Origin of the sequence: Vreelandella sp. 21, assembly GCF_050995515.1 — a bacterium.
Taxonomy (GTDB): Bacteria; Pseudomonadota; Gammaproteobacteria; order Pseudomonadales; family Halomonadaceae; genus Vreelandella; species Vreelandella alkaliphila.
The window spans coordinates 1-57671 of the sequence record NZ_CP194673.1 but is presented as its reverse complement, the minus strand read 5'-3'; the positions used below and the strand labels follow the sequence as shown (position 1 = coordinate 57671).

The 57671-nt window shown below is 51.8% G+C and carries 48 protein-coding genes, 3 rRNA genes and 1 other RNA gene (1 of these 52 running past the window's edge); 23 read left to right on the top strand and 29 right to left on the bottom strand.

Annotated features, from left to right (window positions below):
* The 5 genes from ACN06F_RS00260 to ACN06F_RS00240 all read left to right on the top strand — a co-directional run.
* Positions 1 to 488 carry the 3' portion of an LrgB family protein gene (locus ACN06F_RS00260; protein WP_038480059.1) on the top strand. It extends 232 nt beyond the left edge of the window, so only the last 488 of its 720 coding nucleotides appear in the window; its start codon lies beyond the left edge, outside the window; it ends in the stop codon at positions 486 to 488.
* A gap of 60 nt (positions 489 to 548) precedes the next feature.
* A complete protein-coding gene (locus ACN06F_RS00255) occupies positions 549 to 1592 on the top strand; it encodes a type I glyceraldehyde-3-phosphate dehydrogenase (RefSeq protein ID WP_433924484.1) in 1044 nt (347 codons plus the stop codon).
* 47 nt (positions 1593 to 1639) lie between these two features.
* Positions 1640 to 2809, top strand: coding sequence for a phosphoglycerate kinase (locus tag ACN06F_RS00250; RefSeq protein ID WP_433924483.1), 1170 nt, complete (start codon positions 1640 to 1642; stop codon positions 2807 to 2809).
* A 64-nt stretch (positions 2810 to 2873) separates the two neighbouring features.
* Positions 2874 to 3938, top strand: coding sequence for a class II fructose-bisphosphate aldolase (fba, locus tag ACN06F_RS00245; protein ID WP_038480053.1), 1065 nt, complete (start codon positions 2874 to 2876; stop codon positions 3936 to 3938).
* Between the two features lie 122 nt (positions 3939 to 4060).
* Positions 4061 to 4402 (top strand): hypothetical protein, encoded by a 342-nt coding sequence (locus tag ACN06F_RS00240; RefSeq protein WP_253486364.1) that lies wholly within the window; start codon positions 4061 to 4063, stop codon positions 4400 to 4402.
* A gap of 5 nt (positions 4403 to 4407) precedes the next feature.
* On the opposite strand, the gene ACN06F_RS00235 is transcribed toward ACN06F_RS00240, so the two are convergent.
* A complete protein-coding gene (locus ACN06F_RS00235; RefSeq protein WP_433924482.1) occupies positions 4408 to 4731 on the bottom strand; it encodes a hypothetical protein in 324 nt (107 codons plus the stop codon).
* A gap of 249 nt (positions 4732 to 4980) precedes the next feature.
* Between ACN06F_RS00235 and ACN06F_RS00230 the strand changes: the two genes are divergently transcribed.
* Genes ACN06F_RS00230 through ACN06F_RS00220 form a run of 3 tightly spaced genes read left to right on the top strand, consistent with a single transcriptional unit; the run spans position 4981 to position 7023 of the window.
* Positions 4981 to 5679, top strand: a complete 699-nt coding sequence (locus ACN06F_RS00230) for an HAD family hydrolase (RefSeq protein WP_038480045.1) — start codon at positions 4981 to 4983, stop codon at positions 5677 to 5679.
* Positions 5680 to 5681: 2 nt separating this feature from the next.
* Positions 5682 to 6056 carry a translation initiation factor Sui1 gene (locus tag ACN06F_RS00225; RefSeq protein WP_253486362.1) on the top strand — a complete coding sequence of 125 codons (375 nt, stop codon included), beginning with the start codon at positions 5682 to 5684 and terminating at the stop codon, positions 6054 to 6056.
* Positions 6057 to 6114: 58 nt separating this feature from the next.
* A complete protein-coding gene (locus ACN06F_RS00220; protein WP_433924481.1) occupies positions 6115 to 7023 on the top strand; it encodes a nuclease-related domain-containing protein in 909 nt (302 codons plus the stop codon).
* A 4-nt stretch (positions 7024 to 7027) separates the two neighbouring features.
* Here the strand turns inward: ACN06F_RS00220 and ACN06F_RS00215 are convergent, their stop codons facing one another.
* The 5 genes from ACN06F_RS00215 to ACN06F_RS00195 all read right to left on the bottom strand — a co-directional run bounded on the left by ACN06F_RS00215 (position 7028) and on the right by ACN06F_RS00195 (position 15696).
* Positions 7028 to 8371: a deoxyguanosinetriphosphate triphosphohydrolase gene (locus tag ACN06F_RS00215; protein ID WP_038480037.1), complete on the bottom strand. Its 1344-nt coding sequence runs from the start codon at positions 8369 to 8371 to the stop codon at positions 7028 to 7030.
* A gap of 128 nt (positions 8372 to 8499) precedes the next feature.
* Positions 8500 to 10035 carry a class I SAM-dependent methyltransferase gene (locus ACN06F_RS00210; RefSeq protein WP_038480034.1) on the bottom strand — a complete coding sequence of 512 codons (1536 nt, stop codon included), beginning with the start codon at positions 10033 to 10035 and terminating at the stop codon, positions 8500 to 8502.
* Between the two features lie 669 nt (positions 10036 to 10704).
* Positions 10705 to 10820 (bottom strand): 5S ribosomal RNA (gene rrf, locus ACN06F_RS00205).
* Between the two features lie 128 nt (positions 10821 to 10948).
* Positions 10949 to 13842: ribosomal RNA gene (locus tag ACN06F_RS00200) — 23S ribosomal RNA — on the bottom strand.
* Between the two features lie 319 nt (positions 13843 to 14161).
* Positions 14162 to 15696, bottom strand: a 16S ribosomal RNA gene (locus ACN06F_RS00195).
* Together the 16S, 23S and 5S rRNA genes form the textbook arrangement of a ribosomal RNA operon.
* Positions 15697 to 16381: 685 nt before the next feature.
* Between ACN06F_RS00195 and pyrB the strand changes: the two genes are divergently transcribed.
* Positions 16382 to 17407: an aspartate carbamoyltransferase gene (gene pyrB, locus ACN06F_RS00190; protein WP_038480031.1), complete on the top strand. Its 1026-nt coding sequence runs from the start codon at positions 16382 to 16384 to the stop codon at positions 17405 to 17407.
* A gap of 28 nt (positions 17408 to 17435) precedes the next feature.
* Here the strand turns inward: pyrB and ruvX are convergent, their stop codons facing one another.
* The 7 genes from ruvX to ACN06F_RS00155 all read right to left on the bottom strand — a co-directional run bounded on the left by ruvX (position 17436) and on the right by ACN06F_RS00155 (position 22302).
* Entirely contained in the window at positions 17436 to 17891 is a 456-nt protein-coding gene (ruvX, locus tag ACN06F_RS00185) for a Holliday junction resolvase RuvX (RefSeq protein WP_433924480.1), read from the bottom strand.
* Between the two features lie 12 nt (positions 17892 to 17903).
* Entirely contained in the window at positions 17904 to 18461 is a 558-nt protein-coding gene (locus ACN06F_RS00180; RefSeq protein WP_038480025.1) for a YqgE/AlgH family protein, read from the bottom strand.
* Positions 18462 to 18534: 73 nt separating this feature from the next.
* Positions 18535 to 19491: a glutathione synthase gene (gene gshB / locus ACN06F_RS00175; protein ID WP_095603320.1), complete on the bottom strand. Its 957-nt coding sequence runs from the start codon at positions 19489 to 19491 to the stop codon at positions 18535 to 18537.
* Positions 19492 to 19567: 76 nt separating this feature from the next.
* Positions 19568 to 20272, bottom strand: coding sequence for a CvfB family protein (locus ACN06F_RS00170; protein ID WP_038480019.1), 705 nt, complete (start codon positions 20270 to 20272; stop codon positions 19568 to 19570).
* A gap of 269 nt (positions 20273 to 20541) precedes the next feature.
* The gene (locus ACN06F_RS00165) at positions 20542 to 21297 is read right to left on the bottom strand and encodes a 16S rRNA (uracil(1498)-N(3))-methyltransferase (RefSeq protein WP_198348710.1); all 756 of its coding nucleotides are present in this window, start codon (positions 21295 to 21297) and stop codon (positions 20542 to 20544) included.
* Between the two features lie 2 nt (positions 21298 to 21299).
* The gene (secB, locus tag ACN06F_RS00160) at positions 21300 to 21809 is read right to left on the bottom strand and encodes a protein-export chaperone SecB (RefSeq protein WP_083000211.1); all 510 of its coding nucleotides are present in this window, start codon (positions 21807 to 21809) and stop codon (positions 21300 to 21302) included.
* A 70-nt stretch (positions 21810 to 21879) separates the two neighbouring features.
* Positions 21880 to 22302 carry a rhodanese-like domain-containing protein gene (locus ACN06F_RS00155; RefSeq protein WP_089040097.1) on the bottom strand — a complete coding sequence of 141 codons (423 nt, stop codon included), beginning with the start codon at positions 22300 to 22302 and terminating at the stop codon, positions 21880 to 21882.
* Between the two features lie 251 nt (positions 22303 to 22553).
* Between ACN06F_RS00155 and gpmI the strand changes: the two genes are divergently transcribed.
* The 3 genes from gpmI (at position 22554) to ACN06F_RS00140 (ending at position 26647) form a co-directional block, all read left to right on the top strand.
* Positions 22554 to 24116 (top strand): 2,3-bisphosphoglycerate-independent phosphoglycerate mutase, encoded by a 1563-nt coding sequence (gene gpmI, locus ACN06F_RS00150; RefSeq protein WP_198348711.1) that lies wholly within the window; start codon positions 22554 to 22556, stop codon positions 24114 to 24116.
* A gap of 5 nt (positions 24117 to 24121) precedes the next feature.
* Positions 24122 to 25258, top strand: coding sequence for a murein hydrolase activator EnvC family protein (locus tag ACN06F_RS00145; protein WP_198348712.1), 1137 nt, complete (start codon positions 24122 to 24124; stop codon positions 25256 to 25258).
* Positions 25259 to 25345: 87 nt separating this feature from the next.
* Complete coding sequence (locus ACN06F_RS00140) at positions 25346 to 26647, top strand: S41 family peptidase (RefSeq protein WP_120385981.1); 1302 nt, start codon at positions 25346 to 25348, stop codon at positions 26645 to 26647.
* On the opposite strand, the gene ACN06F_RS00135 is transcribed toward ACN06F_RS00140, so the two are convergent.
* The 4 genes from ACN06F_RS00135 to ACN06F_RS00120 all read right to left on the bottom strand — a co-directional run bounded on the left by ACN06F_RS00135 (position 26644) and on the right by ACN06F_RS00120 (position 31184).
* Positions 26644 to 27900 carry a UbiH/UbiF/VisC/COQ6 family ubiquinone biosynthesis hydroxylase gene (locus tag ACN06F_RS00135; protein WP_433924479.1) on the bottom strand — a complete coding sequence of 419 codons (1257 nt, stop codon included), beginning with the start codon at positions 27898 to 27900 and terminating at the stop codon, positions 26644 to 26646. The two genes, ACN06F_RS00140 and ACN06F_RS00135, sit on opposite strands and share 4 nt — an antisense overlap.
* 25 nt (positions 27901 to 27925) lie before the next feature.
* Positions 27926 to 29164: a 2-octaprenyl-6-methoxyphenyl hydroxylase gene (gene ubiH / locus ACN06F_RS00130; RefSeq protein WP_433924478.1), complete on the bottom strand. Its 1239-nt coding sequence runs from the start codon at positions 29162 to 29164 to the stop codon at positions 27926 to 27928.
* An 86-nt stretch (positions 29165 to 29250) separates the two neighbouring features.
* A complete protein-coding gene (gene pepP / locus ACN06F_RS00125) occupies positions 29251 to 30591 on the bottom strand; it encodes a Xaa-Pro aminopeptidase (RefSeq protein ID WP_253486360.1) in 1341 nt (446 codons plus the stop codon).
* Between the two features lie 14 nt (positions 30592 to 30605).
* Positions 30606 to 31184: a UPF0149 family protein gene (locus ACN06F_RS00120; protein WP_038479993.1), complete on the bottom strand. Its 579-nt coding sequence runs from the start codon at positions 31182 to 31184 to the stop codon at positions 30606 to 30608.
* A 208-nt stretch (positions 31185 to 31392) separates the two neighbouring features.
* On the opposite strand from ACN06F_RS00120, the gene ACN06F_RS00115 reads away from it, so the two are divergent.
* The 3 genes from ACN06F_RS00115 to ACN06F_RS00105 all read left to right on the top strand — a co-directional run bounded on the left by ACN06F_RS00115 (position 31393) and on the right by ACN06F_RS00105 (position 32605).
* The gene (locus ACN06F_RS00115) at positions 31393 to 31701 is read left to right on the top strand and encodes a cell division protein ZapA (protein ID WP_009723371.1); all 309 of its coding nucleotides are present in this window, start codon (positions 31393 to 31395) and stop codon (positions 31699 to 31701) included.
* A 51-nt stretch (positions 31702 to 31752) separates the two neighbouring features.
* Positions 31753 to 31935, top strand: a non-coding RNA gene (gene ssrS / locus ACN06F_RS00110) — 6S RNA.
* Between the two features lie 34 nt (positions 31936 to 31969).
* The gene (locus tag ACN06F_RS00105; RefSeq protein ID WP_433924477.1) at positions 31970 to 32605 is read left to right on the top strand and encodes a 5-formyltetrahydrofolate cyclo-ligase; all 636 of its coding nucleotides are present in this window, start codon (positions 31970 to 31972) and stop codon (positions 32603 to 32605) included.
* Positions 32606 to 33017: 412 nt separating this feature from the next.
* Here ACN06F_RS00105 and ilvA read toward each other — a convergent pair whose 3' ends face one another.
* Positions 33018 to 34532: a threonine ammonia-lyase, biosynthetic gene (gene ilvA, locus ACN06F_RS00100; protein ID WP_038479987.1), complete on the bottom strand. Its 1515-nt coding sequence runs from the start codon at positions 34530 to 34532 to the stop codon at positions 33018 to 33020.
* 160 nt (positions 34533 to 34692) lie between these two features.
* Between ilvA and rpiA the strand changes: the two genes are divergently transcribed.
* Complete coding sequence (gene rpiA / locus ACN06F_RS00095; protein WP_038479984.1) at positions 34693 to 35367, top strand: ribose-5-phosphate isomerase RpiA; 675 nt, start codon at positions 34693 to 34695, stop codon at positions 35365 to 35367.
* Here the strand turns inward: rpiA and waaA are convergent.
* Genes waaA through ACN06F_RS00080 form a run of 3 tightly spaced genes read right to left on the bottom strand, consistent with a single transcriptional unit; the run spans position 35359 to position 39165 of the window.
* Positions 35359 to 36648 carry a lipid IV(A) 3-deoxy-D-manno-octulosonic acid transferase gene (waaA, locus tag ACN06F_RS00090; RefSeq protein WP_253486357.1) on the bottom strand — a complete coding sequence of 430 codons (1290 nt, stop codon included), beginning with the start codon at positions 36646 to 36648 and terminating at the stop codon, positions 35359 to 35361. The genes rpiA and waaA overlap by 9 nt on opposite strands.
* The gene (hldE, locus tag ACN06F_RS00085) at positions 36648 to 38078 is read right to left on the bottom strand and encodes a bifunctional D-glycero-beta-D-manno-heptose-7-phosphate kinase/D-glycero-beta-D-manno-heptose 1-phosphate adenylyltransferase HldE (RefSeq protein ID WP_038479978.1); all 1431 of its coding nucleotides are present in this window, start codon (positions 38076 to 38078) and stop codon (positions 36648 to 36650) included. Before hldE ends, waaA begins: the two co-directional genes overlap by 1 nt.
* Positions 38068 to 39165: a glycosyltransferase family 9 protein gene (locus ACN06F_RS00080; RefSeq protein ID WP_253486356.1), complete on the bottom strand. Its 1098-nt coding sequence runs from the start codon at positions 39163 to 39165 to the stop codon at positions 38068 to 38070. The genes hldE and ACN06F_RS00080 overlap by 11 nt, the downstream gene beginning before the upstream one ends.
* Here ACN06F_RS00080 and ACN06F_RS00075 point away from each other — a divergent pair.
* Entirely contained in the window at positions 39164 to 39907 is a 744-nt protein-coding gene (locus ACN06F_RS00075) for a 3-deoxy-D-manno-octulosonic acid kinase (RefSeq protein WP_120385987.1), read from the top strand. The genes ACN06F_RS00080 and ACN06F_RS00075 overlap by 2 nt on opposite strands.
* Positions 39908 to 39910: 3 nt before the next feature.
* Here ACN06F_RS00075 and ACN06F_RS00070 read toward each other — a convergent pair whose 3' ends face one another.
* Positions 39911 to 40825, bottom strand: coding sequence for a glycosyltransferase family 9 protein (locus ACN06F_RS00070; protein ID WP_120385988.1), 915 nt, complete (start codon positions 40823 to 40825; stop codon positions 39911 to 39913).
* Positions 40822 to 41853 carry a glycosyltransferase family 4 protein gene (locus ACN06F_RS00065; protein WP_120385989.1) on the bottom strand — a complete coding sequence of 344 codons (1032 nt, stop codon included), beginning with the start codon at positions 41851 to 41853 and terminating at the stop codon, positions 40822 to 40824. The genes ACN06F_RS00070 and ACN06F_RS00065 overlap by 4 nt, the downstream gene beginning before the upstream one ends.
* A gap of 77 nt (positions 41854 to 41930) precedes the next feature.
* On the opposite strand from ACN06F_RS00065, the gene ACN06F_RS00060 reads away from it, so the two are divergent.
* Together ACN06F_RS00060 and ACN06F_RS00055 are read left to right on the top strand one after the other, a co-directional pair.
* Positions 41931 to 42683, top strand: coding sequence for a glycosyltransferase family 2 protein (locus tag ACN06F_RS00060; protein WP_038479964.1), 753 nt, complete (start codon positions 41931 to 41933; stop codon positions 42681 to 42683).
* 135 nt (positions 42684 to 42818) lie between these two features.
* Complete coding sequence (locus ACN06F_RS00055) at positions 42819 to 44471, top strand: sulfatase-like hydrolase/transferase (RefSeq protein WP_038479963.1); 1653 nt, start codon at positions 42819 to 42821, stop codon at positions 44469 to 44471.
* Here ACN06F_RS00055 and waaF read toward each other — a convergent pair.
* Together waaF and rfaD are read right to left on the bottom strand one after the other, a co-directional pair.
* On the bottom strand, positions 44461 to 45507 hold the full coding sequence (gene waaF / locus ACN06F_RS00050) for a lipopolysaccharide heptosyltransferase II (protein WP_120385991.1): 1047 nt from the start codon (positions 45505 to 45507) through the stop codon (positions 44461 to 44463). The genes ACN06F_RS00055 and waaF overlap by 11 nt on opposite strands.
* Positions 45500 to 46456 carry an ADP-glyceromanno-heptose 6-epimerase gene (gene rfaD, locus ACN06F_RS00045; protein WP_433924476.1) on the bottom strand — a complete coding sequence of 319 codons (957 nt, stop codon included), beginning with the start codon at positions 46454 to 46456 and terminating at the stop codon, positions 45500 to 45502. Before rfaD ends, waaF begins: the two co-directional genes overlap by 8 nt.
* A 110-nt stretch (positions 46457 to 46566) precedes the next feature.
* On the opposite strand from rfaD, the gene glyQ reads away from it, so the two are divergent.
* From glyQ to gmhB, 4 genes are all read left to right on the top strand, one after another.
* Positions 46567 to 47526: a glycine--tRNA ligase subunit alpha gene (gene glyQ / locus ACN06F_RS00040; protein ID WP_231657701.1), complete on the top strand. Its 960-nt coding sequence runs from the start codon at positions 46567 to 46569 to the stop codon at positions 47524 to 47526.
* Complete coding sequence (glyS, locus tag ACN06F_RS00035) at positions 47526 to 49592, top strand: glycine--tRNA ligase subunit beta (protein WP_433924475.1); 2067 nt, start codon at positions 47526 to 47528, stop codon at positions 49590 to 49592. Before glyQ ends, glyS begins: the two co-directional genes overlap by 1 nt.
* A gap of 241 nt (positions 49593 to 49833) precedes the next feature.
* Positions 49834 to 50631, top strand: coding sequence for a hypothetical protein (locus ACN06F_RS00030; protein ID WP_433924474.1), 798 nt, complete (start codon positions 49834 to 49836; stop codon positions 50629 to 50631).
* Positions 50632 to 50640: 9 nt separating this feature from the next.
* Positions 50641 to 51213: a D-glycero-beta-D-manno-heptose 1,7-bisphosphate 7-phosphatase gene (gmhB, locus tag ACN06F_RS00025; protein WP_433924473.1), complete on the top strand. Its 573-nt coding sequence runs from the start codon at positions 50641 to 50643 to the stop codon at positions 51211 to 51213.
* A gap of 163 nt (positions 51214 to 51376) precedes the next feature.
* Here the strand turns inward: gmhB and gyrB are convergent, their stop codons facing one another.
* The 4 genes from gyrB to dnaA form a co-directional block, all read right to left on the bottom strand.
* Entirely contained in the window at positions 51377 to 53797 is a 2421-nt protein-coding gene (gyrB, locus tag ACN06F_RS00020) for a DNA topoisomerase (ATP-hydrolyzing) subunit B (protein WP_038479945.1), read from the bottom strand.
* 39 nt (positions 53798 to 53836) lie between these two features.
* Positions 53837 to 54940: a DNA replication/repair protein RecF gene (gene recF, locus ACN06F_RS00015; RefSeq protein ID WP_433924472.1), complete on the bottom strand. Its 1104-nt coding sequence runs from the start codon at positions 54938 to 54940 to the stop codon at positions 53837 to 53839.
* Between the two features lie 105 nt (positions 54941 to 55045).
* Positions 55046 to 56149, bottom strand: a complete 1104-nt coding sequence (dnaN, locus tag ACN06F_RS00010; protein WP_009723350.1) for a DNA polymerase III subunit beta — start codon at positions 56147 to 56149, stop codon at positions 55046 to 55048.
* Positions 56150 to 56204: 55 nt separating this feature from the next.
* Entirely contained in the window at positions 56205 to 57671 is a 1467-nt protein-coding gene (dnaA, locus tag ACN06F_RS00005; RefSeq protein WP_038479938.1) for a chromosomal replication initiator protein DnaA, read from the bottom strand.

Below are 57671 nucleotides of genomic sequence, written 5' to 3'. Positions count from 1 at the left end.
CGACCGTTGCCTTAGGCATGCCACTCTATCAACAGCTGCCGCGCATTCGTGAACTTTGGCAACCGCTGACACTTTGTTTACCGATCGCCGCCGCACTAGCGGCCTGCTACGCAATCGGCATTGCTTGGCTAATGGGGGCTAGCCCCACTATTTTGGCGTCACTCGCCGCCAAATCAGTCACCGCGCCAATCGCCATCGGTATTACTGAACAGCTCGGCGGCAACGTAGCGTTACTAATGGGGGCGCTGCTAGTGACAGGAGTAGTTACTATTCCCTTCGTGAGTGTCGTTGCCCGGCTGCTAAAAATTAACGATGAACGCATTATTGGTTTCGCACTGGGTCTCAATGGCCATGCCATTGGCACTGTGCGAGCATTTGAACTGAGTCCAACGGCTGGCGCGTTTGCCTCGTTAGGCATGAGTTTAACCGGTATTTTTACCGCCCTGTTGCTGCCACTCGCTTGGCGGCTGATCGGCACGGTCAGCTGAAAACAAACTCAGTTGAAATACGCTATCATTGAGCAATTTTTTTGAGAGCCGCTTCGCGACATGGCTAATGCAAACTCGACATATCGAATTGCCATTAATGGTTACGGACGCATTGGCCAATGCGTGTTAAGAGCGTTGGTTGAGCGCAACCACCCAGAAATTGAAGTGGTTGCCATCAATGAGCTATCTGATCTTGCGACGATTACCTACCTTACTCGCTATGATACGACCCATGGTCGTTTCCCTGGCGAAGTAGACAATGACGGTGAATGCCTGCTTATCAATGGCCAGCGCATACACGTTCTTTGCGAGCGTGATCCGCAGGCTCTGCCCTGGGCAGCACTAGACATTGATTTAGTGCTGGAATGCTCTGGTAGTTTCAAGGATCGTGCGACAGCGGAGCAGCATTTAGCCGCTGGCGCCAAGAGACTGCTGTTTTCTCAACCCGCCGAAAGCGATGTGGATACGACGATTGTGTGGGGCATTAACGAACATGAACTCACACTCTCCCACCGCGTTCTCTCAGCAGCCTCATGCACCACAAACTGCCTTGTCCCGTTACTCACCGTACTGGACGAAGCACTAGGGCTTGAACACGGCGTTACCACCACCATCCACTCGGCCATGAACGACCAGCCCGTCATTGATGCTTATCATCAAACGGATCTGCGCCTGACACGCTCGGCTATGCAGTCAATTGTCCCCGTGGACACTGGGTTAGCCGTCGGGATCAGCCGCTTGATGCCAAGTCTGTCCGGTCGTTTTGAATGCCTGCACGTACGCGTACCAACCATTAATGTCTCTGCCATGGATGCCGCATTGACTGTGCGTCGTAATACGAGCGCCGAACACGTTAACGACTTACTACGATCCGCCAGTCAGCAGCGCTTAGCTGGCGTATTAGGCTATACCGAAGCCCCCATGGCATCGATAGATTTTAATCATGATCCACGCTCTGGCATCCTAGACGCCACTCAAACACGGGTCGCAGGGACACGCTTAATTAAGCTGCTGTGTTGGTTTGATAATGAATGGGGCTTTGCCAATCGTATGCTGGATATCACCCAACGGCTGGCATCGCTTTCCAAAAGCAACGCTCGCTAGGCTGCATCATGTCTTTTCATCTGCTTGAACACGAGGAAACCGCTCACATGAACGTGCAAAAAATGACCGATCTGCCCCTGGAAGGGCAGCGCGTGCTGATTCGTGAAGACCTTAACGTACCGATCAAACATGGCCGTGTTTCCAGTGACGCTCGTCTTCGCGCAGCGCTGCCGACTATTCAGGCAGCAGTTCAAGCAGGTGCGAAAGTGATGCTAATGAGTCACTTAGGCCGCCCAACTGAAGGAGAGCCTGCTGAAGAATTTTCACTGGCTCCCGTCGCAGAGCGCTTAGGCGAGTTGCTTAGCCGCCCCGTAACGCTAATCAGCGATTATCTCGAGACAGCGCCAACATTGGCTAACGGCGATGTTGTGCTGCTAGAAAACGTGCGCTTTAACAACGGTGAGAAAAAAGACGACGAACAGCTTTCCAAACAATACGCAGCGTTATGCGACGTTTTTGTAATGGATGCCTTCGGTACGGCTCATCGTGCACAGGCCTCTACTCACGGCGTGGCGCGCTTTGCCCCACAGGCGTGCGCAGGACCGCTGCTTGCCCAAGAGCTTGATGCGCTTGAAAAAGCGTTGGCAAACCCGGCGCGCCCCATGACAGCCATTGTAGGCGGCTCTAAAGTATCCACCAAGTTAGACGTGCTAACCGCCCTTTCAGACAAGTGCGACCAACTGATTGTTGGCGGTGGTATCGCCAACACGTTTATCGCTGCAGCAGGCTATAATGTTGGCAAATCGCTCTTTGAGGCAGATTTAATTGGCCAAGCAAAAGCACTCATGGAGAAAGTAGCCATACCATTACCGACGGATGTCGTTGTTGCCACTGAGTTTTCTGATTCCGCAGAAGCTGTCGTCAAGCCAGTTGATCAGGTCGCTGATAACGAAATGATTCTGGATATCGGTCCTGACACCGCTAGCCACTTAGCCAGCTTACTGAAAAATGCAGGCACTATTTTGTGGAATGGCCCTGTCGGTGTATTTGAAATTGATCAGTTTGGTAAAGGAACCGAAGTGCTTTCTCAGGCGATTGCCGACAGCAGTGCTTTCTCAATTGCTGGGGGCGGTGATACGTTAGCAGCGATTGATAAATATGCCATTGCTGACCGCGTTTCCTATATCTCTACTGGCGGTGGCGCATTTCTTGAGTACGTTGAAGGCAAGCAGTTGCCTGCCGTCGCCGCACTCGAGGCTGCCGCTCAGCGCGGTTAAATCTTTAAACAAATGGCACGCTCACTGCCTTTGTACATACATACAACCCAACTAAGGTGATCCCATGGCTTTGATCAGCATGCGCCAAATGCTCGACCACGCAGCCGAATATGGCTACGGCATTCCAGCATTCAACGTTAATAACCTTGAGCAGATGCGCGCCATCATGGAAGCTGCTGACGCCACTGACTCTCCGGTTATCGTGCAAGCTTCTGCTGGCGCGCGGAAATATGCCGGTGCCCCCTTCCTGCGCCACCTGATCTTGGCAGCAGTTGAAGAATTCCCGCACATTCCAGTCGTGATGCATCAGGACCACGGTACTAGCCCTGCTGTTTGCCAGCGTTCTATTCAACTCGGCTTCTCCTCGGTAATGATGGACGGCTCTTTAGGTGAAGACGGCAAAACACCGATGGACTATGACTACAACGTCGATGTCACTCGTCGTGCAGTAGAAATGGCGCATGCTTGCGGTGTCTCCGTTGAAGGCGAGCTAGGCTGCCTAGGCAGCTTAGAGACGGGTATGGCTGGCGAGGAAGACGGCATTGGTGCCGAGGGCAAGCTGGACATGGAACAGATGCTCACCGACCCTGAAGAAGCCGCTGAGTTTGTCAAAGCAACCCACGTAGATGCGCTGGCTATCGCCATTGGTACCAGCCACGGGGCTTATAAATTTACCAAGCCACCCACTGGCGACACCCTGTCGATCCAACGCATTAAAGAGATCCATGCGCGCATTCCCGACACGCATTTGGTAATGCATGGCTCATCATCCGTGCCACAAGAGTGGCTGGAAGTGATTAACCAGTATGGCGGTCAAATTCCGGAAACGTATGGTGTACCGGTCGAAGAGATCATCGAAGGCATTAAACACGGTGTTCGTAAAGTAAACATCGACACCGATTTACGTCTTGCCTCTACGGGTGCAGTCCGCCGCTTTATGGCCCAGAATCCTTCCGAGTTCGACCCGCGTAAATTCCTTAAAGAAACCGTGACCGCCATGCGCGACCTGTGTATTGCACGCTATGAAGCTTTCGGCACTGCTGGTAATGCGAGCAAAATTAAACCCGTCAACTTAGAAGTAATGTTCCAGCGCTACGAGCGCGGCGAGCTAGCTCCTAAAGTGAAGTAACGTTCTCTTCACATGCTCCCTTAAGGCGGCCGATTGGTCGCCTTATTTTATTGCAATGCAGCATATATAGGCTAATACTAGAGGAGTCGTAACTAATTATCCTCTCAGCAGGTAGCTCCCCTATGAAGCACTCTTCTACAACATCGACGACGCCGTTGGCCATGTTTGATATGTGGAAAGCGGGGTTTATGGCGTTTGAACTGTGGAGCTCATCACTGTCCACCATCGCTATGCGTCAACAGATGTGGCAAACACAGCCATTTTTCAGTCCTTCCATGATGCGCGAAAACCAGCGTATGGTGACCGAAAAGATGGAGGCCAGCATTGAGGCTGGCCTTGTTATACAAAAAACGTTATTGAGCGCTATGAACGGTCACTACGCTCCTTGGTGGGTCACCAGCCAAAAGACCATGAAACCCTACCATCGCCGTAGTAGCGCTAATTCGCGACGCCTAACACGCTAAAAGCACTACTCATTATCGTTGTTGCTCTGTTCACCCTCACCGCTTTCGATTGCATCCTCGGCACTACCAGTACCTCCCGTGCCTCCCTCTGTATCTTCTTCACTATCAGCATGATTACTTTCATCGCCGCTGGTTTCCTCAGCGTCGTTGGAAGTAGACTCATCTCGCTGAAGTGCTCCTGCCTTGATACCATATTTCTCCTCTAATGCCGCATCGTCTAATGTGTCATGCTGCGTATTATCTGAATCTGACGTTTCGGCTTGCGCTTGCTCTGCCATCAGTAGGGATGTACAGAAAACAATTGAAAACACCCAAGGTGTAAATCGCATCGAAGCTCTCCTTTTTTGTGGTTATCAAAGCTTAGTCTAAACATGGCCACGCATCAGTGCTGTTGCTCTAAAAGGCCCTTCCTGCCCCCAGCAATGAGGCTATCACTTAGTCTTTTCCTTGGGCAGCTTGATATAAAACTATAAAAAATTATCAAACAGTGTTCACAAAGAGCTAAAAATCTCGTTCAATAGCAGCATGGTCGGCTTAAACTAATACGGGCAGCGCAAAAGACGCTGCAAGGAATGACAATGCCGCTTCCACTTTTGCTGTTTGACTGTGATGGCACCCTCGTCGATAGCGAGCCACTTCTGGCTGAAGAAATGGCTATCGGTCTAAATTCGGTAGGCTTACCCTTTAAATCCACCGATTATCTCGGCGAGTTTCGAGGTGCCCGTTTTCGACGAATTGTGGCAGAGTTACAGCAGCGTTACGGGAATGTCGATGAAGATCAATTAGCTAGCATGGAGCACACCATGCGAACCAGCTTAGCTAATCGTTTAACAAGCGAGCTAAAGGCAATTCCTGGCGTCCATGAATCCCTTGAGGTACTGAATAATTACCCGAGTGCGGTTGTATCTAATGGCCCAGAAAGCAAAATTCATACTGCTTTACAAGCAACCGGCCTAGCCACCTACTTTGGTAAGCGTTTGTTCAGCGGTTATACCGCTAACTGTTGGAAACCAGAGCCCTGTCTTCACCTTCATGCAGCTAGTATCATGGGTTTTTCAGCAAGTGATTGTATCGCCATCGATGATGCACTCGTTGGCATAAGGGCAGCTCTACAAGCTGGCATGACCGTCATCCACTTGAATCGTTACCCGGACGCTGAAACTACGCCTGAAGGCGCTATTATGATCAGCAACATGTATCAGCTACCTGCAGTCGTTGAGCGCCTTACTCATGAAAAGTGGCAGATGCCAATGCCTCAACATTCAATAGAGAAATAAGTATGGTTTCATTACGTGATCAGCTTGGTGGCCTTGTGTATTCAACAGAGCAAGGCAAAACTTGCCCAAGCTGCCGCGAGCCTATCGACCACTGCCGCTGCGCAGATACCAGCGAGCAAGCGCGCATTGCTGATTTAGACGGAATTGTGCGAATCCGACGCGAAACCAGTGGTCGCAAGGGAAAAGGGGTCACCACCATTAGCGGTATACCGCTTTCCAATGCGGAGTTGAAAACGCTTGCTAAGACATTGAAGAAACGCTGTGGCACCGGTGGTGCTGTAAAGGATGGCATTATCGAAATTCAAGGCGATCATCGGGAAACGCTACAGCAAGCATTAACATCATTAGGCTACCAAGTTAAATTAGCAGGTGGCTGACACACCTCTGTGATAGCGCTCTGTCTTGAGGCAAAGCACTAAAGGGCAAGGCACTGCAATGAATTGGTTAGAATACCTGCTACCACTCATTTTCCTGTTTCCCATGGCGGCCATGGGCGGCATTGTCTTGGCGCTGCGTAGCCTTCACGATGCACGCGTTCAGTCTCCCTTTAATGCTCCCTTGCGTGAACCCGGTCAAGCTCTGCGGCATCGCCTTGACCAAGCTTTTTCTAGCTTGTTTTTAAACGGTGCGCTCGGTCCCATTATTAGTCTTGCCCCGCTTGTGTATGGCATGGGCCGTATGCTGTTTGTGGAAAAGCAAGACTGGGTGGAGTGGGCATTATATGGCTTACTTAGCACCCTGTTAGTGCTGGCTTTTTCACTGTTACTTGTTCGCGATTATCAGCGTATTCACCGTCTTAAACTCGGTTTAGCTTGCGAATTAGCCGTAGGCCAAGAGCTGGAACGCATGGTGAGGCCAGAAGCCCACCCCTATTATGTGTTTCACGACGTACCCACCGATAGCTTTACTATTGACCATGTCGTTGTCACACCACATGGCGTCTTCGTGGTAGAAACACGTGCACGAGCATTAGCGATTGGTAGCGATGGTAAAGAGCTTAATAGCGTAGCTGTTGAGCGTGAGCGGCTACGTTTTCCTCACTGGCAAGAACGCCGCCCTCTGCATAAAACACGTCAGGGCGTTAGTTGGCTGGCTCAATGGCTTGAGCGTCGTTGTGGTGTTCCTGTGCCGGTACAAGGTGTATTGGTTTTGCCGGGTTGGGACGTTGATACTAGCGAAGCTGCCCCCGATATATTAGTCGTTAGCGGTGAGCAGCTATCACGTCAACTAACCGAGCTCACCCCCGGCCAGATGAGCGATGCCATTCACGATAAAGTGATTCATATACTCATTGAGCGTGCACGCCTTATGGAGCTCAAACACCTGCGTCAACCCTCCGTATAGAAGGTTAATTACCTCGCAAGCGCCCTCCCATTTCTTGCGCAAGATCGACAGCATAGTGATCGGTCATTCCACCAATAAAATCCAGCATGCGCCGATAGCTATCGTAGAGCGTCCAGGACGGCAATGGCGTATTTTCACCAATCAACGCCAGCACCCGCTGGTGCTTGAATGAGCTATGCCCAGTGTGATGTAGTTCATTAGCAGCACCAATAAATGCTTCTAATAAAATCCCCAGCGTTGTATAGGCACCAATTTCAAGTTTGGCTTTGCGCTCATTTTGAAAAATACGCTCACGAGCTAACTGCTTTGCCGCTTGAACGCCCCACCCCAGATCAGGATGACACAGCTCTAATAAATCCTGGCCTAACGTTCCGCTGAGCAACGCTTGCTCATGCTGCACAAAAACCGCCCCCACATCATTCACCGCGCGTTCCATAGCGGCACCGCGCAGTAAGGCAATTCGACGCCGCTGAGATACTTTCCGCCTCTCCATCTCAGCGTATTCTGGAGGGAATTCACCCGCGATCTGGCGCAGTATCTCGACTACTTCCTCATAGCGAAGAATCCCCATCTCTAAACCATCTTCTAAATCAAGCAGGGCATAGCAGATATCATCAGCCGCTTCGACAAGCCAGGCAAGCGGATGACGACACCAACGCTGATCTCCTTTGGGAAGAAGACCGACAGCATCAGCCACTTCTTTTAACAGCGCCTGTTCAGACTGGTAACAACCGAATTTACCAGCACGCCCGCTGTAGCGTACCGTCCAGGGGTATTTAAGCAGAGTACCTAACGTAGCGGCAGATAACCGCATACCACCATTAAACTGGTTGTACTCAATTTGGGTAATAACACGGAAGCCCTGGGCGTTGCCTTCGTAGGTCAGTAAGTCATCACGCTCTGCATCAGACAAGCCATCTAGCAAGCCACTATCTTGAGCACGCCGAAACCAATCACGAATTGCATATTCACCGGCATGACCAAAAGGGGGGTTGCCAATATCATGCCCTAAGCACGCTGTCTGGACGATCACCCCTAAGTCAGCGGGTGTGATCCAACTAGGCAGGCGATCTTTTAGTAACTCGCCCACAATCATACCTAGCGAGCGACCAACGCAGCCGACTTCCAGTGAATGGGTCAAGCGTGTATGGATATGATCATTTTCAGTCAGTGGATGAACCTGCGTTTTCCGACCCAAACGCCGGAAGGAGCCCGAGAAAACGATACGATCATGATCTTTATGAAAAGGACTTCGCCCGATTTCATGGGTTGCTTCACGCACACCACCAGGGCGTTTATCGTGAAGGCGTTGAGGGGATAATAACTGGTCCCATTGCATCTGTGTCATAGCGTTCCTCCGTGAGAGCAACATTTTGACATAAATCCAAGCAAGATAACCGCCTTCAACCTCAAGACATGCGTGCAGCAGCAACCGTCGCTACACACATGTTATATGGCAGTGACACGCCCCACTGATCAGATAATTTTTAACGCTCGGTAGAGGGGCAACCGCTCGTCTAGAAAATCACCAGCCTGACGCTCAAGCTCAGCCAAATTCTCATTCTCATCCGAAATTGGCTTGCCCTCTTTAAGCAGGCATTTGTTTTGAGACGCCAAAATACGCCATGCAAAAGTAGCTAACGTTTTAGCGTCATCACCGCCCTCTAACGTGGCAAGCAGGAAAAACTGATGGAAGAGCGAGACGGCAAAGCCACCACCTGTCACCGGGCTTGCGAGATAACTCAACTCAGTCGTGCTTCTTGACTGGCTCATTAAAAAACGATTTAGTCGACCAGTCTTGGGCGCTACTTTAGAAATATCATCGTCGGACTGGGCAGGCAAAATAATACCCTTTGATGCCAGTATGGCAATTGCACTGTTCAATGCAGGACGCCCCACTCCATGCTCTTTTGCAACCTGCCAAAGTTCGGATACAAATACCGGTTGATAGGATGAAAGCGCATCTAGCAGCGGCGTATAAATATTGCTAGGCAAGTCAAAGCTACCCAGTCGCCCTGCGATTTTTAGCTGCACATCTTTACGTGGCACTCCCATAATCACGCGAAGACCATCTAGCATTTCATCTTTATCAAGCCCACTTAAACGACGCGCCCCTTTTACCCAGTAATCGGTACGAAACTGACGGTTCTCACAAAAATCACGCACCGACTGGCGAAATAGCGGGTTAGGAATGTTATTAATTAATGCCTGTTGCTCATTGGTTAACTGAATACTTTCAATGGCATCTGCATATCGCGCACTGCAAGCCCAATCCATCTTTGCAGGCTCTAGCCAGCGTGCCATTTTAGCAAATGCCATCGGCTCCCAATCGCGGTTAAAGTATTCATGAGCTACGTAATTTTTATTATCTTGTTTAATTTTCGCTAAGCGATTCTTAATCTGGGGGTTAGCATTACAGTATTCTGGATTCACAGCCACCAGCTTCTCAGCAAACGCAATGGCATCATCGATACGTGAAATGGTGCCTGCTCCTTGCGCGCTCATGGTATCAGCATACTCTGCTAGCAAGTCACGCATTGGTACCATCGCTGCCCAACCAGGCTGAGTGTTATAGCTGATATATAACACACCTCCCACTTTCAATTTTCTCCGGATAAAATCAACGATCACTGCGCGGTTTTCATCCGAAATCCAACTCCATATGCCGTGAAGGCCGATATAGTCGAACTCAGGCAAGTCGTCACGCTGGCAAAATTCATCAAACGCATCGTCATATAGCTTTGCGTTAGCACCACTTATAGATGATAACTCCTGAGCGAATGCCGCTTGATGGGGGTTAAAATCAGTTCCGTACCAATTTATTTGTGAGGCAGCCGCATGAATGTTAGTGCTAATGCCCTGGCCAAATCCCAGTTCACAGGCATTGGTAACGTTTGGCGGCCGAATACCGGCGTTGATAAATCCTAGCGCAATTCGCAAAGGATTGAGTTCAGCGTAATATCCATAAGTATAACTAATATCCGCTACGTATCCAGACGTCCAATCCGACATAACACCTGCTCCTAAGCGATGGCATATTATTCAGTTTTTAAGCGAAGTCACCTACCACCAGAGCTTGAGTAACAGATAAAAAATACGAATATCGCTCTTCTACCCCTAACCTATACTCTGGAGACAAACGCTGTTGTTAGAGTCTTGATAGTGAAGTATTTGCTCCATTGGGTCTACTGAAGAGGTAGCGGGAAGTTTGAAGGATTGTTACGCAATCACTAGCTATATAATTGAATAAGTTCGCAAACGTTTTTTTGCTGCCTGCTAAGTAGCTTTCTTTCACACACACAAAATCCAGCCAATGGGCTGGATTCTTTGTTTAATAAGTACCTGACGATGACGCCACTCAGCCCTCCGCACCGCCTCGTCATTCCCGCAAGCCCTTGGCGGGAATCCATGTTGGCTGAAGTTTAGGGCCGCTGCAGTCCAAGGTGGATTCCCGATAACCCCACTCGGGAATGACGTGCGGTGCACGCTTCGGGAGGTAGCCGCTTTGTGATAGGGGGCCAGGGAGTGCTTTTCTTGCGCGCAAACAAAAAACCCAGCCGGTTGGCTGGGTTCTTTGTTAAATAAGTACCTGACGATGATCCGGGCGGCGTTCCGCTACTCTCCAGGGGAGACCCCTAAAAAGCAAAACCCCGACCAAATGGCCGGGGTTTCTCAATAAGTGCCTGACGATGACCTACTCTCGCATGGGGAGACCCCACACTACCATCGGCGCTAAGCGGTTTCACTTCTGAGTTCGGCATGGGATCAGGTGGTTCACGCGTGCTATGGTCGTCAGGCGTAACTGGTCATGTATATCATGCTGAACGTGTCATCGATGTTTTGTGGCGTCTCTCATCTCCTGTCACTGACAGGAAGCGCGTATCCGGTTTTCATTATCACTGCGACCAGACCCCTTGGGTGTTATAGGGTCAAGCCTCACGGGCCATTAGTACACGTTAGCTCAACGCCTTGCAGCGCTTCCACACCGTGCCTATCAACCAGCTGGTCTCGCTGGGCCCTTCAGGAGGCTCTAGGCCTCAGGGATGTCTCATCTTGAAGGGGGCTTCCCGCTTAGATGCTTTCAGCGGTTATCCCGTCCGCACATAGCTACCCGGCAATGCCACTGGCGTGACAACCGGAACACCAGAGGTGCGTCCACTCCGGTCCTCTCGTACTAGGAGCAGCCCTTCTCAAACATCCAACGCCCACGGCAGATAGGGACCGAACTGTCTCACGACGTTCTAAACCCAGCTCGCGTACCACTTTAAATGGCGAACAGCCATACCCTTGGGACCGACTTCAGCCCCAGGATGTGATGAGCCGACATCGAGGTGCCAAACACCGCCGTCGATGTGAACTCTTGGGCGGTATCAGCCTGTTATCCCCGGAGTACCTTTTATCCGTTGAGCGATGGCCCTTCCATACAGAACCACCGGATCACTAGAACCTGCTTTCGCACCTGCTCGACGTGTCTGTCTCGCAGTCAAGCACCCTTATGCTCTTGCACTCACTGCACGATGTCCGACCGTGCTGAGGGTACCTTCGTGCTCCTCCGTTACTCTTTGGGAGGAGACCGCCCCAGTCAAACTACCCACCACACACTGTCCTCGATCCGGATAACGGACCTGAGTGAGAACGCCAATGATGCCAGGCTGGTATTTCAAGGTTGGCTCCCCTCGAACTGGCGTCCGAGATTCAAAGCCTCCCAGCTATCCTACACAGGCAACATCAGCGTCCAGTGTGAAGCTATAGTAAAGGTTCACGGGGTCTTTCCGTCTAGCCGCGGGTACACCGCATCTTCACGGCGATTTCAATTTCACTGAGTCTCGGGTGGAGACAGCGTGGCCATCATTACGCCATTCGTGCAGGTCGGAACTTACCCGACAAGGAATTTCGCTACCTTAGGACCGTTATAGTTACGGCCGCCGTTTACCGGGGCTTCAATCAAGAGCTTCGGACGAATCCTAACACCATCATTTAACCTTCCGGCACCGGGCAGGCGTCACACCCTATACGTCCGCTTGCGCGTTAGCAGAGTGCTGTGTTTTTACTAAACAGTTGCAGCCACCTGGTATCTTCGACCGGTTCGGGCTTAGAGAGCAAGTCTCGTCACCCTACGCCGGCGTGCCTTCTCCCGAAGTTACGGCACCATTTTGCCTAGTTCCTTCACCCGAGTTCTCTCAAGCGCCTTGGGATTCTCACCCTGACCACCTGTGTCGGTTTGGGGTACGGTCGCACATGATCTGAAGCTTAGAGGCTTTTCCTGGAAGCGTGGCATCAATGACTTCCTGACCGTAGTCAGTTCGTTTCGTGTCTCGGCCTTAAGGCATCCCGGATTTACCTAAGATACCAGCCTACTCACTTTCACCAGGACAACCAACGCCTGGCTCACCTAGCCTTCTCCGTCCCCCCATCGCAATCATGTCCGGTACAGGAATATTGACCTGTTTCCCATCGACTACGCCTTTCGGCCTCGCCTTAGGGGCCGACTCACTCTGCTCCGATTAGCGTCGAACAGAAACCCTTGGTCTTCCGGCGAGGGAGTTTTTCACTCCCTTTATCGTTACTCATGTCAGCATTCGCACTCGTGATACCTCCAGCGAACTTCTCAATTCACCTTCATCGGCTTACACGACGCTCCTCTACCGCTCATCCTAAAGGATGAACCCGTAGCTTCGGTACCTGGTTTAGCCCCGTTACATCTTCCGCGCAGGCCGACTCGACTAGTGAGCTATTACGCTTTCTTTAAAGGATGGCTGCTTCTAAGCCAACCTCCTAGCTGTCTGAGCCTTCCCACATCGTTTCCCACTTAACCAGGATTTCGGGACCTTAGCTGACGGTCTGGGTTGTTTCCCTTTTCACGACGGACGTTAGCACCCGCCGTGTGTCTCCCACGCTTGCACTCACCGGTATTCGGAGTTTGCCTCGGGTTGGTAAGTCGGGATGACCCCCTAGCCGAAACAGTGCTCTACCCCCGGCGGTGATACGTGAGGCGCTACCTAAATAGCTTTCGAGGAGAACCAGCTATCTCCGAGCTTGATTAGCCTTTCACTCCGATCCACAAGTCATCCAAATCTTTTTCAACAGATCCTGGTTCGGGCCTCCAGTTGATGTTACTCAACCTTCACCCTGCTCATGGATAGATCGCTCGGTTTCGGGTCTATATCCAGCGACTGTGTCGCCCAGTTAAGACTCGGTTTCCCTACGGCTCCCCTAAACGGTTAACCTCGCCACTGAATATAAGTCGCTGACCCATTATACAAAAGGTACGCAGTCACAGAACAAGTCTGCTCCTACTGCTTGTACGCACACGGTTTCAGGATCTATTTCACTCCCCTCTCCGGGGTTCTTTTCGCCTTTCCCTCACGGTACTGGTTCACTATCGGTCAGCCAGGAGTATTTAGCCTTGGAGGATGGTCCCCCCGTCTTCAGTCAAGGTTTCTCGTGCCCCGACCTACTCGATTTCACATGATCAGATTTTCGACTACGGGGCTATCACCCACTATGGCCGCGCTTCCCAGCGCATTCGCCTAATCAGTCACATGCTTAAGGGCTGGTCCCCGTTCGCTCGCCGCTACTAGGGGAATCTCGGTTGATTTCTTTTCCTCAGGGTACTTAGATGTTTCAGTTCCCCTGGTTCGCCTCTTACGCCTATATATTCAGCGCAAGATACTCATCTTATGATGAGTGGGTTTCCCCATTCAGAGATGCCCGGGTCACAGGTTGTTTGCCACCTCGCCGAGCCTTATCGCAGGCTTCCACGTCTTTCATCGCCTCTGGCTGCCTAGGCATCCACCGTGTGCGCTTCATTGCTTGACCCTATAACCCGAAGGAGTCTGGTGTCTCGCAATGATAACGATTGCCGGATACGCTTGAGACGTATCACAAAACAATTACGTATAAACGTTTTAAAAACGTTTATGTCAGCATGATATACATTGTTAAAGAGCGACTGCTATGCGCAGTGATAAGCGAGTGCTTTTTTCACGTTAAAAGAAAAAGAAAGGTCTTTAAAGAAGAGCTTAAAAAAGCTCTTTTCTCTTCTTTCAATATGAAGAAAACGCTTATCACTGCGTATCAACAGCATTCTGATCAGGTAATTCATTGTGAGCGCTTACCGCGAGGATGATGCATCGTTTAAGGAGGTGATCCAGCCGCAGGTTCCCCTACGGCTACCTTGTTACGACTTCACCCCAGTCATGAACCACACCGTGGTGATCGCTTTCCCGAAGGTTAAGCTAACCACTTCTGGTGCAGTCCACTCCCATGGTGTGACGGGCGGTGTGTACAAGGCCCGGGAACGTATTCACCGTGACATTCTGATTCACGATTACTAGCGATTCCGACTTCACGGAGTCGAGTTGCAGACTCCGATCCGGACTGAGACCGGCTTTTCGGGATTAGCTGACTCTCGCGAGCTCGCAACCCTTTGTACCGGCCATTGTAGCACGTGTGTAGCCCTACTCGTAAGGGCCATGATGACTTGACGTCGTCCCCACCTTCCTCCGGTTTGTCACCGGCAGTCTCCTTAGAGTTCCCGGCATTACCCGCTGGCAAATAAGGACAAGGGTTGCGCTCGTTACGGGACTTAACCCAACATTTCACAACACGAGCTGACGACAGCCATGCAGCACCTGTCTCTGCGTTCCCGAAGGCACCAAGTGATCTCTCACAAGTTCGCAGGATGTCAAGAGTAGGTAAGGTTCTTCGCGTTGCATCGAATTAAACCACATGCTCCACCGCTTGTGCGGGCCCCCGTCAATTCATTTGAGTTTTAACCTTGCGGCCGTACTCCCCAGGCGGTCGACTTATCGCGTTAACTTCGCCACAAAGTGCGCTAGGCACCCAACGGCTGGTCGACATCGTTTACGGCGTGGACTACCAGGGTATCTAATCCTGTTTGCTACCCACGCTTTCGCACCTCAGTGTCAGTGTCAGTCCAGAAGGCCGCCTTCGCCACTGGTATTCCTCCCGATCTCTACGCATTTCACCGCTACACCGGGAATTCTACCTTCCTCTCCTGCACTCTAGCTTGACAGTTCCGGATGCCGTTCCCAGGTTGAGCCCGGGGCTTTCACAACCGGCTTATCAAGCCACCTACGCGCGCTTTACGCCCAGTAATTCCGATTAACGCTTGCACCCTCCGTATTACCGCGGCTGCTGGCACGGAGTTAGCCGGTGCTTCTTCTGCGAGTGATGTCTTTCCTAATGGGTATTAACCACTAGGCGTTCTTCCTCGCTGAAAGTGCTTTACAACCCGAAGGCCTTCTTCACACACGCGGCATGGCTGGATCAGGCTTTCGCCCATTGTCCAATATTCCCCACTGCTGCCTCCCGTAGGAGTTCGGGCCGTGTCTCAGTCCCGATGTGGCTGATCATCCTCTCAGACCAGCTACGGATCGTTGCCTTGGTGAGCCATTACCTCACCAACTAGCTAATCCGACATAGGCTCATCCAATAGCGGGAGCCGGAGCCCCCTTTCTCCCGTAGGACGTATGCGGTATTAGCCTGGGTTTCCCCAGGTTATCCCCCACTATCGGGCAGATTCCTATGCATTACTCACCCGTCCGCCGCTCGTCAGCGGGTAGCAAGCTACCCCTGTTACCGCTCGACTTGCATGTGTTAGGCCTGCCGCCAGCGTTCAATCTGAGCCATGATCAAACTCTTCAGTTTAAAATCATTGTGATGCTTACTCGTCACTCGAAAACGTAATGTTTACGAACAACAAAAGCGCATCAAACTTGGCTCAAGGTTCAAACGAATTCATTCCAACTATTGTTTAAAAACTTACGTTTAAAAACTATCGTTCTCATGACCGCTTGCCTTGATATTTGGTGATTTATCACCCTCATCGGCAAGCGCCCACATGAATTACCTGATCAAATTGTTAAAGAGCTGTTTTCGCTGCTGAACTTCCTAAGAAGTAACTGACTAACCGATGAACTGGCTTGCCTCAGCGAGGAAGGCGTATTCTACGCATTTCCTGGTGTTTGTCAATCACTGTTTTGAGTGAGTGAAGCGAGTGAGCGAAGAAAGCGAAATAACGATGCTTTCTGGCGTGGCTCGTTTCAAAAAGCGTTGGAAGACATCGCAGTATATTGCTGCTGAGTTCTTCTAACTCTCTGACAAACCGAAGGTTTTCACCTTCATTCACCGCTGGTAACGCTGTGCGTCCCCGGCAGCGGATGCGTACTTTACGGATTCGCTGCCGTCTTGGCAAGGGCTATTTATAGATAAATGCAAAAAAGTTTTAAGGCAAACCGTTTTGTGTTTGAAAGCGCTTCGACGGCACTCCATTGACGGTTACACTTACTCAAGCTTTATAGCAACCAACGCCCATTTCATTTTGAGGTCCGTGATGAGCCAGCACCTATTAACTGTCGATTCATTACAGCGCGAAAGCGTTGACCACCTGCTACGCGTTGCGGCGCGTATGGAACCCATCGCCAGTCGCCGCCAAGTTACTCGGGTGCTGGAAGGTGCTGTGCTTGGTAATTTGTTCTTTGAAGCGAGTACACGCACACGCGTGAGCTTTAATGCTGCGTTTTGCCGTCTGGGGGGAAGTGTGTGTGACACCACCGGCTTTACTTTCTCTTCTATGGCCAAGGGTGAATCGCTTTACGATACTAGTCGAGTGATGAGTGGCTATTGCGATGCGATTGTTATGCGCCATCCAGATCAAGGATCGGTAGCAGAGTTCGCCGCTGCCACCAATGTGCCGGTAATTAACGGTGGGGATGGCCCTGGTGAACACCCAAGCCAAGCACTGCTTGATCTTTATACGATTGATAAAGAGTTTCAGCGATTAGGTAAATCACTCAGCGGCGCACATATTCTGCTGACCGGTGATTTGAAATATGGCCGCACCGTGCATTCGCTGATCAAGCTACTGTCTCTCTATGATCCGCTACGCATTACCTTGGTATCTCCACCGGGCCTGGAAATGCCGACCGCGCTGATTGACCTTGTGACGTCTCGCGGGCACCGCGTCGAGCAACGTGACTCACTGGCCAGCGACTTCTCAGATCTGGACGTGGTTTACACCACACGCATACAGAAAGAGCGTTTTACCGATGAAATGAACGAGAGCTTTCAGGGGCTTTCCGACGACTTTATGGTTAATCGCGACTTTCTGGATCAGCGCTGCAGCCAAAGTACGATTGTCATGCACCCACTACCCCGAGATAGCCGCCCTGGCGCCAATGACCTAAACGTAAACCTTAACGGTGATCCGCGTTTGGCGATTTTCCGCCAAACTGACAACGGGATACCCATGCGGATGGCCATTTTTGCCACGCTATTAAAGGTAGATGAGCTGATTGAGAAAGACCTGAGACCCGTGCGCTGGTTTGTGCCATCTCAAACCGGCACTCTAGACCGTTAAGTCAGACCGTTAAGTCATTACATCAGGTTTAATGAGCGATCCGCCCACCAGGAAGTCCTTCTTGGTGGGCAAACCAACCTTCTAGAATAAGCACAGCAGCGATGCCATCGACACTTTCTTCTCGATAGTTACCACGATGACCTGCCGCATGAGCGATCTGCTTCGCTTCGCGAGTAGAGCCACGCTCGTCAACCATTTCACAGGGCTTGCCATAGCGCCCGTGCAGGCGATTACCGAACTTGCGTGACCGTGCGCTCATCGCAGACTCAGTACCATCCATATTCAGCGGCAGGCCAACTACAAACAAGTCAGGCTGCCACTCCTCTACTAACCGTGTAACAACGTTCCAGTCAGGAATGCCGTCTCGGGCGATTAGCGGCGTTAGCTCGCGTGCGCTATTAAGCAACTCATTGCCTACCGCGACGCCAATACGCCGAGTACCAAAATCAAATGCGAGTATTAGCCGTTGCCCACGATCAGCCATAAAACTTAACCATCATGCATGGCCCGCGTCGCGGGTCATCAGGTTTAGATCAACGCCCAGTATGCCAGCGGCAGCGGTTAGACGCTCGGCGGGAGGGGTGTTAAACAGTACGCTGCCTTGGCCTTCGACCGTCAGCCACGCATTCTCTTTTAGCTCGTCTTCTAATTGCCCAACGTCCCAACCAGCGCAGCCTAGGCACACCAGAAAATCTTCGGGGCCGGTATCGTCGGCAAGCGCCTGAAGAATATCCATCGAGGTGGTAAGCGCGATACCGTCTTCTACCTGAACACTGGAGTCCCACTCTTGGCTATCACCGATATGCAGAATAAAGCCACGATCCTTATGCATAGGGCCGCCATAATAGACCGGTGCATTACGGTGCGGGCTATCATCGCCTCCCAGCGACAGCTGCTCAAAGAGGGCATCGAGGGTAATTTCAAGTGGACGATTGGCGATGACCCCCATGCAACCATTGTGATCATGGTCGCAAAGGTAGATCAGGCTACCGGCAAAATTAGGGTCATCCAAGTGAGGCATAGCCATCAAAAAATGATGCTTAAAGCTTTGCATGCGTCTCCTACGGCTCGCTGAATACTCAACGAGCCTCGCGTTATTAGGCGAATAGAACGTTCAACGGCATCGGTTAGTTAAGGCGACGTTCAATAGCATCCAGCAGCATTCCGGCAATGTCCGTGCCGCGCTGATCATCAATTTCACGTACACAGGTAGGACTGGTGACGTTAATTTCAGTGATGTAGTCACCAATCACATCTAAACCAACAAACATCAGCCCTTTTTCACGAATCATGGGTTGCACCTGCTGAATCAACCAGTGGTCACGCTCAGTCAATTCACGGCTGACACCGCGCCCGCCAGCGGCGAGGTTACCCCGAGTTTCACCCGCCGAGGGAATACGCGCCAGCCCGTAGGGCACGGGTTCACCGTCAACCAATAAGATACGCGTGTCGCCATCTTTGATTTCGGCTAGGTAGCGTTGCGCCATAATTTGCCGCTGGCCGTGCAGGGTTAATTGCTCAATGACCGCACCAATGTTGCGGCCATCAGGGCCAATATGAAAAATCCCAGTACCGCCCATGCCATCAAGGGGTTTGAAAATCACATCACCATGTTCCGCGTGGAAAGCACGCAGGACGTCATCACGACTGGCGACAATAGTGGGCGCACAGCACTGGGGAAACTGCTGGGCAAATAATTTTTCATTACACTGCAACAATGCAGCGGTTGGATTAACTACCAGAACGCCTTCCCGCTCGGCAAACCCCAGCAGATGGACCGCATTGGTAAAGTCGGCATCGACAGGCGGGTCTTTGCGCATTAGCACAATATCCAACTCCACCAGTGGGCGCTGAGCCGCTTCACCGAGGTCGTACCAATGGTTAGGATCGCGATGCACCGTTAATGGGCGCATACGTGCATAAGCCTGTCCTGCGTTCAAGAAAAGATCTTCTTGCTCCATATAATGCAGTGTGTAGCCGCGCTCTTGCGCCGCCCACAGCATGGCCATGGTGGTATCTTTCTTGTAAGCGATGTCGCTGATGGGATCCATCACCACACCGAGATGCAACGTTGATTGGCTCATCGGGGTAACATCCATACATGAACAAAAGGTAAGCAGTATGCCGCACTGCCTGCACAGCTCCAACCGTCGCTAGGGACTACTCGTCTTGCCCGTCCGTTAACGCGCCCGGTACAAGCCGGATAGCACCAGGCTCTAGGGTAATTAACTGCTGCTTATAAAGTCGCCCGATGGCCTGCTTATAAGCACTCTTGCTAACACCTAATCGCGTCTTAATATCATGCGCGGAGCTTTTATCACCCAACGCTAGATAACCACCACTTTCACGTAGCGCCTGCAATACTTTATCACCCACTACATCTAAGCGAGCCACACCCGGGGGGAGCAGGCAAATGTCGACACGACCATCTTCGCGGCGCTGCTTTACATAGCCTTTCAGCGACTGCCCGCGGCGCAGCGGCTGGGTAATATCATCTTGATAGATCAACCCCCAATAGCGGTGATTAACCACTACCTTCATTCCAAGGTCGGTGCGATCGGCCACTACCACAGCCACTTCATCACCTTTTTCCAGCGCCCAAGCATCGTCTGTCAAAAAACGATCCAGGCGCATGGTAGCCACAGGTCGCCCTTGGTCATCGCTATACAGCATTACCAGTACCCGCTTACCGGGATCGGGACGAAAGCGCTGCTCGCTATAAGGCAGCAGTACATCTTTGGGCTGCCCCCATTGCAGAAACGCCCCTGTGCTATTGACCGCCGTCACGGTCAAATAGGCTACGTCACCCAGCTGAGCAGCGGCGTCGCTTGCGGAACGGGGAGAAGAGTGAGACTCACGGACCATGGGTACCGTCCTTACAGAAAGTAGACCTTCATTATGGTGCCTTGCGCACGCAAGGCAAAGTGCAGCCGGTATACGTAAATTCGACAGCGCATAAGCAGCGACTGACACCACTCAACAGGGCATCAGCCCAGCTAGTAAGCACTTACTTACGCGCACCGTTAAAAAATAAGCCCCTAAAATATTCCTTAAGAATAGGCTCTTAAGAATAAATATTTAAAAATGAGCTCTTACAAGTGGGTACAGAGAAGTGAGCACTAAAAAGTGAGTACTTACACATCACCGAAGTGGTGCTGTAGCAACGTTAACGCAACAACAGGTGCCGTTTCAGTACGCAATACTCTTGGGCCGAGCGTCAGCGGTGTAAAACCACCGACAGTGGCCGCATTAATATCCGCAGCACTTAAGCCACCCTCTGGGCCGATTAAGAGCGCTACTGAAGCGGGGCATGGCTGTTGCGAAAATACATTGCCCGTCGCTAGGTGAAGCATCAAGCGTAACGGCTCTTGCCGCTCGGCCAGCCAATCATCCAGCGCTTTTGGTGGATAGACGGGGGGGACAACCGCTCGCCCACTCTGTTCACAAGCGCTAGCCGCAACCGCCTGCCAGTGAGCCAGTTTTTTCTCTTCACGATCGCCCTTGAGACGCACATCACCCCGCTCTGTGTAGAGCGGGGTAATCGCTGCAACGCCCAGCTCAACGGCTTTTTGAATGGCATAATCCATCCGGTCGCCTTTCGAGATCGCTTGGCCAAGGTGCACCGCTAACGGCGATTCGCCACTACCCGGCCAGACAGCCTCGATGATCACTGTCGTTTGCTTGCGACCAACATCGGCTAAGCGCACGCCAGCCTCTTGGCCGTTGCCATCAAACAGCATCAGCGGTGCACTTTCGCCCAACCGTAGCACCCGCGTCACATGCCGCGCTGGGCCGTCAGGCAGAGTGATGGTTGCGCCCACTGCAAACTCAGCGGGCACATAAAGGCGGGGCATTTTGCCGTGTAAGGCAACCCAGTCAGCAGCATGCATACTTAGTGAGTATTCTCGGCTGCTTGCTGAGCCTGCTGCGCTTCACGCTGCTTGCGCTGAGCATACATGGCTTCAAAATTCACCGGCGCCAGCATTAGCGGCGGGAAACCACCACGGTTGACTAGGTTGTCAACGCACTCACGGGCATAAGGGAACAGCAAGTTGGGGCAGAACGCACCCAGAGTTTGTTCCAGCTGAGCCCCTTCAATTCCAGCAATACGGAACAGGCCGGCTTGCTCTACTTCTGCAAGGAACGACGTAGTGCCGGTTTCGCTATCGTTAACCTGGGCAGTCACCTTTACAACCACTTCGTACTGGTCGTCGGCTATTTTCTGGCTAGTGGTGTTCAGATCCAGATTCACCTTAGGCTTAAATGCCTGCTTGAATACTGAAGGTGAGTTCGGCGCTTCAAAGGAAATATCTTTCACATAGATACGCTGTAAAGAGAACTTCAGCTGAGGCTTTTCGCCTTCTGCGGCGCCTGCCTGCGGGGTGTTGTTATCTTCCGCCATTGGGATACTCCTAATTGTTCATCTGCTAAAAAATTGCGCGACAGCGCACGGTTAAATACTTTCTACTTAATTACTTTTTTACCACCGGAAGACCATCGGCCTGCCACTGCACCATGCCACCTCTTAACTTATTGACACGTTCAAAACCTGCCTTAGCAAGTTTTGCCTGGGCAGCACCAGAGCTCTGGCCATGCTTACATACCACGATGATCGGCTGGCTTTTCACTTTCTCCAGTTCATTCATGCGGCTGTCGAGGTTGCTTTGAGGAATATTGCGTGCACCTGCAATATGTCCTGCTTTAAAGTCTTTGCTTTCACGGATATCCAGCACCACCGCGTCTTCACGGTTAATAAGCTGAGTCGCCTGGGTAGAGGTCACAGCATGCGTGGCGGCGCTGCGCGCTTCGTACGCCACCCATGCTATTAATACCAGCAAAAACGCCCCGACAAGTAGGGGGTGGTTCATTACGAATTCGAACAGCTGATCGATCATCGTGAACACAATCTCTTGGTCTATGCAGAAAAAAGCGGCCTAGCCGCCTCCAGAAACGCAACAAGTATACACGTCACACGGCATACCGCGCAGGCCATGACGCCCAACGGCTGCCTGCGTTATGATGCCCCATGCGCGCGCCTGTCGCGACCCTGATTATAAGGTGTTGTCTGAAAACTGTTTGAGCAACCTTCACCAACGTTTCAAACAGCACCTCATGTCGCTTGGCTGACCAACATAACGAGGTTTTCATGGCTACAACTGCACCGCGCCCCGTGGCGCTAATCATTTTAGATGGCTACGGCCACAATCCCGATAGCGCCCACAACGCAGTGGCCGCAGCTAATACGCCCAACATGGACAAACTGTGGGCCAACCGCCCGCATGCCTTTGTGCACACTGATGGTCGCCATGTGGGTCTGCCTGACGGGCAGATGGGTAATTCTGAAGTAGGCCATATGAATATTGGTGCCGGACGCATTGTCTACCAGGACTTCACCCGCATCACCAAAGCAATTGAAGACGGCGACCTAGACACCAACGAGGTGCTGACCAAGCCCATCGACGAGGCCGTTGCCAATGGCCGTGCTGTCCACTTGCTTGGGCTGCTTTCTCCCGGCGGCGTGCACAGCCACGAAGACCACTTTATTGCCATGGCCGAGCTTGCTGCCCGACGCGGCGCTCAGCGCATTTTTATCCATGCGTTTTTAGACGGACGCGATATGCCGCCGCAAAGTGCGCTCCGCTCGATCGAGCGTGCTAATGCACGTTTGGCAGAGCTGGTAGGTGCCGACAATGGCTTTGTTGCATCAGTCATTGGCCGCTTTTATGCAATGGACCGTGATAACCGCTGGGAGCGGGTTGAGCAAGCCTACCGCTTGCTGACCGATGGTCACGCTGACTTTATTACTTCCAGCGCTGAAACCGCCCTGCGCGACGCTTACCAGCGCGGCGAAACCGACGAATTTGTCGCTTCTAGCAGTATTCCGCTGAATGGCACCGCCATTACGCTCCAAGACGGCGATGCAGCTATTTTCCTTAATTTTCGCTCCGACCGCGCCCGCGAATTAACGCGTGCAATCACTGAAGCTGAGTTTAACGGCTTTGAGCGGCGTGTACGCCCTACGCTGGCTGGCGACGGTTTAGTCACGATGACCCAGTACGCCGCCAACATTCCAGCACCAGCGGCCTTTCCCCCATCTGATCTCACCGACACCCTGGGTGAAGTGGTTGCTAAACGAGGCCTAACTCAGCTACGTATTGCAGAAACAGAAAAGTATCCCCACGTCACCTTTTTCTTCTCCGGCGGTAATGAAGCCGAGTACGCAGGCGAAGAGCGCATTTTAGTGCCCTCCCCCCGTGACGTTAAAACCTACGACGAAAAACCCGAGATGAGCGCCTTTGAGATCACCGATAAGCTGGTGAACGCTATCGACAGTGGTCGCTTTGACTTAATAGTGTGCAATTATGCCAATGGCGACATGGTTGGCCATACCGGTGACTTCAACGCCGCAGTAAAAGCGATTGAAACCGTTGATACTTGCGTTGGCCGGGTAGTAGAGGCCATTGAGCGTGCTGGTGGTGCTTGCCTGATCACAGCTGACCATGGCAATGCCGAACAGATGGTGCATCCAGAAACAGGCGCGCCGCAAACAGCCCACACTACCTTTACGGTACCGTTGATTTACGTGGGAGAGCAGAATGGACGGCTGGAAGATGGACGACTGTGCGATTTAGCGCCGACGCTGTTAACCATGATGAACCAGGCTCAGCCCGAAGCAATGACAGGTAACCCACTGATTCATTTTGATTGATGCTGATGCGATGGACGTTAGCTGTCGCGCTCATGCTGGCGTTAGGTTATGCGCCAGCAAGTTTAGCCCAGCCAAATGAAAATGCCGCGCGCCAACAGTTGGATGCGATTGGCCAGGAGATCGAAGCGGCTGCCCAGCGCCTCAGTGCGACCGGGCAAGCGCGGGATAGCGCCGAGCGTGAGCTGCGCCATGTGGAAACGGAGCTTGCCGAGACTCACCAGCGCCTGGATCAACTTCAGGCCGAGCGCCGTCAACTGGCCGACGAAACGACCCAACTTCGCCAGCACCGAGAGCGCTTGGAAGGGGAGCGTGAAGCACAATACGCTGCGCTGAGCCAACAGCTGGCAGCCCTTTATCGACTGGGGCCAACACCCCAGTTAAAACTGCTCCTTAACCAAAGCGATCCTGCCGAGCTGGATCGAATGCAGGCGTATCTAAATCGCCTGACTCAGGCGCGTCAGCAACGCCTTACGGATATAAGCCGCCTCGACAACGCACTGGCAGATACCGAGCAAGCGCTCAGCGAGCGTCAAACGCGCCTTGATGCATTAGCCGACGAGCTAGAAGAGCAAAGCGCGATACTCGCTCAGCGAACCGAGGAACGGCGTGGCGTCGTAGCGACCCTGGATGATCGCTATGGCAGCGAAGAGGACCGCTTAGCCGATCTAAATCAAAGCCGTGAGCAGGCCGAGCAGCAGCTAAGGGCGATACAAGCGGAGCTAGCTCGTTTAGCCGAGCCAACACCGACCACACATATCACCCGCACGCAGGGCGATTTACCCTGGCCCGTTCAAGGAGCCATTACGGCAACCTTCCAGCGTAGAGACGGCGTGCACTATAACGGTATTGTGATCCGAGCAGATTCGGGCAGTGCAGTTACAGCCGTTCATACAGGCCGCGTGGTATTCGCCGACTGGATGCGTGGCTTTGGCAACCTGCTGATTATTGATCACGGTGACCAGATCATGACGCTCTATGCTCACTTGCAACAATTTAGTGCGCGGCCCGGCCAACAAGTAAGCCGTGACACTGAAATTGGACGTGTCGGCAACAGCGGCGGGCAGACCAACCCCGCGCTTTACTTCGAAGTGCGGCGTAGCGGTGAACCAATTAATCCACAACGTTGGATTGCACGCCGCTGACGGGATAAGCTGCCCCCTATGAATTAACAATCATGTCTCAACTTATGCAGCGCCTTCTGGCGCTGCCTTTCGCCTAGCGGAGTCCGCATGACGCTATCTGTTACCAAGGTATCGGCCCCTGCCAAGCGCTTTTTGGCTACCCTGCTCCCGCTTGTACTGCTGACTGCTCCTCTCCCCTTAGTGGCTCAGTCTGCAAATAGCGTTGCTGATGACCTACCGCTTGAAGAGATCCAGACCTTTGCTGAGGTGTTTGAGCGCATTAAACGTGGCTATGTCGAAGAGGTTGACGACCGCACGTTATTGCGTAATGCCATGCGAGGCATGCTCAGCGAACTAGATCCCCATTCAGCCTATTTAGATGAAGAAGAGTACCGAAGCCTGCGCGAATCCACCCAAGGTGAGTTTGGCGGTATTGGTATTGAAGTAGGCACAGAAAACGGGCAGCTAATAGTTATTACCCCCATCGATGACACACCGGCTTCACGAGCGGGCCTGTTATCCCGTGATGTGATTGTGGCTATCGATGGAACGCCAACCGACAGCTTATCGCTTCAAGAGGCGGTTAACCTGATGCGTGGCGAACCGGGTAGCCAACTGCGTATTTCCGTCTTGCGGGCGGGTGAAGAGTCTCCGCGTGAGTTCACACTAACGCGCGAAGTGATTCGCAATGAAAGCGTTAAGCATGAAGTGCTGGAGCCAGGCTATGGCTACTTGCGAATTAGCCAGTTTCAGTCGCGCACCCCAGAGCAGGCACGCAGATCGTTAGAACGTATGGCCCGAGAGCAGCCACTTGAGGGACTCATTCTCGATTTACGCAATAACCCAGGTGGCGTTTTGCAGGCCGCCGTTGGCGTTGCCGACCTGTTCCTGGATGAAGGACTGATTGTGTACACCGAAGGACGACTTTCTGACACCGAAATGTCGTTTTCGGCATCGCCAGAGACACCCGCTGGTGATGTGCCGCTCGTTGTACTGATCAACAGTGGTAGCGCCTCGGCTGCTGAAATTGTCGCAGGGGCGCTTCAAGACCAGCGCCGCGGGGTGATAATGGGTACCGAAAGCTTTGGAAAAGGCTCCGTGCAGCAGATCATGCCGCTTGGCAATGGTGAAGGTCTTAAGCTGACAACCGCGCTTTACTACACCCCCAATGGGCGCTCAATCCAAGCACAAGGTATCGAGCCTGATGTGGAAGTGGTGCGCGGCCGGCTGGAAATAGCTGAGGGGCAACGTCGAATCCGCGAAGCTGATCTTGATGGTCATCTAAGCGGCCAAGACGCAATGCCCCGGGAGCGGGCTGAAATGTCTCAGCGCCTACGCGAGGACTATCAGCTCAGTGAAGCACTGAACTTACTCAAAGCATTGAACGTGGTGGATCGTCGGCGCCGTTAACGACACGACTGCGGCAGGCGTCCTCGCTCTCCGATTGCCTGCCGCATCACCAGTCGTTTTATCGGCACCAACTGGTTCATACCACTCATTCCCATATTGCGCGCCAGCGTCAATGCAGGCACCTGGCTACCGAAAAGCACTTTAAACCCTTTCATCAGCCCTAGCATGGCGCTGTTATCGAAGCGCCTACGCCGCTCGTAGCGACTCAGCGTGGTCAGCGCCCCCCAGGGGGCTCCTCGCTGCCATGCATTAATCACTTCCTCAGCCAGCACTGCCGCATCCATAAATCCTAGGTTAACGCCCTGCCCCGCTAGCGGGTGAATGCTATGGGCCGCATCGCCCACCAAGGCAAAATTAGCCTGTACGTAGTGAGCGGCGTGGCGCTGAATCAGCGGAAACCGATAGGCCGTATCAACGGCACTCACCTGACCTAAACGGTAGTCAAAGGCCTCACTTAGCGCCTGCCCCAACGCATCACTAGAGAGCGATGTAAGTTGATGTGCATGCTCAGGCGTGGTCGACCAGACAATCGAACAGTAGCGATCATCACCGCTCACTGTTAACGGCAAAAAAGCCAGTGGATGGCCAGCGATAAAAGCCTGGCGAGCCGTGTCGCCATGGGACTTTTCACACCTTACGGTGGTGACAACGGCCTCTTGCTGCATAGACTCTTCAGCCACCGATATCCCTGCCAATTCACGCATGGTGGAGCGTGCACCGTCGGCAGCAATTAATAATGGCGTATTCAGTTGTCGGCCGTCATCCAGCACTAACCAGCGCCCGTTATCCGAGGTTTGCAAAGCCTCCACGCCCACTCCAAAGAAAGTGCTAACTGAAGGCAGCGCTAGCACCTGCTCATTTAACGCGGCCAATGTCACATCGTTTTCAACAATATGTCCAAGTACGGGCGCACCTGCTTCATCGGCGGAAAAATGGATGCTACCGCTGCCTTCTGCATCCCACACCTGCATATAACGGTAAGGCGTTACCCTAGTAGCAGCCATCGCGGGCCACGCCTTCAAGTGTGAGAGCAGCCGCTGAGAAACCGGCGTCAGTGCACTCACCCTGGGGGCAGGCGGATGGTCACCAAAGGCATCTAAGCGCAGTGGTGCTGCTTTGGTTTCTACCAACGCCACTTGCATCCCAGCGTTAGCCAGCAGCCCTGCTAGCGCCGTGCCGACCATTCCGGCGCCTACGATCACCGCGTCAAAACGTTCAACCGGCACATCTATTGCCGCTGTTTGCGTTTTCATAACGTTCCCTTAGCTGCTTGTTGCATCAGCGCTCCAGACCCATTGCTCTACGTGCCAAGCTGCGGCGAAGCGGGCCCACTAAATTAAGCCCCACCAGGCCAGCTGCTCGGGCATGCGGCAGTAGGGGCAGCGAATAGCCAAATAGACGCACTAACCCATCGCTAAACCGGATGACATTGGCACGGTCTTGCGCACGACGCTGCTCAAAGGCTAGTAGCATGTCCATATCACCAAGAGTACGTTGGTTCTGAGCGCCCTGCGCTAGCGCTTCGACCAGATCCATCACTGAGCGCAGTGCCAAGTTGAACCCCTGACCCGCTACCGGGTGAAGCGCATGGGCAGCATTTCCCAACACCGCCAACCCAGGTCGAACTGGCTCTTCCGCGGTAATCAGCGAAAGTGGGTAGCTGAAACGCTGCCCCACCCGAGTAAAACGCCCGACTCGATCACCAAAGGCAGCTTGTAGCTGGCGTAAAAACGCCGAATCGGAGAGCGCTAGTCGCGCCTGCTCTGTGCCGCTGGCATGCGTCCAGACCAGCTCCATCGCTTGGCCAGGCAGTGGCAGCAGTGCGATTGGCCCTTCTGTTGTAAAGCGCTCATAGGCAACCCCCTCGTGGGGCTGGCTAATACCGACATGGGCAATGACGGCTGTTTGCTCGTAAGAGCGGTGGCGACTACTGATGCCCAACTGCTCTTTCAGCCCAGATCGCCCGCCATCAGCGAGAATTGTCAGCGCTGCCGTTAGTTCACTGCCATCGGAAAGCACCAGGCGGTGGCCGTTAGCTTGTGGCGTGAGTTGCGCCACCGTTGCAGGGCAGTGCCACTCAATCGGCAGTTGCTGAAGATGGTGATGCAGCACGCGCCCCATCCAAGCATTAGGAATGACATGCCCCAATGCCGACACTCCCAGCTCCTGAGCACTAAGCCTCGTGGCACCTAAGCGACCCCGCTCGCTGATATGAATGCGCTTGATCGGGGTAGCTTCACTGCGCATCGCTTCCCAAACACCCAGTTGGCGAAAGCGTTGGGCAGAGCCCTCAGCGATAGCACTGGCCCTAGCATCAAAGCTTGGCTGCCACGCTGACTTCTCAGCGTTTTCAGGTAAGGCTGCCGCTTCAACAATTGCCACACGCCAGCCGTAGCGCTCAATCAACGGCGCTAACGCACAGCCCAAGCTGGCACCGACCAACCCGCCTCCCACAATAACGATATCGTGGGTGAGCATAGCTGCTTGCTGCTGTCTTACCTGCTGAGTCTTATGCATTGCCATCTCCTACGGATAAACCAAACCCAGCAAATGTAATTTCGTAATGTAAATTACATAAACAAATATCAATAGAATTTTACTGCTTATTTATTAACCATTAATTGCTCTATATCAGCAATTCGCTTTGGCACGGCTGACGTAAGTACTTCATGCCCATCGCGGGTCACCACGACATCATCTTCAATACGAATTCCAATTCCGCGGTAAGCGGCAGGAATATCATCATCGCAGGGAATATATAAACCAGGCTCAATCGTGACGACCATGCCTTCGGTTAGCAGGCGCGGTGTCTCTTCATCCAACCGATAAGTTCCTACATCGTGTACGTCTAGCCCCAACCAATGGGACGTAGAGTGCAGGTAGAAGCGCCGATAGCTCTCATCGTCAATGCACGCCTGTACATCGCTCTCTAACAACCCGAGACTGATCAGTCCAGTGGTTAAATCCCTCACGACCCCTTGGTGAATATCCGCCAGCGTGGCTCCCGGCTTGACGGCGTGCACTGCACGCTCTTGCGCATCTAGCACCACTTGATAAAGCGCCCGCTGAGCGTCATTGAACCGACCATTAACCGGGAACGTACGGGTAATATCCCCAGCGTAGAGGTCGAACTCGGCCCCTGCGTCAATCAGCACAAGTGTATCGGCCTGCAACGTATCGCTGTTCTCAATATAGTGCAGCACGCAAGCGTTAACGCCACCACCAACAATGGTGCTATACGCAGGCCCGCTAGCACCTTGCCAAACGAATTCGTGCTCTAACTCTGCCTGCAACTGATACTCGCTTAACCCTGGACGGCAGACACGCATCGCACGCGTATGCGCCTTTGCTGAAATAGCGGCCGCATGGCGCATTAAGGAAATTTCAGCAGGGCTTTTAATAAGGCGCATCTCATGAATAAGCGGGCGGCTATCCAACCATCCTTTCAATGCTGGCTTACCTCGGCGTAGACCAGCTTGAGCGAAGGCCAACGCCTCTTCTGCAATACTCAGCGCCTCGGGATTATCTAATGGCAGGTAGAGCAGTTCGCGGCCTGCCAATAGACCTGGTAACAGCTCTTCCCGCTGAGCATTTTCAAACGCTTGATCAATGCCATGCTGAGCCTCAACGCCCTGGGCTCCTAGTCGTCTACCTGTCCAGGTTTCCATAGTGGCGTCGCGGTCTTGGCAAAACACCACGCTTTGGCCTGCCTCGCGCCCAGGCAGCACTACAAGCAACGCATCGGGCTCTTGAATGCCGGTTAAGTAGTAAAAATCACTCTGCTGGCGGAACGCGTATTCGCTATCGTGAGAGCGCGTTACCAAGGCAGCGCTTGGCACCACTAGCGCAGCATTGGCAGGCAGCTGGGCGATGAGCGCTTCTCGGCGCTGGCGGTATTCTGCCGGCGCAATAGCGGCGGGGCGAGGCAGTAACTCAGGCAACATAGATAACTCCTGTATTAATGAACGGGGGCGTCGGTCTGCTCAACCTGGGGCATTCCTGGGTGCTGCTCGGTGTAGAGCAGCATTGCCGCCATACGCGCGTGTTCCGTCAGCGCAAATAGATCATTTTCGTTTTCAGGACTATCCTCGATATCGGTTTCGATCTGTACGAGTCCTGCGAGATCATCGATGGCCTCTTGAAGCGTCTTAGACCAGCGTTCGCGTAGCGCCTCATCAGCTACGTCCTCAACAACTTCCATAAAACCCAGCGTCCACTCTTTTAGCCCCTGGGCTTGCTCGGCGAGTGAAAAAAGCTCATCGGGTAGCAGCGGTGTGTAATTCAAATCGCTGGCGCTCAATGCCTCCAGCGTTTGACGCCGCCAACCTAGTAAGCGTTCAGCGCTAGCAGGATCTCGCGGCTGCTCGACACCTAAGCTTAGGCATACTTCTTCTAGCCATGCTTCAGCCGTCACATCACGCAGCGCTAACAGACCACTTAGGCGGCCATCCAAAAACGCGGGCGACTGCATACTTCCATGCAGAAGAAAAACATCCGCGACGTCAGAAAAATCCTGGCGTTCATTGATTAGGGACATGGGCATTGCTCGCTATACAAAATGGGGAATGAAATCGTCGTAACAACATGTCTAAAAGGGTGTTAAACCGCAGAAGGAATCTTACGGCGCGCGCGCGCCTGTGCGTTGACCCCACATAAGCGGCTCTCTTATAGTGAATGCCAACTATCCTTCCTATGCAGCGATGTTAACGCATTGGTCAACAAAATGACCTGTGCTGGAGTTTTTGATGAGTAACGCGAAGCGGCCAACCAAAGAAATCACCCTACTGGGTCGCAGCTACATGATTGCTTGCGACACTGGCGAAGAAGCTAAGCTTGAACGTGCTGCTCGCTATTTAGATCGCGCGATGAATGGTATTCACGCCCAAAGCAACGCCCTTGGCAGTGAACGGGTTGCAGTGATGGCAGCCCTGAATATCACCCATGAATTGCTTGAGATTATGGATGAGCACCGCGCGAGCGAAGCAAACCTTAGCCGCCTAAACGACCGTCTTGAACGGGCACTAGCAGATACACGCCAACAAAAAGAACCGTAAGAACCTGCTGTCGGCTCTTTGGCATTATCACTGGCTCTGTTAGGATAGAGATGTTCTCTGGGGTGTACGCCAGTCGTTATAGTCCCTCGAGCCTATGCGAAGTACCCAGGGGGCCAAATGCTAGCCAAACCCGTGTGCATGTCCGTGCGTCGGAAAGCCTGACGGTTTGGCTGCGGCCACCCACCTGAACCAGTAGGTTCAGGGCCAGAACGACAGCGGCATTCTGGGGAACACTTAGTTTTGGTTAGCTCGTCATGAGTAGCTCGTTATGAACGATACTGCTGACCGCAGTACATCAGGCGATAAAATTGCGCTTCGCCGTGAGCTTAGACGCAGACGCCGTATCCTTTCCCTAGATCAGCAAAAACAAGCCGCTGCCGCTCTTTGCCAGCGCCTTAAAGGGCTACCTGAAATTCGTCGCGCGAAACGCATTAGCCTTTATTTACCGGTTAACGGCGAGATAGACCCGACACCATTAATACCTTGGCTTCGTCAGCGAAAAGTAAGCATTTACTTACCGGTATTGCGCCCATTATCGACTAATCGCCTTTGGTTTGTTGCCTACCGCGAATCCACCCCCATGGTTAAAAACCGTTTTGGCATCGCAGAGCCCTGCTCACGATTTGCCGCCGATAAGCGCAATCGCCTGCCGGCTTGGGCGCTAGATACGCTTATTGTTCCGCTGGTAGGGTTTGATAAGCAAGCAAATCGCATGGGCATGGGAGGTGGTTTCTATGATCGTAGCCTCGCTTTTATGCGCCGCCGCCAAGGGCCAGTACCGACACTCATAGGCGTAGCTCATGCCTGCCAACAGGTGGATGCGCTACCCATCGAACCTTGGGATATTCCGTTGGACGTGATAGCTAGTGACATAAGGGTTATTCGTCCAACTAAAACGGGCTGATCATTAAGATCAGCCCGTTTTAAATATCAACCTCGACTAGTTTGGCGCAGCGTTTACGCTGAAAGTGCTGTGATCAACTTAGTAAGTTAACTCCCCGATAGCGCTTGCGCGTATCCAGTAGCGAGTACCCCAAGTAAAAACACCACTGTTAGCGCCATCACCATATCAGGCTTTTTACGCCGCATGCCTCATCTCCAACGTCTTTCACGGTTGCCAAATGTCCTTAATGTGTCATCTAGACAATGTTTCTAAAAAGATGACACACCTCATTAATTTCGCCCACGACTATAGGGCTATAGGGGAGGACTGACAACTGCTTTCAGTGCAATTTTTAACGCATCATTAAACGTTTTCAAAAGTTCACTTTTCTTAACAGCTCTGCACCTCCGGGTTAGTGATCACTTACAATTATTTACGCCATGAAGAGCCGATATGCAGGGTTATCACTCTCCCACCAATAACGGTAACCAATCGCATCTAAGTACTCTGCGACATGGGTTTGATCACTACTCGGCACTTGCATACCGACTAATACACGACCGTAGGCAGCACCATGATTTCGGTAGTGGAACAGTGAAATATTCCAATCATGGGGTAGCTGGGTTAAAAAGTTCATTAGTGCACCAGGGCGCTCCGGGAACTCAAAACGGTAGAGCTCTTCTTCAAAGCGCTCGCTGGGCCGACCACCGCTAAGATGGCGGATATGAAGTTTTGCCAGCTCATTGTCGGTCAAGTCTTCAACCTGATAGCCAGCTTCACGAAGCTTATCAATCACCGCCTGGCGGTCTTCCCCACCCGGTTTAACTTGAACCCCCACAAAGATATGAGCCTCGCTATTATCTGCATAGCGATAGCTGAACTCGGTGACCATGCGCTTGCCCAGCGTGCGGCAAAACTTTTTAAAACTGCCTGGGTTTTCCGCAATGGTCACCGCCAAAATCGCTTCACGCTGCTCACCCAGCTCGGTGCGTTCCGCAATATGTTGCAAACGATCAAAATTGGTATTCGCGCCAGAGTTAATACATATCAACGTCTCGCCTTCAGCACCGGTTTGCTGCACATATTTCTTCAAGCCAGCTAGCGAAAGCGCCCCTGACGTTTCTGCGACGGCACGAGTATCTTCAAAGATATCCTTCACCGCTGCGCACATCTCATCGGTATTCACCGTGATAACGTCGTCGATTAAGTCACGTACCAGAGAAAAAGGCACTTCACCGATTTGCGCGACGGCGACACCTTCCGCGAACACGCCAACTTGATCCAGCACGACCCGCTCCCCGGCTTCTAGCGCGGCTTTTAAACAGGCACTGTCTTCGGCTTCTACGGCAATGATTTTGATATCTGGGCGCAGATATTTCACATACGCTGCGACGCCTGCAATTAAGCCGCCGCCACCGACAGGAATAAAAATAGCGTCTAGACGGCCGCTGTGCTGGCGCAGAATTTCAACACCAATGGTGCCCTGACCTGCGACCACATCGATATCATCAAACGGCGGAATATAGGTATAGCCATGCTCTTTAATCAATTCTTGAGCATGCTCAGCAGCAGCAGCAAATGCATCACCTTTCAAAATAACCTTAGCACCGCGGGCACGTACTGCCTGAACCTTAATATCGGGCGTAATACGCGGCATCACAATAACCGCTTTCACACCCATCAACTTGGCTGCCATAGCCAGACCCTGGGCATGATTGCCCGCCGATGCCGCAATCACGCCCTTGGCCTTCTGCTCTTCCGTTAGCTGGGCCATTTTGTTGTAAGCACCACGAATCTTGAAAGAAAACACTGGCTGAAGATCTTCGCGCTTAATCAAAATTTGGTTATTGAAACGACGCGACAAAAAGGGAGCGGGTGAAATAGGGGTCTCACAAGCGGCTTCATAAACGCGGGCTTGGAGGATCTTTTTGACGGTTGCTTCGAGCATGCGGGAATCCCAAAAAAATAACGTGACCCTGACGGGAGAGAGCAAAGCCTTTATTGGTAGCAGATTACGCCTAGCGTCGTCTAGCGGCGTTTCCATCGGCAGTGGGCGCTAAGGCCGTTATACTAGAGAACACTGCCTAACCCTGACGCAGGAAAATATGATGACCCAAGATGAATTGAAAGCGGCCGTAGCGGATGCTGCAGTTAAAGAGATTGAGCCTCATCTCGAAAAAGATACCGTGCTAGGTATTGGCACAGGTTCAACAGCGAACCTGTTTATTGATCGTTTAGGCCCGCTAAGAGATCGTTTCAAAGGTGCCGTTGCCAGCTCAGAAGCCAGTGCTAAGCGTCTACAGGCGCTAGGTATTGAGATATTCGAGCTGAACAATGTTGGCGATGTGCCTTTTTACATCGACGGTGCAGACGAAGTAAACGCTAACTTACAAATGATTAAAGGGGGTGGCGCAGCGCTAACCCGGGAAAAAATCGTCGCCGCCTGCGCCAAGCGATTTATTTGCATTGCCGATGGTTCGAAATACGTGAACCAACTTGGCAACTTCCCGCTACCGGTAGAAGTTATTCCGATGGCACGCTCCTACGTCGCTCGAGAGCTGGTCAAGCTAGGTGCTGACCCCGTCTATCGGCAAGGAGTAGTCACCGATAATGGCAATCAAATTATCGATTGTTTTGACTTTATGATCGACGACCCAGCATCCATGGAAGCGCGTATTAATGCCATTGTAGGCGTCGTCACGAACGGTTTATTCGCCCAGCGCGGTGCCGATGTACTGCTGTTAGGTAAAACGGACGGCGTAGAACGAACCGCGTTACGTTAGCCACTGACCAAGCCCATCGAGCGTGCGCGCCAATGCGCCTCTATGGGCTTCAATCACCTCTCGCCCAGCCTGCCCAATTTGCAGAGCAAATGATGGCGTTGCCAGCCGCTCGGCCAGCGCGTCGGCTAAGGCTTCGGGTGTTTCCACAACGCTTAACGCGCCTGCCGCTAACAGCGGCTCAGCCACATCGCTAAAGTTGTCAAGTGAAGGGCCGCAGAGCACTGGCTTACCCAACGCAGCAGGCTCCAGTACGTTGTGGCCGCCCAACGGTACCAAACTACCGCCAACATAGGCCACATGCCCTGCTGCATACAGCGTTGCCAGCTCACCTAGCGTATCCCCCAGGTAAACCTGCGTTTGTGGCGTCACGGCCTGCTGCTGGCTGCGACGGCTGAGTGCCCAGCCGCCTTGGGAACACAGCTTGGCCACTTCGTCAAAACGCTGCGGGTGTCGCGGCACCAATACCAATAACGCTGTTGGAAAGCGCTTCAATAGCTGACGGTGAGCCTCCAAGAGCAGTGCTTCTTCCCCGTCGCGGGTGGAACCTGCCACCCACACTGGGCGCGCGCCCCAAGATTGAAGTAAGTACTCACTCTCTTTCAGAGCCTTTACCTGAGAGGGCATCTCAAATTTTAACGATCCAACGACCTGAGTTACTGCTGCGCGGCAACCCAGTGCCTGAAAGCGCTCGGCATCTTGGGCAGATTTAGCAGCCAGCCATGTGACGTTAGCTAATGCACTCGCCATTAACGAACGCAAGCGCTGATAGCGTGCAAAGGCTCGTGGCGATAGCCGCCCGTTGACGACTGCGACAGGTACTGCTTGTTGGTGGCAAGCGTGCAGTAGGTTGGGCCACAGTTCGGTTTCAAACAGAATGGCAAGAGTGGGCTGCACGCGGGTAATAAAACGCTTGGCCGCGCCCGGAAAATCCAAAGGAAGAAAGCAGTGAGCAAGCCTTACTTGATCTGGCGCGGTTTGCTCACCGATGAGTGCTTGAACCTGCTGAGCACCCGTCGCGGTCATTGTGGTCAACAACAGGCTGTGCTGAGGGTAACGCGCCAGCAAACCCTCTATTAGCGGGCGGGCAGCGCGCACTTCCCCCACCGAGGCACAGTGCAACCAAATTCGCGGCCCAGGGGGAAGCTTACCCAAACGCATACCAAGCCGCTGCAAGCGCGAGTAAGTAAGTACTTGCTCACGCCAGATGCGCCAGCCAATAAGCGGCGACAATATATAGAGCACCGCTGAATAAACAAGCCGAGGCCAAATCGGCGACGCCATTAGCCCTCGCGATCCAGGATGGAGCTAATCATTGCGGTGGTCGATACGCCATCTTCAAAGCCAAGTACTTTTACATCGCCGCCGTTGGCGATAACGGCCTCCCCTCCTGCAATATCTTCAGGGCGGTAATCGCCACCTTTCACCAAAATATCCGGCAAAACGGCTTCAATTAGCGCTTGGGGAGTATCGTCACTAAATGGCACGACCCAATCGACAGCGCCTAATCCAGCCAGTACTTGCATGCGGCGATTAAGCGGATTGATTGGCCGTTTAGGGCCTTTCAAACGGCCAATAGAGGCATCATCATTTACCGCAACGATGAGGCGATCCCCCAAGCGTTTGGCTTGTTCCAAGTAGGCCACGTGTCCTGCATGAAGAATATCAAAGCAGCCATTGGTCATCACCACGCGTTCGCCACGCAGCTGGGCTGCACGCACGGCGTCGACCAGCGGGACTTGGTCAATCACCCCGAACTCAGCCAGCTTGTCGCCGTGTAGCGCGGTGTAGAGCTCGGCTATCGAGAGCGTCGCCGTTCCCGGTTTGGCTACCACCAAGCCCGCCCCCAAGTTGGCCAGCATCATCGCTTCTGGCAATGCATGGCCTGATGCCAGCGCGAGCCCCATCAGGCCAATCACGGTATCGCCTGCGCCGGTTACGTCGAACACTTCCTGGGCTCGGGTGGGCAAATGGAGCGGTGCTTGGCCTTCACGAATAAGCGTCATACCTTTTTCACTGCGAGTGATCAGCAGCGCTTCTAACTCAAGCTCAGCGCGCAACGCTTCTCCGCGCTGGGCCAGAACATCGTCATTGGCACAGTGACCAACCACCGCTTCAAACTCGGTTAAATTAGGCGTAATTAAACTGGCCCCACGATACTTACTAAAATCTTGGCCTTTCGGGTCGACCAGCACTCGCTTGCCGAAAGCACGCGCCATCTGAATCAGCGTCTCAACCTGGTTAAGCGTTCCTTTACCGTAGTCAGAAAGAATCATCACATCGCAATCAGGCAGCGCTTTTTCGACCTGCTCCAGCAGAGCAGTGGTATCGACACCATCGAGGCGCTGCTCAAAATCCAGCCGCAGTAGCTGTTGATTACGACTCATCACACGCAGCTTGGTAATCGTTGGTATCTCTGGGCTTTGTTGAAAGTAAGTACTCACATTCGAAGATACCAAACGTGACGTCAGCAGCTCGGCGTTCTCATCCTCTCCCACCACACCTGCCAGGGAAACGTGGCCGCCTAGAGAGGCCACATTCAGTGCCACATTCGCCGCGCCACCGGGACGATCATCAGCATCTTCGACACGCACCACCGGCACCGGCGCTTCGGGTGAAATACGCGACGTGCCACCATGCCAGTAGCGGTCGAGCATCACATCCCCCACCACCAATACGCGGGCATGTTCCAGGGCGGTTAAATCAACTCTCATCCAAAGGTCCTGTTGTTGGCGGCACTGCGGTATACGCCAGCAGCGCGTCTAGCTTAGCAATCACGTCGTCGGCTTTGATCAAATCCATGGCATCCGCATGGCGTACTCGCTGTCCCCAGCTAACCTCATCGACGGATTTATTCAGATACGTGCGAACCGCTTCGGGATAAGCATTGACCGCAAAATCCCGCCAACAATAAGGCGCGGCACGCTGGGGATTGGTGGTCGCATAGAGGCCAAGCGTGGGCGTACCCATGGCATTCCCCATATGCGCCGGCCCCGTGTCGGGGGCAATGACCACACGGGCATTGTCAATCAACGCCAGCACTCCTTTGAGCGATGTACCGCCGATAGCATTAATGACGCTATCCGGTTGACATAGCGCCTCAATTTGATCGCCGATTTCTCGCTCTAATGAACTCCCCCCACCGGTCAACACGCTCTTCAGACCATGGTGTACCCAGGCATGTTCAATAACGCTGGCATAGCCTTCCACTGACCAATTGCGGAAATTGCGCAGCCGTGCGTTGCTGCAAGGATTAATGACCAGATATGGCGTATCGCCACTGACCCCTCGGGCTTCTTCATAGGCCAGCGGTGGTACGGCCAGATTCCACTCCAATCGATCATCTTCTACGCCGAGCAAGCGAGCGAAGTCCATAAACGACTCCAACACATGGGCGTTAGGATGCGGCGCAAGCTGATGCTGTGTAAACCAGTGCTGAGCGTCTTTGGCACGCGACTTATCATAGCCCACTCGTACATTGGCCTTGAGGCCAAGCGAAAGCACGCTGGCGCGTATCGCTTGCTGCATGTGCAGCAGTACATCAAAGCGAGTATCGGAAAGCTCTTTCCACAGGGCGCGCATGCCCGCAAGACCGGTGGACTTGTCATAGACAACAAACTCGACCCCAGAAAGCCCCGCCAGTAAACTGTGCTCCCCCTTGCCGATTATCCAGGTAATGCGAGCGTGCGGCCATTGGCGCTGCAACGCACGCACCGTGGGCACAAGATTGCACACATCTCCCAACGCGGAGAGGCGCAAAATGGCAATATGGTTAGGTTGAGCAGGCAGAGAGGGCTTCATGCGCTTAGCGGCACTCCGGCAAAGAAATTGGCTGATTTTACATGATGTAGACAGTTTAAGTGACGCTGCCACGTCACACCAACTGTCGCAACATGGATCTCAAGGGCAGTCACACCCACTTCATCCTGATCTATTCCATCAGGCCTATTGGCGTGAGCGTAATTTAATCGTCGGGGAAGCACCAGGAAGGGGTAGCAGTTTTTTCTTAAAGGCCAGTGATTCAGAGCAGTGGGTATTGCGCCCTTATCGCCGCGGTGGATTGATCGCCAAGCTAAGCGAGAAACGCTATCTGTGGCTGGGTGAAGAACGCACCCGTGCGTTTCGCGAGTTGCGCTTAAACGCTGCGCTGTATGACCAGGGACTGCCAGTGCCACGCCCCGTTGCCTGCTGTGTTATGCGTTACGGCCCTACGTATGAAGCCGCGCTCATCACCGTTAGGATTCCAGGCGCTCAGGCGCTGGCTAGCTTATTGGCGGCAGGGGGAGCAGATGAGGCGTTACTTCAGCGCGTTGGCGCAATGATCAAGCGCTTCCATCAAGCAGGCCTTGATCATGTTGATCTAAATGCGCGCAATATCTTGATTGCCCCCCATGGTGAACCCTGGTTGATTGATCTGGACCGCTGCCGCCTACGGCCACCAGGCAAGTGGCAGGAACACAATATAAACCGCCTAGCAAGGTCGCTAAAAAAATTCCATTGCCATAGTGTGCTGCCCACCATATTAAAAGGTTATAACCGTTAACCTTTATTTTTCAGCGCCAACATCACACGCGAGGATTTTCGATACGCAGTTTATTAGCTCGTCAGGAGTAATTGATGAAAGGTCTGTTTGTGATGAAACGTAACCACTGTTATCTCTCTCAAGAAACCATTCAGGTAAATATTCTTTAAAAACAACAGCTTGATTAACCCCCATTATATGAGCGACATGCGATGGACCACAATCGTTGCTAACAAATAGTTTGCAACCATTTACCAACCTAAAAAGAGTATTTACATCAGGGCTATGAATAACAGAAAACCCTTCTTGCTCAAGGATTTTCTTTTCCTCTTCTTCTTTTGGTCCTGTAAGAAAAACAATTTTTTCTGGTCTTAACTCAGAAATCTTTCTTGCTAGCTGAATATAATTAGCAAGCGACCATTTTTTTTCTTCGCCCCCAGCACCAGGAGCAAGTACAATTTTATTATTTAATACTCCATCAGACTCAATATGCTTTTTCAAACAGGGAGCAATATCTAATGCTGATGATATCCCTAGAAGGGACAAGAAAAGGTCTGCCCTGTAGGTAGTTACATCAAGAGGTACCGAGTGCGTATAAAACGTTCCAAATTTTTTAAATCCTACTCTATAAGGAATTCGCAGCTTTAACATTTGCAGAGAAGTCCCAACACTAGAAGGACGCAAGTTAAAACCAATATCGAAATTATATTTTTTATTTAAGCTAGTGGTGCTAAAGCCGTCAATCACTTCAAGCTCGTTTAAAAAACCTGCTTCAACTAGGAAATCTGCCCCTGAACTTTTAGAGATACCCACCAATTTAGCATTTGGATACCTTTCCTTAACAGCGACTAAAAAAGGAATATGAACTACATATGCACCAAAAAAAGGCCTATTATGTAAAAATATAGCGATGCATTTAACTTTTAAAAAGTCGTTCATTTAAAAACAATTTCCTTATAGACATCGAGATAACTTTCAGCCATTTTTTCTTTACTATAAAGTTCTAAAAGAAGGCGTGCATTCTCAACAGCAGACTCTCTCATCTGTTTGTTTTTTGCTAGCTTTATTATCCAGCCCTCGACTTCTTCACTATTTCCTGGTGTTACTAAAAAACCTGTTTCACCATGCTTAATTAAATCAGGAATGCCGCCAACATTACTAGCAACAATAGGCACGTTTGCATCCATAACATCTAAAAGAACTGATCCTAGCCCCTCATTGCGAGATGGAAAAACAAACAGATCCAGCGCTGGAATAAAATCACCAATATTAGGCTTAAAGCCAGCCCATACAACATTTTTTAAGTGACTGCTTTCCAAGCGAAGCTCATCCTCGTCTTCACCTCGGCCAAAAAAAACGCACAGCACTTCAGGATAGCTATGCTGTAATCGTGCTGCAGCCTCAAGCAGTGTCCGCTGACCTTTGTGACGATCAACTAGCGCACCAATATGACCGACAATAAAGCGACCTGGGTAGCTAGCGCGAAAGCGAGCAGCGACTTGAGCGTCCGCGGTAAATCCCGTCATCGCACTCGGAATCGTCAATACTTCATTCTTATTCCAGTGTGATAGCTGTTGTCGAATAATCGATGAAATAGCGACACAACGATCTGCATCACGATAGAACAGTCGATTCACCCATTTATCTTTAATGGGTGTATCCACTCGGCGAGTCACCACATAGGGTGTACCGTATATACGCTTATGCAACCACGCCCAGTGTACCGCTTTAGCTTCATGAGCATGCACCACCGATGCACGGCCGGCTTGCCTATGCCCAGCCATCTGCTGGTTAGCATCCACGAACCTTAAGTTCTCAATGCATTGAAGCTCATTACGCAATGGAGAATCTTTTCTGCATACCAGCGTTTGCTGACCTACATGCCGTTGCAAGGCTTGAATTAGCAGCGCTGTCTGGCGTTCTCCACCGCGAAAACCTTTGGCAAGGTTAACGTGAATAATATGCAAATTGCCCTCATACAAATCGTTGCCATCACCCTGGTATAGTACTGTATCTACCAACCACCAGAGCAGGGTTTGAATAAATGTCTATGGATGTGAGCGTCGTTATCATTACTCGCAATGCGGCCGCGACACTTAGCCGAACACTAGACGCCTTGACGTGCTATGACGATGTCGTGGTATATGACAACGGCTCCACAGACGAAACATGTAGCATTGTACAAGCCTACTCCAATACAACATTACACCATGGTGAATTTTTAGGCTTTGGCCCTACCAAACGTGCTGCCGTGTCGTTAGCAAAATATGACTGGATCTTATCAATAGATGCTGATGAAGCGCCGACAAAAGAGCTCAACGCTGCGATTAATGACTGGGTCGCCACTGCAACACCTCAACAGGCTGGTAAAATATTGCGCGAAAACTGGATGCTGGGTAAACCCGTTCATCACTCTGGCTGGGGAAATGACTGGTTAGTTCGACTGTTTAATCGTAACACGTGTAATTTTAATGATGCCGCTGTTCATGAGTCAGTAAACTTAGAAAAAAATACAGAAGTTTCTCCGCTTAATGGAAAAATTGAACACCTTGCCATTAACGATCTCTCCCAGTTCCTTGATAAAATAAATCGCTATTCAGATCTTCGCGCATCATCAAAAAAACTCAAGCACCACCCTTTTTCACTCATATTTCTCAAGGCACTTTTTGCATTTATACGCACTTATTTTTTTCGCCTCGGCATACTGGATGGCTGGCGAGGGCTCACTATATCTGTGGCTAATGCAAACGGTGTTTTTTGGAAATATGCCAAAAATAATGTTAATAACCGCCTATAATACGTTGTAAATTTTCTATCACGACGTGTTGATATCACTAAAGATATCTCTACTACCGGGCAGTCTCTCACCTGATCCTGTGATCAATATGCGTCCGTATTTCTTTACTCTATCAACACTCGTTTCGGGAGACGCATGCCAGCACTAAGGTCACTCAAACTTACTCCATGGTTGCCACTGCTCGTGATCGGCATCTGTCTTGGCTATGCCCTCACCGTGCTTACTCGGCTACCTTGGTGGACACTATTTTTCACAGCCGCCGTGTGGGTAGGCTTCGGCATCAAGTTACGCTGGGGAGCACCGCTAAACGCCCGCTACCGCCCGGTGTGGCCTTGGTCGCTGGTGCCGCTCAGCTTGCTAGGCATTTATATCTACTTGGCTGACAGCTTTGGCAATGTTGATTTAGGTGCGGTATTTTTCCATCTTCAAGCGGGCATGGCCGAACATGGCGGTGCTGGAAAAATGATCACTGCCGTTATTTACACAATGAGCGTAATCGCAGTGCTGGCATCCGTTACCTGGATCACGCGGCATGATCAGCGATGGCGGCTAACTGAACGCTTCGTTGCACTTCTCTTATTAGCAGCAAATCCAATGCTCTACGGTTTAGGGCAGCGCAGCGCAGCCATTGTAACGGACGATGGTGCTTGGCTAGATCGCCGTTACGTGCCGCCGCCCACGGAAGATCAAACCAATGCGCCTAACCTTCTGGTGATGTATCTGGAAAGCATTGAGCGTACGTATAGCAATGAACTATTTGGTGATGCTTACGCTGACTTAACCGCGTTAGGCGAACGCGGGCTGGTCTTTGAAGGTATCCAGCAAATGGAAAACACCGGCTGGACCATGGCAGGCATGATTGCTAGCCAGTGTGGCGTGCCGCTGATGCCTGCGGGACTTTTGCACGACAGTCAGTTCGAGCCGATTTCCAAAGTAGTTCCCGGCGTCGATTGCCTGGGTGATGTGTTAGCGGCTCAAGGCTATCGGCTTAGCTACTTGGGTGGAGCTAGTGCTCAGTTTGCCGGTAAAGGACTTTTCTATCGCGGCCATCAGTTTAATACGGTAAAGGGAAAGGAAGAGCTTTCAGCGCAACTCAATGACCCAGAATACATAAATAGCTGGGGTCTATACGATGACACACTTTACGATTTTACTGTGGATGAGATTCGTCGTTTGAGTGAAGAGGATGACGGCCCATGGGCAGTGGTTAATCTAAGCATTGCTGGCCACGCCCCTAACGGTTTTCCCTCCCAGACATGCCTAGACCGTCAGGGTGAATTCGATGGCCAAGATATCTTATATTCGGTGAAATGTTCAGCAAGTCAGGCGCGTGACCTTATTGAGCGTCTTGAACAAGAAGGCTTGCTCGAAAATACATTGGTTGTCGTTCTCAGCGACCACCTAACGATGCGAGTGTCGGTTTGGGATCAACTGACAACACTAGATCGAGACAATACGCTGATCATGCTGGGCGAAGGTATCTCACCGCTGACAGTGCATCGGGGGGCGACAATGTTAGACGTATTCCCGACTATTTTGGACGCGATGGGCCTACCGCTTAACGATAACCGTGCAGGGCTTGGGGCATCTCTACTTAGCAGTCAACCAACGCTGGTTGAAACGCATGGGCTTGAGGTGCTTAACGAGCGGCTCCGGGAAGAGACCGCATTACAGCACCGTCTTTGGGAAGGACTGACCCCTCAACGGCGCGAACCTCAAGAAAGCGCCGACCAACAAGTCATAGAAACGCCTGCTGATCAGGCTGATGAAGTCGAGATTATGCGCTAACGTTAGCGCCGTTAGCACGCTGACTATCGACACTCATCGCTCGGTACACTTGCTCCACGCCTAAATCATTCAGACAGTTGGTATGCCCCAGCGGGCAGGTACGCTTAAAGCAAGGTGAGCAGGAAAGCGCCAGATAGTGAATGACAGCATTGTCGGTTAGGGGTGGTGTGTAAGCAGGAGATGAAGAACCGTACAGAGCGTGAATGCGTACGCCTACCGCGGCGGCAACGTGCATTAAGCCTGAATCGTTGGTGACCACCTGACGGCAGTCTGCCAATAGATCTACCGCATCCGCCAATTGGGTTTTGCCGCATAAGTTATGCGCATGGGGCAACCCTTTCACAATGCTATCTCCGGCGGCATGATCTTTCGGCCCGCCAAACACACGCACCTCAAACCCATCCTTAACCAGTCGCACCGCTAACGCATGGAAATAGCCTAACGGCCACTGTTTAGCTGGCCCGTACTCCGCTCCGGGCATCATACCAATAGCTGGACGCGACGATAGCGCGTGAGTAAGGCGTAAATTGACCAAGTTATTTCGATCAATCGTTAAACGCGGTGTCGGAATCTCAAATTCGCCTTGTATGGCTTCTTCCAGCGGCAGACCCAGAGAAACAAACCGCTTAACCGTTTGATCCAACACCTGCTTATCCAGCTTGCGGCGCTCTTTCAATAAGCCATAACGGTGTTCACCCAAAAAGCCGATACGCTCGGGAATACGCGCCATAAAGGGCACCAGCGCCGCTTTCCAAGAGCGCGGCAGAACAATGGCACGATCAAAGCGTCCTCGTAGACGGGCAGCCAGCTCACGGCGGCTGGCAAGGCCAAATTCACCATGCCCCACTGCCAATGGAAGCACCTCGTCTACCTCAGGCATACGCTCCAAAATAGGCTGTGACCATGCCGGAGCGACCACCCCAAGGGTTGCCCCTGGGTTACGGTCTTTCAAGGTCATAAACAGGCTTTGCGCCATCACCATATCGCCGACCCACGAAGGGCCGACCACCAATATGCGCTTGGCAGAATTAGCCATTTAGCCACTCCAAGTAGGCTTTCACACCCTGGGCAACGGTTTTGAACTCAACATCGCAACCAGAGGCACGCAGATTGCTGATATCTGCACGAGTGTAACTTTGATAGCGGCCTTTTAGTTCTTCAGGGAAAGGTATGTAGTCAATTTCACCCTGACCATAAAAGTCGATTACAGCCTCGCCAATGGCCTTGAATGGTTCTGCCCGTCCGGTGCCCAAATTAAAAATACCGGACGCATGAGGGTTATCTAAAAACCACAGATTGACGTCGACCACATCGCCAACGAAAACAAAGTCGCGACTCTGCATTCCCGCCTCATAACCGCCGTAAGCCCCAAACAGCTTTAACGTTTCCCCATTTCGAATTTGTAAATGGTTATGGTAGGCGACACTCGCCATCTTGCCCTTATGCTGTTCACGAGGGCCATAAACATTGAAATAGCGAAAGCCAACCACTTGTGTCGTCAACTCATCCCAGCGAGAGCGCACGTGCTGATCAAACAATAACTTAGAGTAGCCATAGACGTTGAGCGGTTTTTCGTGCTCAGGCGCCTCTTTAAATACCTCACTACCGCCGTAAGTAGCCGCCGATGATGCGTATAGAAATGGAATGCCTAACGCTTCACAGTAGTTAAGCAGCACTTTTGAGTACTCGAAGTTATTCTCCATCATGTAGTGCCCATCCCACTCCGTCGTATCGGAGCACGCACCCTCATGGAAAATAGCATTGATGGTCGGCAAATCGACCGACTCACCTCGCAATGCCGCCTTAATCCGCGCTAGAAAATCATCTTTATCCAGATAATCAGCCAACGTGCAGTCAGCTAAATTGACGAACTTAGTGCCGTCACGCAGGTCATCAACCACCATCACATCATCGCGGCCACGAGCGTTCAGCGCTTTGACAATATTGGCACCTATAAAACCAGCCCCGCCTGTTACAACGATCATCTCGTTCTCCTTACCAAAAGCAGCTCTGTTGGCTAACGTGCCTATAACCCATCTCTCTGTGATTGTATACTTGACGGCCTATGAATTCATGGCCAACGGTGCTTTCCGCGATGAGTGTCTCGACAAACCAATCGACACCCGATGTGTCGACATTTCAAGGCTTGATCCTTGCTCTGCAGCAATACTGGGCAGAACAGGGCTGTGTCATTCTCCAACCTCTCGATATGGAAGTCGGCGCGGGCACCTTCCACCCTGCCACTTTCCTACGGGCAATTGGTCCAGAAACCTGGAACGCGGCCTATGTGCAGCCTTCCCGCCGCCCAACAGACGGCCGCTACGGTGAAAACCCTAACCGCCTACAACACTATTACCAGTTTCAGGTGGTAATGAAGCCATCGCCCAGCAATCTGCAGGATCTCTATTTAGGTTCTTTAAAGCGCCTGGGGCTCGATCCTCTCGTTCATGACGTGCGCTTCGTGGAAGATAACTGGGAATCCCCTACCCTAGGTGCCTGGGGCCTTGGTTGGGAAGTGTGGCTCAACGGTATGGAAGTCACTCAGTTTACTTATTTCCAGCAGGCAGGCGGCATTGAATGCTACCCCGTTACTGGTGAGCTCACCTACGGGCTTGAGCGTATCGCCATGTACCTGCAAAACGTCGATAGCGTATATGACTTGGTATGGGCCATCGCTCCCGACGGCAGCAAGGTCAGTTACGGCGATGTTTATCTTCAAAATGAACGCGAGCAGTCGGCGTATAACTTTGAGCATGCTGACGTTGATCAGCTATTTGCCTCCTTTGACCACCAGGAAAAAGAGTGCAGTAAGCTCCTGGTAGCTAATCTACCGCTGCCTGCCTACGAGCAGGTTCTGAAAGCGTCCCATACGTTTAACCTGTTAGATGCTCGTCATGCAATTTCCGTGACCGAACGTCAGCGCTTTATTCTGCGCGTTCGCACCATGGCGCGGGATGTCGCCACTGCCTATTTTGAGTCTCGTAAAGCAGAAGGATTCCCGATGGCACCCGAAGCCCTACGCCGCGAACTACTAGCCGACCAGGGAGACGCATAATGGCTGTTGATACGCTTCTATTAGAACTAGGTGCCGAAGAGCTTCCCCCCGCTGCGCTAGATACACTTTCCGATGCATTTGCTGCTGGCATCGAAAAAGGCCTGCAAGAAGCCGAGATTTCCTTTCAAAGCATCGCCGCTTACGCAACCCCGCGACGTTTAGCAGTACAGGTTACCGGGCTTGCAGACAAGCAGCCTGACCGTGAGGTTGAGCGTCGTGGCCCTGCCCTAGCCGCTGCATTCAAGGACGGCGTGCCCACCAAAGCAGCCGAAGGTTTCGCGCGTTCTTGCGGCGTCAGCGTTGATGAGCTGATTCACCTAGAAACCGATAAAGGTACTTGGCTTGGTTTCCGCGAACAGCAGCAAGGCGAGACTGTACAGGCGCTGCTGCCAGAGATGGTTCGCAAAACGCTACAATCGCTACCGGTACCTAAGAATATGCGCTGGGGTTCGTCACGCGTTGAGTTCTCCCGCCCAGTTCACTGGCTAGTTGCCCTGTATGGCAGCGACGTCATTGCCGCAGAAGCGCTTGGCCTTCAGGCTAGCCGTACCACCTTTGGCCACCGCTTCCATGCGCCAGATGCCATACAGCTTGAACACGCCGATGACTACCTAGCCGCACTGGAAAATGCCTACGTCCTAGCCGATCGCCAACGGCGCCGCGAACGCATTCGTGAACAGGTATTAGCTGAAGCTGAGGTTCAAGAAGCCAATGCCGTTATCGACGAAGAGTTGTTGGTAGAAGTCAGTGGCCTGGTCGAATGGCCAGTCGCATTAACCGGCAGCTTCGATGAACGCTTTCTGGAAGTGCCCGCCGAGTGCTTAATCTCGTCCATGAAGGCTAACCAAAAGTACTTCCACCTGCTGGATGACCAAGGCAAGCTGAAACCGCTGTTCATTACTATTTCGAACATCGACAGCGCTGATCCGCAACAGGTGATTTCCGGCAATGAAAAAGTCATTCGCCCACGCCTGGCCGATGCGGCCTTCTTCTACGAAACTGACCGGAAGCGTACGCTCGCCTCACGTATTCCTCAGTTGGAAAGCGTGGTATTCCAACAACAGTTAGGTACGTTGGCTGACAAAGCACGTCGTAGCACAGCGATAGCAACGTATATTGCCGAGCATATTAATGCAGATGTGAGCCACGCCCAGCGCGCAGTGGCACTGGCCAAGTGCGATTTGGTCACCGAGATGGTGCTCGAGTTCCCAGAACTTCAGGGCATTATGGGCCGCTATTATGCCGAACAGGATGGTGAGCCAGCGGAGGTTGCTCAGGCATTAGAAGAGCAGTACCTGCCCCGCTTTGCCAGTGACGACATTCCTCAAAGCCTTGCAGGCCAAGCGCTAGCATTGGCTGACCGTCTAGATACTCTTGTTGGCATCTTTGGTATTGGCCAGCGCCCAACCGGCGCAAAGGATCCGTTTGCCCTACGCCGAGCCTCTATTGGTGTGTTAAACATCCTGGTCAAAGGTCAGCTTAATTTAGATCTTCGCGAGCTACTCAGCGTAGCCGCAGAACAGCACCAAGGCCTGCCTAAGGCTGAAGGCTTGGTGGAAGATGTATTGACCTACATGCTGGACCGCTTCCGCGCCTGGGGCCAAGAAGAAGGTATTAGTGCTGAAATGTACTTGGCAGTACGCGCTCGCCCAGTAACCAAACCGCTGGATTTTGCTCGTCGCTTACGTGCCGTTAAGGCCTTTGCACAGCGGGAAGAAGCCGCTGCTTTGGCTGCTGCGAACAAGCGGGTTTCTAATATCCTGAGCAAGCAGGAACACAACGGTAGCATTCAGGTAGATCAGAGCCTGCTGCAGGAAGAAGCCGAGAAGACGCTATTCAATGCAGTAACGGCCAGCCAACAGCAAGTAGCTCCGTTATTTTCAGCAGGCGACTACCAGCAGGCACTAGATGCATTGGCAACACTACGTGAACCTGTCGATGCTTTCTTCGATCAGGTAATGGTGATGGCCGATGACGACGCTGTCCGTCATAACCGCTTGGCATTGCTTGCCAGTCTGCAAGCGCTGTTCCTTGAAGTGGCGGATATTTCCCAGCTGCCACAATAAGACACTGTGCCGCTATCGGTTCACTCAGCTCAAATCGCAACAGAAAGCCCGGCTGCTCGAAAGCCGGGCTTTTTTGCTTTTCAAATTTGTATTACCTCTTTTCTCCAGACTAAACTCGGAGTTATGCCGACTAATTGTTTCACGTGAAACACCAAGGTAAAATTAGAAGCGTAATCACAGCGCCATTTCCTTGTAAAAGGTCGATGGTCATAACTTGCTTTTATCGCCATGGAAACGGCCTATGTATGACTTATTTTTGCTTGATACTCTCCCTCAGCAACAGACTAACATTGCGCCTTATACGCTTAACACACAAAGAGTATGGCTAAAAAAGGCGACGAAGAGAAATTCACGTCTTGCCTACCTGCCGCTTACCCTATTAGCTAAGTGGCTAAGTATCGAAGCGCTTAAACCAGTCCCTAACTTAGGGGGTGAACAAAGCGTTGCCTTAGAAGCCGCTCGAATTAAATCTCTCTCAAAGGCGGGAATAGCAGTCCCGACTATATTAGCTGAAACTCCCCAAGCATTACTTCTTGCTGATGTAAGTGACACAGAAGAGCCTTCTCAAACGCTGCTAGATAAATTACTGACTGCCAAAAGTGTCAATGAAATTGATCACTACCTTCAGATGAGCACTCAGGCGCTGAATGATGTTCACGCAAAACAGTGTTACCTAAGCGAAGCCTTTGCCCGAAATATATTGGTCAATAAAGAGGGTATTGTCTTTATCGATTTTGAGACCGATCCAGGTACCTATCATGAACTGACGAACTGCATGGTCCGCGATTGGCACTGCTTTATTTTCTCTCTCTATGGCAAACTAAGCACTCGTGACCCTCATATTGAGCGTTTAACGCCAGCCCTACTTGACGGATTGAGACAGTCGCAACCAGAGGTTCAAGAACGCTTCATTAGTACGCTCTCACGTTTTAAGCGCTTAGGTCGTATCCCCTTTCATCGTTTAGGTAGTGATGGAAAGAAAATTGCAGTCACCCTTAATGCACTGTCCATTCTTGACCAACAGCTACGTAGCCAATAGAAGGACGCTATGTCCATTACCTCAGACTCATCAAGGCTCCCTGCAGCCTGCCTAGTCATTCTTGATCGTGACGGTGTTATCAATCACGATTCTGATGCTTATATTAAATCACTAGAAGAGTGGGTCCCCTACCCTTCAGCGATCAATGCTATTGCACAACTAAACAAGGCAGGATATACCGTGGCAATAGCTACCAATCAGTCGGGTATTGCACGGGGCTATTACGATGAGGCAACGCTCCATTCAATGCATGATCGCTTAATAGCACTGGTTGAAGCGAAAGGTGGACGTATTGCCCATATTGCTTACTGCCCTCACGGCCCCGATGATCAATGCGCTTGTCGAAAACCCTTGCCAGGATTACTTTTGCAAATTCAGCAGCAATTAGGAATGGATAGCCTCACCGGCAGTTGGATGGTTGGTGACAGCCTACGAGATCTCAAAGCGGGTGAATCAGTAGGATGTCGTCCAGTGTTGGTCAGAACAGGTAAAGGAGAGAAAACGCTAGCCAGTCATGCTAATCTTGAAAATACGCTTGTTTATCCAGATCTAGCTGCATTTGCAGATTGGCTATGCCAATAGCAGTAATGGGGTTTCTTTCTTCCGTCCCCTTCCTCTCTCTACTCTAGACACGCAAAAAAAACGCCGCTCCCATTTAATTAGGCGCGGCGTTTTATTTTTCATTTGACTGAGTTTATTAGTGCCTATCGCACTGTTTCACGTGAAACACACGCTGATAAACACATCAGACATCAAGATTAGCAACTAGCGCATTCGTCTCGATAAAATCACGGCGAGGCTCAACTTCATCCCCCATTAACGTGTTGAACATCATATCGGCAGCAACCGCATCTTCAATGGTTACTCGCAGCATACGACGGCTGTCGGGATCCATGGTGGTTTCCCACAGCTGATCGGGGTTCATTTCCCCCAGTCCTTTATAGCGCTGGAAAGAGAGCCCACGCTGCCCCTCTTGCATCAACCAAGCCAGCACTTCAGAGAAGTGTGTGACTGGCTTCTGACGCTCACCACGGGCAATGTAAGCACCTTCTTCAAGCAACCCGTTCAACGTCTCACCGAGGCCCGTAATGGCTCGATAATCAGTACTCTCAAAGAAGTCCAGTCCCCACACATACTCAGTTGTAACGCCGTGGGCAATCAAAGACACCGCTGGCAAGTGCAAACCGCGCTCGCTATCTTCATGCAGATAGAACTGGTAACGCGGTCCGCCTTCATAGGCCACCATGTCATCCATTGCTTTCTGTAGCTCAGCAATCCAATTTTCCATGGTGACACGGTCTTTAAGACTAACTTCGCCTTGAAGCGCCGTTGCATGTACAGCTTGCTTGAGCACTGCGATAGGATATACCCGCGCAAGGCGGTCAATCCGCTTCATCACATTTCGGTATTGAGTAACCAATGCTTCTAGCTGCGAACCAGCGATACCAGGCGCATCAGCATTGACATATAACCCAGCCCCATCTAATGCAGTGGTGGTCAGGTAGTCGGTCATTGCCTGTTCATCTTTCAGGTAGAGCTCTTGCTTACCCCGCTTAATTTTATAAAGAGGGGGCTGAGCAATAAAGATGTGACCACGCTCAATCAATTCAGGCATCTGACGGAAAAAGAACGTTAGCAGTAACGTGCGAATGTGCGAACCGTCAACGTCGGCATCCGTCATAATAATGACTGAATGGTAACGTAGCTTATCGGGATTAAACTCTTCGCGACCAATACCACAGCCTAACGCTGTAATCAGCGTTCCGACTTCTGCTGATGACAGCATCTTATCGAAGCGCGCTTTCTCAACGTTTAGTATCTTACCTTTCAGCGGCAAAATTGCCTGGGTACGACGATCACGCCCCTGCTTAGCACTGCCACCAGCCGAGTCACCCTCCACCAGATATAGTTCTGATTGGCTTGGATCTTTCTCTTGGCAGTCAGCAAGCTTTCCAGGTAGCCCAGCTATATCGAGCGCACCCTTACGGCGAGTCATATCCCGTGCTTTACGAGCGGCTTCTCGCGCCCGTGCAGCATCTAGCATCTTGTTAACGATCGATTTAGCTTCGTTAGGCTTCTCGATCAGATAGTCAGCAAATAGCCGCCCCATTTCTTGCTCAACCGCCGTTTTAACTTCGCTGGAAACCAGCTTGTCTTTGGTTTGAGACGAGAATTTAGGGTCGGGAACTTTAACAGAGATAATAGCGGTCAAGCCTTCACGAGCATCGTCGCCCGACGTATTGACCTTGGATTTTTTCAACAGCCCCTGAGCTTCGATATAGTGGTTAAGCGTTCGCGTAAGCGCGGCACGAAAACCCGCTAAGTGGGTTCCACCATCTCGCTGAGGAATATTATTGGTGTAGCAAAAAATGTTTTCAGTGAAGGCCTCGCTCCACTGCATCGCCACTTCTACTTCAACGCCATCTTCTCGCACTGCATTGAAATGAAAGACGGGATTCAGAACTGTTTTATTTTTATTCAGGTGGTCAACAAATGCCTTCAAACCACCTTCATAATGAAACAGCTCCTCTTTGCCGCTACGCTCATCCATTAAACGGATAGCAACGCCTGAGTTCAAGAATGAAAGTTCACGTAGGCGCTTGGCGAGAATATCGTAGTGAAATTCGATATTCGCAAAGGTATTCGGTGATGGACGAAAATGTACACGAGTGCCACTTTTTTCCGTTTTACCGACAACACCTAGTGGCGCTTGAGGTACACCGTGATGATAGACCTGCTCAAACACTTCCCCTTGACGCCAGATGGTTAGCCGCAGTTCTTCCGAAAGCGCGTTAACAACCGACACCCCTACACCGTGTAGACCGCCTGACACTTTGTATGAATTATCATCAAACTTACCGCCAGCGTGTAGCACTGTCATGATAACTTCTGCGGCTGAGACGCCTTCGCCTTCATGCAGCTCGGTGGGAACACCACGGCCATTATCACTTACCGTTACTGATTCATCCGGGTGGATAACCACACGAATTTCACTACAGTGACCTGCCAGAGCTTCATCGATGGAGTTATCCACCAGCTCGAAAACCATATGGTGCAGCCCGGTGCCGTCGTCGGTATCGCCGATATACATGCCTGGGCGCTTGCGCACTGCGTCTAGCCCTTTGAGCACCTTAATGCTTGATGAATCGTAAGCCTGCTCGCTCATTGACCACTCCGTCGTGAAGTCTGTCTCGTTCCGTGTCGCCTACCCGTCCGGCAGTAATTGGCTTAACCCTTGACTGGACTGTTTCACGTGAAACATCCCGACATCTGTTGAGGGTTCCCATATACCACGAAGCGCGGAGGGTTCGACGCTTGTAATAAATGCCTGACACTGCATCTTTTCAAGTAAATTGCAAAACCGACCTCGGTGCGTGCTATCTAGCTCCGCTGGTAAATCGTCGATTAAGTAGATGCAGTGTCGTTGTGTGGTACTTTCCAGAAGCCGCCCCTGGGCAAGCTTTAATGCACTAACCACCAGCTTTTGCTGGCCTCTGGAAAGGACTTCAACAGCAGGCTGCTTGTTTATTCTGATTCGCAAGTCTGCTCGCTGCGGCCCCTGCTGGGTAAAGCCCATTTGCTGATCCGCTTGACGACTATCCTGCAAAACCTCCGCAAGTGCGCGCTGCTTATCCCAGCCTCTTACATAACGCAGCGTTAAATCGGGTAGAGAGATCAGCTCCTTTAAGGTTTCATCGAATACCGGCAAGAACTCGTTGAACCATGCTTGCCTGAGTGCATCCATCTTCTCCCCCCAGGTAGCTAACTCATACTCCCATACCGCTATTTCGCTTGGGACTATTCTACCACGCCTAAGGAGCGCATTCCGATGTTTCACCGCGCGACGCGTTCGCTTCCATGCGTCGAGAAAGGAGTGTTTCACGTGAAACACTCCCCAATCCAAAAACTCTCTGCGACCTGCGGGCGATCCTTCGAGAAGGCGAAAGGCATCTGGATTTATTAGCTGCAACGGCATAGCTTCAACCAGTTCGGCCAAGCGGACGCCTTTCTCTCCACGCAAACGCAACTCTAGCTCGCGCTGTGCGCGCATTCTTCTCACACCAAGCGTAACCTCAGGGTCTCCTGCCAAACGGCCGTAGAGCGTCATATAGGGCGCCTCAGACTGTATAGCATGTTTAAGCTGGCGAGTCCGGAAAGAGCGCCCCATTCCTAAGATATGAATACCTTCCAGCAGGCTTGTTTTACCACTGCCGTTAACGCCGTATATCACATTAATACGGGATGCAGGGCACATCTCAACTGGCGCTAAATTACGCAGCCCCTGAAGATTTAACCGAGACACACTCATTAACGACTGCCAGTAAATAAGACCATAAAACCTGCCATCCTTTAAAACGCGAAAACGGCGCTTCTGCCATCAGAAGCGCCGCCCTCATTAGCCAGCTATTGCGGGCTATAGCCGCATCGGCATAACAACATAAAGCGCATCACCGCCGCCAGGTTCTTCTAACAGCGCACTGCTGTTGGGATCTGCCAGCGTCATCTGCACTCGATCCTCATCCAGTACCGAAAGCACGTCTACTAAGTAACCTACGTTAAAGCCAACTTCCATGGCTCCGCCATTATACTCAACGGCCACATTCTCTTCGGCTTCTTCCTGTTCAGGATTATTGGCCATTACTTTAAGATTGTTTTCCTCAAGGTACAGACGCACACCACGATATTTCTCATTCGAGAGAATAGCAGTACGTGAAAGCACCTGACGCAATTCAGCACGCTCAGCGATTAGTACTTTATCGCCATTGCGCGGCACTACACGCTCGTAGTCAGGGAATTTGCCGTCAATCAGCTTAGAGGTAAACGTAAAGTCGCCTGTATGAGCGCGAACATGGGTTGAACCCAAGGTAAGACTTACCGGCTCATCGCTATCATCCAACAAGCGGGAAAGCTCTAGGATGCCTTTACGCGGCACAATAAGCTTTTGCGCTTGGTCAACCACAATATCGATAGGCCGTGAGCACATAGCCAAGCGGTGCCCATCAGTGGCAACGGTGCGCAACAAATTACTTTGAATTTCGAGCAGCATGCCGTTCAGATAATAGCGAACATCCTGCTGGGCCATTGCAAAAGACGTTGACTCAATCAGGTGCTTCAATGTCCCTCTGGGCACACTAAGCTCCTGACTACCATCAGCATCTTCAATATTTGGAAACTCTGCAACGGGCAGCGTCGAAAGCGTAAAGCGCGAACGACCACTGCGCAGTACGGCACGCCCCTCTTCTACCGCCAACTGAATCTCGGATTGATCAGGCAACGATTTACAGATATCCATTAGCTTACGAGCAGGAACCGTGGCAGCACCCTCTTGATCAACTTGGCTCGCCACGGTACGGCCCACTAGCTCTACTTCTAGGTCGGTACCGGTTAATGCTACCTGATCCCCTTCTACTTGGATCAGTACATTAGAAAGTACTGGTAGCGTTTGGCGCCGTTCGACTACGCCCGCCACCAGAGTCAGCGGGCGAAGCAACGCCTCTCGGGAAATAGTAAATTTCATCGGTACTCCGGTTTCTATCCTGAAAGGCCCGCAATGCAGGCCCAAACGATAACGGTTAACTAGTTAGCAGGCGAAGAAGATTCTTGTAATCTTCACGAATATCCGCATTTTCCTCTTGCAGCGCTTTTACCTTACGACAAGCGTGCAACACGGTCGTGTGATCACGGCCACCAAAGGCATCGCCTATTTCCGGCAAGCTGTGATTTGTCAGCTCTTTAGCTAGCGCCATAGCAACTTGCCTCGGCCGTGCGACGGAACGAGAGCGACGTTTAGAAAGCAGATCGGCAACTTTAATTTTGTAATATTCGGCAACCGTTCGCTGAATATTATCAACCCCTACCTGCTTATCTTGAAGCGCTAACAGGTCTTTAAGCGATTCGCGAATAAAGTCCTGGGTAATGGTTTTACCCATAAAATGCGAATCTGCAATCACCTTTTTCAGCGCACCTTCAAGCTCGCGGACGTTTGAGCGAATCTTCTGAGCAATAAAGAAGGCAGCGTCGTGTGGAAGATCAACTTTCGCCTGATCTGCTTTTTTCATTAATATTGCTACGCGGGTTTCAAGCTCTGGCGGCTCAATCGCCACTGTCAGGCCCCAGCCAAAGCGCGATTTCAGACGCTCCTCCACACCACTAATCTCTTTTGGATAGCGGTCAGAGGTAAGTATCATTTGCTGCCCACCCTCTAATAATGCATTAAAGGTATGGAAGAACTCTTCCTGGGAACGCTCTTTTCCAGCAAAAAACTGAATATCATCAATAAGTAACGCATCAACGCTGCGATAAAAGCGCTTGAAGTCGTTAATCGCATTTAACTGCAGTGCTTTCACCATATCCGCGACAAAGCGTTCAGAGTGTAGATACACCACACGGGCATTTTCACGGCGGCCAGCCAGGGCGTTACCGACAGCGTGCATCAAGTGTGTTTTACCTAAACCAACGCCACCGTATAAAAACAGCGGGTTATAGGCACCGCCAGGGTTTTCAGATACCTGACGAGATGCCGCACGAGCGAGCTGGTTCGATTTACCTTCAACAAAGGTATCGAAGGTAAAATTAGGATTAAGACCACTACCATGTTTTAGGCTGCCTTCAACCTGTACCTGGCGCTCATTTCCTCGCCGATTCGGTGACTCTTCACGCAGTTGATCAATTTCTCGCTCATCAGCAAGGTCTCCCCTTGGCGGCGTATGAACCGCAGGCGATGCTTGCCTTGAGGGAGATGCTGAGACCGGATTACCCAAATCTCTTGGCTGCGGGGCAGGAGCAGCCACACGGCGGCTACCTACCGTCAAACTGACTTTGGGAGGCTTGGATGGCGCAAGTTCTCGCATCAGCTCGCTGATACGCTTTGAATACTTATCACTCACCCAGTCGCGCACAAAGCGATTCGGCGCCAACAAGCGCAGCTCATTGGTCTCTCCTTCTTCTGCCTGCAGCGGACGTATCCAGGTATTGAACTGCTGTGAATTCAGTTCGTCCTGCAGGTAGTCCAGGCACTGTTGCCAAAGCGCGAGTGACAC

What these genes read in the sequence shown, in the direction of transcription:
- secB (WP_083000211.1), bottom strand. Translation starts at nt 21,809, where the DNA reads ATGGCGGAAGATAACAACACCCCGCAGGCAGGCGCCGCAGAAGGCGAA.
- ACN06F_RS00215 (WP_038480037.1), bottom strand. Translation starts at nt 8,371, where the DNA reads ATGACACAGATGCAATGGGACCAGTTATTATCCCCTCAACGCCTTCAC.
- ACN06F_RS00075 (WP_120385987.1), top strand. Translation starts at nt 39,164, where the DNA reads ATGCGCTTAGCGGCACTCCGGCAAAGAAATTGGCTGATTTTACATGAT.
- waaA (WP_253486357.1), bottom strand. Translation starts at nt 36,648, where the DNA reads ATGGCGTCGCCGATTTGGCCTCGGCTTGTTTATTCAGCGGTGCTCTAT.
- ACN06F_RS00080 (WP_253486356.1), bottom strand. Translation starts at nt 39,165, where the DNA reads ATGAAGCCCTCTCTGCCTGCTCAACCTAACCATATTGCCATTTTGCGC.
- recF (WP_433924472.1), bottom strand. Translation starts at nt 54,940, where the DNA reads ATGAGTGTGTCTCGGTTAAATCTTCAGGGGCTGCGTAATTTAGCGCCA.
- ACN06F_RS00250 (WP_433924483.1), top strand. Translation starts at nt 1,640, where the DNA reads ATGAACGTGCAAAAAATGACCGATCTGCCCCTGGAAGGGCAGCGCGTG.
- gpmI (WP_198348711.1), top strand. Translation starts at nt 22,554, where the DNA reads ATGGCTACAACTGCACCGCGCCCCGTGGCGCTAATCATTTTAGATGGC.
- ACN06F_RS00030 (WP_433924474.1), top strand. Translation starts at nt 49,834, where the DNA reads ATGTATGACTTATTTTTGCTTGATACTCTCCCTCAGCAACAGACTAAC.
- waaF (WP_120385991.1), bottom strand. Translation starts at nt 45,507, where the DNA reads ATGGCTAATTCTGCCAAGCGCATATTGGTGGTCGGCCCTTCGTGGGTC.
- ACN06F_RS00255 (WP_433924484.1), top strand. Translation starts at nt 549, where the DNA reads ATGGCTAATGCAAACTCGACATATCGAATTGCCATTAATGGTTACGGA.
- ruvX (WP_433924480.1), bottom strand. Translation starts at nt 17,891, where the DNA reads ATGGCTGATCGTGGGCAACGGCTAATACTCGCATTTGATTTTGGTACT.
- glyQ (WP_231657701.1), top strand. Translation starts at nt 46,567, where the DNA reads ATGAGTGTCTCGACAAACCAATCGACACCCGATGTGTCGACATTTCAA.
- ACN06F_RS00070 (WP_120385988.1), bottom strand. Translation starts at nt 40,825, where the DNA reads ATGAACGACTTTTTAAAAGTTAAATGCATCGCTATATTTTTACATAAT.
- ACN06F_RS00170 (WP_038480019.1), bottom strand. Translation starts at nt 20,272, where the DNA reads ATGGTCCGTGAGTCTCACTCTTCTCCCCGTTCCGCAAGCGACGCCGCT.
- ACN06F_RS00240 (WP_253486364.1), top strand. Translation starts at nt 4,061, where the DNA reads ATGAAGCACTCTTCTACAACATCGACGACGCCGTTGGCCATGTTTGAT.
- ubiH (WP_433924478.1), bottom strand. Translation starts at nt 29,164, where the DNA reads ATGCATAAGACTCAGCAGGTAAGACAGCAGCAAGCAGCTATGCTCACC.
- ACN06F_RS00140 (WP_120385981.1), top strand. Translation starts at nt 25,346, where the DNA reads ATGACGCTATCTGTTACCAAGGTATCGGCCCCTGCCAAGCGCTTTTTG.
- ACN06F_RS00225 (WP_253486362.1), top strand. Translation starts at nt 5,682, where the DNA reads ATGGTTTCATTACGTGATCAGCTTGGTGGCCTTGTGTATTCAACAGAG.
- ACN06F_RS00120 (WP_038479993.1), bottom strand. Translation starts at nt 31,184, where the DNA reads ATGTCCCTAATCAATGAACGCCAGGATTTTTCTGACGTCGCGGATGTT.
- ACN06F_RS00055 (WP_038479963.1), top strand. Translation starts at nt 42,819, where the DNA reads ATGCCAGCACTAAGGTCACTCAAACTTACTCCATGGTTGCCACTGCTC.
- ACN06F_RS00220 (WP_433924481.1), top strand. Translation starts at nt 6,115, where the DNA reads ATGAATTGGTTAGAATACCTGCTACCACTCATTTTCCTGTTTCCCATG.
- pyrB (WP_038480031.1), top strand. Translation starts at nt 16,382, where the DNA reads ATGAGCCAGCACCTATTAACTGTCGATTCATTACAGCGCGAAAGCGTT.
- ACN06F_RS00210 (WP_038480034.1), bottom strand. Translation starts at nt 10,035, where the DNA reads ATGTCGGATTGGACGTCTGGATACGTAGCGGATATTAGTTATACTTAT.
- ACN06F_RS00105 (WP_433924477.1), top strand. Translation starts at nt 31,970, where the DNA reads ATGAACGATACTGCTGACCGCAGTACATCAGGCGATAAAATTGCGCTT.
- ACN06F_RS00135 (WP_433924479.1), bottom strand. Translation starts at nt 27,900, where the DNA reads ATGAAAACGCAAACAGCGGCAATAGATGTGCCGGTTGAACGTTTTGAC.
- pepP (WP_253486360.1), bottom strand. Translation starts at nt 30,591, where the DNA reads ATGTTGCCTGAGTTACTGCCTCGCCCCGCCGCTATTGCGCCGGCAGAA.
- gyrB (WP_038479945.1), bottom strand. Translation starts at nt 53,797, where the DNA reads ATGAGCGAGCAGGCTTACGATTCATCAAGCATTAAGGTGCTCAAAGGG.
- ACN06F_RS00145 (WP_198348712.1), top strand. Translation starts at nt 24,122, where the DNA reads ATGCGATGGACGTTAGCTGTCGCGCTCATGCTGGCGTTAGGTTATGCG.
- gmhB (WP_433924473.1), top strand. Translation starts at nt 50,641, where the DNA reads ATGTCCATTACCTCAGACTCATCAAGGCTCCCTGCAGCCTGCCTAGTC.
- dnaN (WP_009723350.1), bottom strand. Translation starts at nt 56,149, where the DNA reads ATGAAATTTACTATTTCCCGAGAGGCGTTGCTTCGCCCGCTGACTCTG.
- gshB (WP_095603320.1), bottom strand. Translation starts at nt 19,491, where the DNA reads ATGAGCCAATCAACGTTGCATCTCGGTGTGGTGATGGATCCCATCAGC.
- rpiA (WP_038479984.1), top strand. Translation starts at nt 34,693, where the DNA reads ATGACCCAAGATGAATTGAAAGCGGCCGTAGCGGATGCTGCAGTTAAA.
- ACN06F_RS00180 (WP_038480025.1), bottom strand. Translation starts at nt 18,461, where the DNA reads ATGCAAAGCTTTAAGCATCATTTTTTGATGGCTATGCCTCACTTGGAT.
- ACN06F_RS00230 (WP_038480045.1), top strand. Translation starts at nt 4,981, where the DNA reads ATGCCGCTTCCACTTTTGCTGTTTGACTGTGATGGCACCCTCGTCGAT.
- hldE (WP_038479978.1), bottom strand. Translation starts at nt 38,078, where the DNA reads ATGAGAGTTGATTTAACCGCCCTGGAACATGCCCGCGTATTGGTGGTG.
- ACN06F_RS00235 (WP_433924482.1), bottom strand. Translation starts at nt 4,731, where the DNA reads ATGCGATTTACACCTTGGGTGTTTTCAATTGTTTTCTGTACATCCCTA.
- fba (WP_038480053.1), top strand. Translation starts at nt 2,874, where the DNA reads ATGGCTTTGATCAGCATGCGCCAAATGCTCGACCACGCAGCCGAATAT.
- ACN06F_RS00165 (WP_198348710.1), bottom strand. Translation starts at nt 21,297, where the DNA reads ATGCATGCTGCTGACTGGGTTGCCTTACACGGCAAAATGCCCCGCCTT.
- ACN06F_RS00115 (WP_009723371.1), top strand. Translation starts at nt 31,393, where the DNA reads ATGAGTAACGCGAAGCGGCCAACCAAAGAAATCACCCTACTGGGTCGC.
- ACN06F_RS00060 (WP_038479964.1), top strand. Translation starts at nt 41,931, where the DNA reads ATGTCTATGGATGTGAGCGTCGTTATCATTACTCGCAATGCGGCCGCG.
- glyS (WP_433924475.1), top strand. Translation starts at nt 47,526, where the DNA reads ATGGCTGTTGATACGCTTCTATTAGAACTAGGTGCCGAAGAGCTTCCC.
- ilvA (WP_038479987.1), bottom strand. Translation starts at nt 34,532, where the DNA reads ATGCTCGAAGCAACCGTCAAAAAGATCCTCCAAGCCCGCGTTTATGAA.
- rfaD (WP_433924476.1), bottom strand. Translation starts at nt 46,456, where the DNA reads ATGATCGTTGTAACAGGCGGGGCTGGTTTTATAGGTGCCAATATTGTC.
- ACN06F_RS00155 (WP_089040097.1), bottom strand. Translation starts at nt 22,302, where the DNA reads ATGATCGATCAGCTGTTCGAATTCGTAATGAACCACCCCCTACTTGTC.